General features: G+C 63.1%; 55 protein-coding genes and 1 tRNA gene (2 of these 56 only partly in view). 29 read left to right on the top strand and 27 right to left on the bottom strand.

Translation table 11 applies throughout. The features are described 5' to 3' along the window. A protein-coding gene (locus GR167_RS13065) for a winged helix-turn-helix domain-containing protein (protein ID WP_160974086.1) crosses the window boundary here: on the top strand, window positions 1–90 show its end. 282 nt of this gene lie to the left of the window's left edge; 90 of the gene's 372 nt are visible here — the last part of the coding sequence; the start codon falls outside the window, past its left edge; the stop codon is at window positions 88–90. A 68-nt stretch (window positions 91–158) separates the two neighbouring features. After that, window positions 159–938 carry a molybdate ABC transporter substrate-binding protein gene (gene modA / locus GR167_RS13060; RefSeq protein ID WP_160974085.1) on the top strand — a complete coding sequence of 260 codons (780 nt, stop codon included), beginning with the start codon at window positions 159–161 and terminating at the stop codon, window positions 936–938. Between the two features lie 61 nt (window positions 939–999). Here modA and GR167_RS13055 read toward each other — a convergent pair whose 3' ends face one another. The 4 genes from GR167_RS13055 to GR167_RS13040 all read right to left on the bottom strand — a co-directional run bounded on the left by GR167_RS13055 (window position 1000) and on the right by GR167_RS13040 (window position 6039). Continuing rightward, window positions 1000–2268, bottom strand: a complete 1269-nt coding sequence (locus GR167_RS13055; RefSeq protein WP_160974083.1) for an ABC transporter permease — start codon at window positions 2266–2268, stop codon at window positions 1000–1002. Next, complete coding sequence (locus tag GR167_RS13050) at window positions 2265–3419, bottom strand: ABC transporter permease (protein ID WP_160974081.1); 1155 nt, start codon at window positions 3417–3419, stop codon at window positions 2265–2267. The genes GR167_RS13055 and GR167_RS13050 overlap by 4 nt, the downstream gene beginning before the upstream one ends. Then, window positions 3416–4939 carry an ABC transporter ATP-binding protein gene (locus tag GR167_RS13045; protein WP_160974079.1) on the bottom strand — a complete coding sequence of 508 codons (1524 nt, stop codon included), beginning with the start codon at window positions 4937–4939 and terminating at the stop codon, window positions 3416–3418. Before GR167_RS13045 ends, GR167_RS13050 begins: the two co-directional genes overlap by 4 nt. A gap of 71 nt (window positions 4940–5010) precedes the next feature. Further along, entirely contained in the window at window positions 5011–6039 is a 1029-nt protein-coding gene (locus GR167_RS13040) for a BMP family lipoprotein (protein ID WP_160974077.1), read from the bottom strand. A gap of 504 nt (window positions 6040–6543) precedes the next feature. Here GR167_RS13040 and GR167_RS13035 point away from each other — a divergent pair. The 11 genes from GR167_RS13035 to GR167_RS12985 all read left to right on the top strand — a co-directional run bounded on the left by GR167_RS13035 (window position 6544) and on the right by GR167_RS12985 (window position 15539). Next, complete coding sequence (locus tag GR167_RS13035; protein WP_160974076.1) at window positions 6544–8598, top strand: TonB-dependent receptor domain-containing protein; 2055 nt, start codon at window positions 6544–6546, stop codon at window positions 8596–8598. Between the two features lie 63 nt (window positions 8599–8661). After that, window positions 8662–9714, top strand: coding sequence for a hemin-degrading factor (locus GR167_RS13030; protein WP_160974074.1), 1053 nt, complete (start codon window positions 8662–8664; stop codon window positions 9712–9714). Then, entirely contained in the window at window positions 9711–10568 is an 858-nt protein-coding gene (locus GR167_RS13025; RefSeq protein WP_160974072.1) for a heme/hemin ABC transporter substrate-binding protein, read from the top strand. Before GR167_RS13030 ends, GR167_RS13025 begins: the two co-directional genes overlap by 4 nt. Before the next feature lie 2 nt (window positions 10569–10570). Continuing rightward, window positions 10571–11656, top strand: coding sequence for a FecCD family ABC transporter permease (locus GR167_RS13020; protein ID WP_160974070.1), 1086 nt, complete (start codon window positions 10571–10573; stop codon window positions 11654–11656). A 4-nt stretch (window positions 11657–11660) separates the two neighbouring features. After that, window positions 11661–12455 carry a heme ABC transporter ATP-binding protein gene (locus GR167_RS13015; protein ID WP_160974069.1) on the top strand — a complete coding sequence of 265 codons (795 nt, stop codon included), beginning with the start codon at window positions 11661–11663 and terminating at the stop codon, window positions 12453–12455. A 41-nt stretch (window positions 12456–12496) separates the two neighbouring features. Continuing rightward, window positions 12497–12889 carry a hypothetical protein gene (locus GR167_RS13010; RefSeq protein WP_160974068.1) on the top strand — a complete coding sequence of 131 codons (393 nt, stop codon included), beginning with the start codon at window positions 12497–12499 and terminating at the stop codon, window positions 12887–12889. Continuing rightward, a complete protein-coding gene (locus GR167_RS13005; protein WP_160974067.1) occupies window positions 12886–13527 on the top strand; it encodes a MotA/TolQ/ExbB proton channel family protein in 642 nt (213 codons plus the stop codon). The genes GR167_RS13010 and GR167_RS13005 overlap by 4 nt, the downstream gene beginning before the upstream one ends. A 28-nt stretch (window positions 13528–13555) precedes the next feature. After that, complete coding sequence (locus GR167_RS13000) at window positions 13556–13900, top strand: biopolymer transporter ExbD (protein ID WP_160974066.1); 345 nt, start codon at window positions 13556–13558, stop codon at window positions 13898–13900. Window position 13901: 1 nt separating this feature from the next. Further along, window positions 13902–14294 carry an ExbD/TolR family protein gene (locus GR167_RS12995; RefSeq protein WP_160974065.1) on the top strand — a complete coding sequence of 131 codons (393 nt, stop codon included), beginning with the start codon at window positions 13902–13904 and terminating at the stop codon, window positions 14292–14294. After that, entirely contained in the window at window positions 14291–15151 is an 861-nt protein-coding gene (locus tag GR167_RS12990) for an energy transducer TonB family protein (protein WP_160974064.1), read from the top strand. The genes GR167_RS12995 and GR167_RS12990 overlap by 4 nt, the downstream gene beginning before the upstream one ends. A 103-nt stretch (window positions 15152–15254) precedes the next feature. Then, on the top strand, window positions 15255–15539 hold the full coding sequence (locus tag GR167_RS12985; RefSeq protein ID WP_160974063.1) for a DUF2218 domain-containing protein: 285 nt from the start codon (window positions 15255–15257) through the stop codon (window positions 15537–15539). A gap of 51 nt (window positions 15540–15590) precedes the next feature. Here GR167_RS12985 and GR167_RS12980 read toward each other — a convergent pair whose 3' ends face one another. The 11 genes from GR167_RS12980 to GR167_RS12930 all read right to left on the bottom strand — a co-directional run bounded on the left by GR167_RS12980 (window position 15591) and on the right by GR167_RS12930 (window position 28400). Next, window positions 15591–18074 (bottom strand): EAL domain-containing protein, encoded by a 2484-nt coding sequence (locus GR167_RS12980; RefSeq protein WP_160974062.1) that lies wholly within the window; start codon window positions 18072–18074, stop codon window positions 15591–15593. After that, window positions 18071–18409 (bottom strand): DUF7793 family protein, encoded by a 339-nt coding sequence (locus tag GR167_RS12975; RefSeq protein ID WP_160974061.1) that lies wholly within the window; start codon window positions 18407–18409, stop codon window positions 18071–18073. Before GR167_RS12975 ends, GR167_RS12980 begins: the two co-directional genes overlap by 4 nt. A 269-nt stretch (window positions 18410–18678) precedes the next feature. Beyond that, window positions 18679–19062: a DUF7793 family protein gene (locus GR167_RS12970; protein WP_160974060.1), complete on the bottom strand. Its 384-nt coding sequence runs from the start codon at window positions 19060–19062 to the stop codon at window positions 18679–18681. 187 nt (window positions 19063–19249) lie between these two features. Continuing rightward, window positions 19250–19633, bottom strand: coding sequence for a DUF7793 family protein (locus GR167_RS12965; protein ID WP_160974059.1), 384 nt, complete (start codon window positions 19631–19633; stop codon window positions 19250–19252). A 206-nt stretch (window positions 19634–19839) separates the two neighbouring features. Next, on the bottom strand, window positions 19840–20226 hold the full coding sequence (locus GR167_RS12960) for a DUF7793 family protein (RefSeq protein WP_160974058.1): 387 nt from the start codon (window positions 20224–20226) through the stop codon (window positions 19840–19842). 203 nt (window positions 20227–20429) lie between these two features. Further along, a complete protein-coding gene (locus GR167_RS12955; protein ID WP_160974057.1) occupies window positions 20430–21788 on the bottom strand; it encodes a TRAP transporter large permease in 1359 nt (452 codons plus the stop codon). A 3-nt stretch (window positions 21789–21791) separates the two neighbouring features. Then, window positions 21792–23024: a TRAP transporter small permease subunit gene (locus GR167_RS12950; protein WP_160974055.1), complete on the bottom strand. Its 1233-nt coding sequence runs from the start codon at window positions 23022–23024 to the stop codon at window positions 21792–21794. 83 nt (window positions 23025–23107) lie between these two features. Beyond that, window positions 23108–24208 carry a TRAP transporter substrate-binding protein DctP gene (dctP, locus tag GR167_RS12945; RefSeq protein WP_160974053.1) on the bottom strand — a complete coding sequence of 367 codons (1101 nt, stop codon included), beginning with the start codon at window positions 24206–24208 and terminating at the stop codon, window positions 23108–23110. 243 nt (window positions 24209–24451) lie between these two features. Next, entirely contained in the window at window positions 24452–26617 is a 2166-nt protein-coding gene (gene katG / locus GR167_RS12940; protein WP_160974051.1) for a catalase/peroxidase HPI, read from the bottom strand. 246 nt (window positions 26618–26863) lie between these two features. Further along, complete coding sequence (locus GR167_RS12935) at window positions 26864–27424, bottom strand: DUF4202 domain-containing protein (protein ID WP_160974050.1); 561 nt, start codon at window positions 27422–27424, stop codon at window positions 26864–26866. 58 nt (window positions 27425–27482) lie between these two features. Then, window positions 27483–28400, bottom strand: a complete 918-nt coding sequence (locus GR167_RS12930) for a PHP domain-containing protein (RefSeq protein WP_160974049.1) — start codon at window positions 28398–28400, stop codon at window positions 27483–27485. 106 nt (window positions 28401–28506) lie between these two features. Between GR167_RS12930 and GR167_RS12925 the strand changes: the two genes are divergently transcribed. Beyond that, entirely contained in the window at window positions 28507–29055 is a 549-nt protein-coding gene (locus tag GR167_RS12925) for a tetratricopeptide repeat protein (RefSeq protein ID WP_160974048.1), read from the top strand. Here GR167_RS12925 and GR167_RS12920 read toward each other — a convergent pair. From GR167_RS12920 to GR167_RS12900, 5 genes are all read right to left on the bottom strand, one after another. After that, a complete protein-coding gene (locus GR167_RS12920; protein ID WP_160974047.1) occupies window positions 29052–29753 on the bottom strand; it encodes a hypothetical protein in 702 nt (233 codons plus the stop codon). The genes GR167_RS12925 and GR167_RS12920 overlap by 4 nt on opposite strands. Continuing rightward, a complete protein-coding gene (locus tag GR167_RS12915; protein ID WP_160974046.1) occupies window positions 29750–30580 on the bottom strand; it encodes an ABC transporter permease in 831 nt (276 codons plus the stop codon). The genes GR167_RS12920 and GR167_RS12915 overlap by 4 nt, the downstream gene beginning before the upstream one ends. After that, complete coding sequence (locus tag GR167_RS12910; RefSeq protein ID WP_160974045.1) at window positions 30577–31974, bottom strand: ABC transporter permease; 1398 nt, start codon at window positions 31972–31974, stop codon at window positions 30577–30579. Before GR167_RS12910 ends, GR167_RS12915 begins: the two co-directional genes overlap by 4 nt. 3 nt (window positions 31975–31977) lie before the next feature. Beyond that, window positions 31978–33099, bottom strand: coding sequence for an ABC transporter ATP-binding protein (locus GR167_RS12905; RefSeq protein WP_160974043.1), 1122 nt, complete (start codon window positions 33097–33099; stop codon window positions 31978–31980). Window positions 33100–33191: 92 nt separating this feature from the next. Then, window positions 33192–34313 (bottom strand): extracellular solute-binding protein, encoded by a 1122-nt coding sequence (locus GR167_RS12900; RefSeq protein WP_160974041.1) that lies wholly within the window; start codon window positions 34311–34313, stop codon window positions 33192–33194. Between the two features lie 698 nt (window positions 34314–35011). Between GR167_RS12900 and GR167_RS12895 the strand changes: the two genes are divergently transcribed. Together GR167_RS12895 and GR167_RS12890 are read left to right on the top strand one after the other, a co-directional pair. Next, window positions 35012–35524, top strand: a complete 513-nt coding sequence (locus tag GR167_RS12895) for a hypothetical protein (protein WP_160974039.1) — start codon at window positions 35012–35014, stop codon at window positions 35522–35524. Window positions 35525–35604: 80 nt separating this feature from the next. Continuing rightward, window positions 35605–37830 carry a hybrid sensor histidine kinase/response regulator gene (locus tag GR167_RS12890; RefSeq protein ID WP_160974038.1) on the top strand — a complete coding sequence of 742 codons (2226 nt, stop codon included), beginning with the start codon at window positions 35605–35607 and terminating at the stop codon, window positions 37828–37830. 108 nt (window positions 37831–37938) lie between these two features. On the opposite strand, the gene GR167_RS12885 is transcribed toward GR167_RS12890, so the two are convergent. The 3 genes from GR167_RS12885 to GR167_RS20295 all read right to left on the bottom strand — a co-directional run bounded on the left by GR167_RS12885 (window position 37939) and on the right by GR167_RS20295 (window position 41336). Continuing rightward, on the bottom strand, window positions 37939–39120 hold the full coding sequence (locus tag GR167_RS12885; protein WP_160974036.1) for an amidohydrolase: 1182 nt from the start codon (window positions 39118–39120) through the stop codon (window positions 37939–37941). A gap of 241 nt (window positions 39121–39361) precedes the next feature. Next, complete coding sequence (locus GR167_RS12880) at window positions 39362–40117, bottom strand: hypothetical protein (RefSeq protein ID WP_160974034.1); 756 nt, start codon at window positions 40115–40117, stop codon at window positions 39362–39364. A gap of 175 nt (window positions 40118–40292) precedes the next feature. Then, complete coding sequence (locus tag GR167_RS20295) at window positions 40293–41336, bottom strand: ATP-grasp fold amidoligase family protein (RefSeq protein ID WP_160974033.1); 1044 nt, start codon at window positions 41334–41336, stop codon at window positions 40293–40295. A gap of 173 nt (window positions 41337–41509) precedes the next feature. Between GR167_RS20295 and GR167_RS12870 the strand changes: the two genes are divergently transcribed. Next, entirely contained in the window at window positions 41510–43003 is a 1494-nt protein-coding gene (locus GR167_RS12870) for a tail fiber domain-containing protein (protein WP_160974031.1), read from the top strand. Between the two features lie 71 nt (window positions 43004–43074). Here the strand turns inward: GR167_RS12870 and GR167_RS12865 are convergent. Both GR167_RS12865 and GR167_RS12860 read right to left on the bottom strand, forming a co-directional pair. Beyond that, window positions 43075–43150: transfer RNA gene (locus tag GR167_RS12865), tRNA-Ala, on the bottom strand. A gap of 92 nt (window positions 43151–43242) precedes the next feature. Beyond that, the gene (locus GR167_RS12860; RefSeq protein WP_160974029.1) at window positions 43243–43563 is read right to left on the bottom strand and encodes a TIGR02300 family protein; all 321 of its coding nucleotides are present in this window, start codon (window positions 43561–43563) and stop codon (window positions 43243–43245) included. A 128-nt stretch (window positions 43564–43691) separates the two neighbouring features. Between GR167_RS12860 and GR167_RS12855 the strand changes: the two genes are divergently transcribed. The 12 genes from GR167_RS12855 to GR167_RS12805 all read left to right on the top strand — a co-directional run bounded on the left by GR167_RS12855 (window position 43692) and on the right by GR167_RS12805 (window position 54416). Beyond that, a complete protein-coding gene (locus GR167_RS12855) occupies window positions 43692–44384 on the top strand; it encodes a M48 family metallopeptidase (protein WP_160974027.1) in 693 nt (230 codons plus the stop codon). 31 nt (window positions 44385–44415) lie between these two features. Further along, window positions 44416–45066 carry a GntR family transcriptional regulator gene (locus GR167_RS12850; RefSeq protein ID WP_160974025.1) on the top strand — a complete coding sequence of 217 codons (651 nt, stop codon included), beginning with the start codon at window positions 44416–44418 and terminating at the stop codon, window positions 45064–45066. Window positions 45067–45181: 115 nt separating this feature from the next. Continuing rightward, a complete protein-coding gene (locus GR167_RS12845; RefSeq protein WP_160974024.1) occupies window positions 45182–45979 on the top strand; it encodes a S49 family peptidase in 798 nt (265 codons plus the stop codon). Window position 45980: 1 nt separating this feature from the next. Continuing rightward, window positions 45981–46148 carry a hypothetical protein gene (locus tag GR167_RS20160; RefSeq protein WP_212769953.1) on the top strand — a complete coding sequence of 56 codons (168 nt, stop codon included), beginning with the start codon at window positions 45981–45983 and terminating at the stop codon, window positions 46146–46148. 3 nt (window positions 46149–46151) lie between these two features. Then, the gene (locus GR167_RS12840; RefSeq protein ID WP_160974022.1) at window positions 46152–47099 is read left to right on the top strand and encodes a calcium/sodium antiporter; all 948 of its coding nucleotides are present in this window, start codon (window positions 46152–46154) and stop codon (window positions 47097–47099) included. A 22-nt stretch (window positions 47100–47121) separates the two neighbouring features. Then, window positions 47122–47904 carry an SDR family oxidoreductase gene (locus GR167_RS12835; protein WP_160974020.1) on the top strand — a complete coding sequence of 261 codons (783 nt, stop codon included), beginning with the start codon at window positions 47122–47124 and terminating at the stop codon, window positions 47902–47904. A 294-nt stretch (window positions 47905–48198) separates the two neighbouring features. Next, window positions 48199–50064 carry an excinuclease ABC subunit UvrC gene (gene uvrC / locus GR167_RS12830; protein ID WP_160974019.1) on the top strand — a complete coding sequence of 622 codons (1866 nt, stop codon included), beginning with the start codon at window positions 48199–48201 and terminating at the stop codon, window positions 50062–50064. A gap of 217 nt (window positions 50065–50281) precedes the next feature. Further along, window positions 50282–50785 carry a hypothetical protein gene (locus GR167_RS12825; protein ID WP_160974018.1) on the top strand — a complete coding sequence of 168 codons (504 nt, stop codon included), beginning with the start codon at window positions 50282–50284 and terminating at the stop codon, window positions 50783–50785. A gap of 125 nt (window positions 50786–50910) precedes the next feature. After that, complete coding sequence (locus tag GR167_RS12820; RefSeq protein ID WP_160974017.1) at window positions 50911–52968, top strand: ATP-binding protein; 2058 nt, start codon at window positions 50911–50913, stop codon at window positions 52966–52968. An 84-nt stretch (window positions 52969–53052) separates the two neighbouring features. After that, complete coding sequence (gene pgsA / locus GR167_RS12815) at window positions 53053–53715, top strand: CDP-diacylglycerol--glycerol-3-phosphate 3-phosphatidyltransferase (RefSeq protein ID WP_160974015.1); 663 nt, start codon at window positions 53053–53055, stop codon at window positions 53713–53715. 1 nt (window position 53716) lies between these two features. After that, window positions 53717–53962: a molybdopterin converting factor subunit 1 gene (moaD, locus tag GR167_RS12810; RefSeq protein WP_160974013.1), complete on the top strand. Its 246-nt coding sequence runs from the start codon at window positions 53717–53719 to the stop codon at window positions 53960–53962. 10 nt (window positions 53963–53972) lie between these two features. Then, window positions 53973–54416, top strand: coding sequence for a molybdenum cofactor biosynthesis protein MoaE (locus tag GR167_RS12805; protein WP_160974011.1), 444 nt, complete (start codon window positions 53973–53975; stop codon window positions 54414–54416). A 12-nt stretch (window positions 54417–54428) separates the two neighbouring features. On the opposite strand, the gene GR167_RS12800 is transcribed toward GR167_RS12805, so the two are convergent. Together GR167_RS12800 and GR167_RS12795 are read right to left on the bottom strand one after the other, a co-directional pair. Next, window positions 54429–54743, bottom strand: coding sequence for a 2Fe-2S iron-sulfur cluster-binding protein (locus tag GR167_RS12800; protein ID WP_160974010.1), 315 nt, complete (start codon window positions 54741–54743; stop codon window positions 54429–54431). Between the two features lie 11 nt (window positions 54744–54754). Beyond that, a protein-coding gene (locus GR167_RS12795) for a type I glutamate--ammonia ligase (protein WP_160974009.1) crosses the window boundary here: on the bottom strand, window positions 54755–55274 show its 3' end. 770 nt of this gene lie beyond the right edge of the window; only the last 520 of its 1290 coding nucleotides appear in the window; the start codon falls outside the window, past its right edge; it ends in the stop codon at window positions 54755–54757.

Raw genomic sequence — 55274 nt, 5'->3', positions numbered from 1 at the left:
CGCGCGCTGGAAGCGCAGGCGCGGCGGGCCGGTCAGGTGCATATCGACCGGCTGCAGCAGATGCTGAGCGATATTCCCGAACGAAAATAACGCTTGCATGTGATGCGGCGCTATCCGATATTCCCGGAGAAACATATCGTTCCGCAGGGAGACTTCGCATGACATCCGAAAACACCCGTCGCCGCGCTTGGTTTGCGTCCACTGTCGCGGGCCTTGCCCTTATGGCCGGGGCCGCCGTCGCCGATGAAGTGACCGTTTTCGCCGCCGCCAGCATGACCAACGCGATGGCCGAAATCGAACAGCGGTTCGAAGCGGCGACCGGTCATGACCTTGTCGTGTCGCTGGCCGGGTCGTCGGCGCTGGCCCGCCAGATCCAGCAGGGCGCGCCCGCCGATATCTTCATCTCGGCCAATCCCGGCTGGATGGACGCGCTGGAAAAGGACGGCCTGATCGAAGAGGGCCAACGCTACGACCTGCTGAACAATTCCATCGTGCTGATCGCCCATGGCGAGGCCGATCCAGTCGAGATCGGGCCGGGTCTGGACCTGGTCGGGCTGCTGGGCGAAGGGCGGCTCGCGATGGCGCTGGTCGATGCGGTACCCGCCGGCATCTACGGCAAGGCCGCGCTGGAAAGCCTGGACCTGTGGGACGGTGTGCAGACGCAGGTGGCGCAATCCGACAACGTGCGCGCCGCGCTGGCGCTGGTGGCCACCGGCGAAGCGCCCTACGGCATCGTCTATGCCACCGATGCGGCGGCCGAAGACAAGGTGACCGTGATCGGCACCTTCCCGGCCGACACCCATCCGCCCATCGTCTATCCGGTGGCGGACCTGGCGAACCGCGATACCCCGGCCGAGGCGGAGTTCCTCGACTACCTGCGCGGCCCGGAAGCGCGCGAAGCCTTCGAACGTCAGGGTTTCGTGGTCGTCGGGCAATAACGCTCGATTGGATTGATCGGGACTTGAGGAGGGGAGGGCGCTTGCGCTCTCCCCTTTTGCTTTATTCCTTCACATAGGGTTTGCCGTCGGCGGCGGGCGCGCGGGCCCGGCCGATCAGCCCGGCGACGACGATCATCGTCGCGATATAGGGCGCCATCGACAGGAATTCCGACGGGATCGGCGTGTTCAGCAGCGCCAGCTTCTGCTGCAGTGAATCGGCAAAGCCAAACACCAGCGCCGCCATCAGCGCGCCGACCGGGTGCCAGCGGCCGAAGATCATCGCCGCCAGCCCGATGAAGCCGCGCCCGCCGGTCATGTTTTCATCGAACCGGCCGACCGATCCCAGGGTGAACCAGGCACCGCCGAAGCCCGCGACCATGCCGCCAAGGGTGACGTGGATATAGCGGGTGCGATAGACGTCGACGCCCAGCGTATCGGCGGCGCGGGGATGTTCGCCCACCGCCCTGGCGCGCAGCCCGCTGCGGGTGTGGAACAGGTAATAGGTCGCCAGCGCCACCAGGATCAGCGCGCCGTAGACGAAGATGTTCTGGTTGAACAGCATCGGCCCGATCACCGGGATGTCGCCCAGCAGCGGGATCTTCACCGCGCGGAACACCGGCGCGTTGTTCAGGTGGCGAAATTCGGAAAACACCTGTGAACTGACGTAACTGGTCAATCCCAGCACGAAGAGGTTGATGACCACCCCGGCGACGATCTGATCCATCCGGTAGGTGACCACCAGAGCTGCGAGCATGAAACCGAAGGCGCCGCCGACCAGCACCGCCGCGACCAATCCGCCCCAGCCGCCCAGCAGCGACCCGATCAGCGCCCCGGTGAAGGCGCCGGCCAGCAGCATGCCCTCGATCGCGATATTGACCACCGCGACGCGTTCGCACAGCACCCCGGCCAGCCCGCCAAGCGCGATCGGCATGGCGCGCACCACGGTGGCCTGCAACATGCCGGTCAGCGAAAACGATTTGCCCGCCGTCGCCCAGACCAGGAAGGCAAAGACCAGGATCGCCAGCCCGAAGCCCAGCGACAAAGAGGTCCAGCGCGTCCCGCCGCGGATCAGTTCGCGCGCGCCCAGAAAACCCAGCAGCGCCGCGGCGACATAGGTGAAGGGCCCCGCCGGAACCACCAGGTTGGGCAGCGCGTAAGGATCGGTCGGGCGTGACAGCCGGAAAGTCGCGTCGCCCGACAGCCCCATGCCGAAGACGAAGACGACGAACAGCGCCAGCGCGATCAGCAGGATGCCGACGACCCGGGATTGCCGTTGCCTGCTGGTTTCGATCTTCTGGGTGGCGATAGAGGTTTCGGTCACGTCGGTCATTGCGACCCTCCAGCAGCTTTATCGGATTTCCGGAATCCCCAGGGGAAGATCGCGCGCACCAGAAGCGGCGCTGCGATGAACACGATGATCAGGGACTGGATGATGGCGATCAGGTCGATGGACACGCCCGCGTCGACCTGCATCTGCCGCCCGCCCGCTTCCAGCCCGCCGAACAGCAGCCCGGCGATCAGGATGCCGACCGGGTGGGACCGCCCGAGCAGGGCAAGCGCGATGGCGTTGAACCCGATCCCGGCGGAAAAGCCCGGGCTGGCCCGGTCCAGCACGCCCAGCACCTGCGCCGCGCCGGCAAGCCCCGCCAGCGCACCGGCGGTGCCCATCGCGGCAACGATGATGAGCCCCGACTTGATCCCGGCATAGCGTGCCGCATCGGGGTTTTCGCCGCTGGCCCGGAAGGCAAACCCGATCTTCGAGCGGAACAGGATCCACCACACGACGGCCACGGCGGCCAGCATCAGGAACAGCCCGGCATGGACGCGAAGGTTGGGATCGATCCAGTCCAGCAGCCGCGGCAACTCCCCCGCATCGGGTACCGATTTCGAAATCGGGTCGGAGCGGCCTTCCTTCTGGATATAGGGCTGGCGCAGCAGGTAGTTCAGAATCTGGTAGGAAATCAGGTTCAGCATGATGGTCGAAATCACCTCATGCGCGCCCGTCGTCGCCTTCAGCACCCCGGCGATCGAGGCGTAAAGCGCCCCCACCACCGCCCCAGCCAGAAGCGACAGCGGCATCAGCAGGAGGAAGGGCAGGCCGTCGAAGGTGAAGGAAAACACCACCGCCGCCGTACCGCCCAGCAGCAACTGGCCCTCGGCCCCAATGTTGAACAGCCCGGCCCGGAAACCCAGCCCCAGCCCCAGCCCCGCCAGCACCAGCGGGATCGCCGCGGTCAGCGTTTCCGACAGCGCGTTGATAGACCCCACCGATCCCTTGCCCAGGGCGACGAAGCTTTTACCGATCGTCGGCAGGTCGACGCCGGTGGCCAGCATGATCAGCGCGCCCAGGATCAGCGCCACGATCACCGCGAAGACCGGTACGACCACCAGGTCTTCGAAGTCCTCTCGCCCGCGGGTGGAGCGTTTGAGAAGCGCGCGCCCGGCGTCGTCCAGTTCGCGTTTTCCGATCGATGTGGTCATGCCGCCGCGCCTTTCGTTGCCCCCGCCATCGCCAGACCGATCGCATTGCGATCGGCCTTGCCGCCGGTATTGTCGAATTCGGCCACGATCCGGCCCTTGAACATCACCAGGATGCGGTCCGACAGCCCCATGATTTCATCCAGTTCCGAGGACACGATCAGCACCCCGTCGCCTTCGTCGCGGCTTTGGATCAGGCGCTTGTGGATATATTCGATCGATCCCACGTCCAGCCCCCGGGTCGGCTGCGCCGCGATCACCAGCTTGGTTTCGCGTTCAAGTTCGCGCGCGACGACCATCTTCTGCTGGTTGCCGCCCGACAGGTTGCCCGCGTCCAGGAAGACGCTGGGCGTACGCACGTCGAAATCGACGCAGAAGGCGGCGGCGGTTTCGGCCACATGCGGCCAGTTGACGGCGGCGCCGTTGGAATATTCCTCGTCGTAATAGGAATTCAGCACCATGTTTTCGGCGATGGAAAAATTGCCGATCATGCCGGATTTGTGCCGGTCTTCGGGGATATGCGCCATGCCGCGGCGGTGGCGGTCGCGCACAGACGCGCGGGTGATGTCATCACCGTCGAACACGATGGAACCCGCCGAGGCGTGTTTCAACCCGGTGATCGCTTCGACCAAAGCGGTCTGGCCGTTGCCCTGCACCCCGGCGATGCCCACGACCTCGCCGGAATTGACCGTCATGCTGACGTGATCGACGGCGATTTCGTCATTGTCGCGCATCATCAGCAGGTCTTTGATTTCAAGCATCGGGCGGCCCGGCTGGGCCGGGGTCTTGTCGACGGTGAAGCTGACCGGGCGGCCCACCATCATTTCGGCCAGCTGCGCTTCGGTCAGTTCGTGAGGATCGCCTTGCCCGGTGATCCTGCCGCCGCGCAGCACGCTGATGCGATCCGAGATTTCCAGGATTTCGTGCAGCTTGTGGGTAATGAACACGATCGCCTTGCCCGCGTCGCGCAGCGATTTCACGATCTCGAAGAAATCCTCCACCTCCTGCGGGGTCAGCACGGCGGTGGGTTCGTCGAGGATCAGAACGTCGGCCGAGCGGAACAGCACCTTGAGGATTTCGACCCGCTGCTGGATGCCCACCGGCAAGTCCTCGATCAGCGCGTCGGGATCGACCTCGAGCCCGTAGCGGTCGTTGATTTCGCGCACCTGCTTGCGCGCGGTGTTCAGGTCCAGGTGGTCGAATCGGCCGGTCGGTTCGACGCCCAGCACCACGTTTTCGGCCACCGTGAAGACCGGGACCAGCATGAAATGCTGGTGCACCATGCCGATACCGGCGGCGATGGAATCGCCCGGCCCGGCGAAGGTCACCGGTTTGCCGTCGATCAGGATCTCGCCCTCGTCCTGGTGATACAGGCCGCAGAGCACGTTCATCAGCGTGGATTTCCCGGCGCCGTTTTCGCCGAGCAGGCCCAGGACTTCACCGCCCTTGATTTTCAGATTAACAGCGTCGTTGGCCACCACCGGGCCGAAACGCTTGGTGATCCCGCGCAACTCGACGTCCATGGAAATCGCTTTCTGTCAGAAGGGGATCGGCGCGCCCGGTCCAAAACCAGGCGCGCCGGGATGTCATGGCCTCAGCCGCCGACCTTGATCGAGCCGTCGATGATACCCTGCCGGATCGTTTCGACTTCCGCCTTCAGATCGTCGGGGATCATGGCTTCCATGTCATGATAGGGGGCAAGGCCGACACCGCCGTTTTCCAGCGTACCGACGATCAGCCCGCCTTCGAAATTACCGTTCATGGTCGTTTCGATCACCTGGTACACGGTCGAATCCATCCGCTTCATGATCGAGGTGAGATAGACGTGCTTCTTTTCGGGGTCGGTGAAGAACAGGTCGGCGTCGACGCCGACGATCTTCAGCGCCTCGGTGCCCAGTTCGTCCGCCAGGGCGGCGGAGCCAAGGCCGACCGGACCGGCCACCGGCAGCACGATGTCGGCGCCTTCGTCATAGAGGTTCTGCGCAAAGGCCCGGCCGTCGTCGAGCGATTCGAAGTTGTTGGTGAACAGCCCTTCGCGACTTTCCGGGTTCCAGCCCAGCACCTTAACGCTGGTGCCTTTCTGCGCGTTGTAATAGCCGACCCCGGCCGCGAAACCGTCCATGAAAATGGTTACCGGCGGGATGTTGATGCCGCCGAAGGTGCCGACGATTCCGGTCTTGCTCATCCCGGCCGACAGATACCCGGCAAGGAAGGCCGCCTGGTCGGTTGCATAGACCTGGCCCAGAACATTCGGGATCGTAGGGTCATAGGCGAAGTCGACGATCGAGAATTTCTGTTCCGGGTTCGCCTTGGCCGCGTTGGCAGTGGCGTCGCCCAGCAGGAAGCCGATGGTGAAGATCACGTCGCACTGGCCGCCCAGCAGCGAATTCACGTTCGCCTCATAATCGGTTTCGGCCTGGGATTCGAGATAACGGCCCTCGACGCCCAGCTTTTCCTGTGCGTCCAGCACTCCCTTCCATGCGGTTTGGTTGAAGCTGTTATCGTCGATCCCGCCGGTATCGGTGACCTGGCAAGCCGTGAAGGCCGACGCGGTGGTGACCGTAGCGAGCAGCAGCGCCGAGGCGGCCATGCCGCGCAGGAAATGTCCTTTGAAAGAGTTCATTGTACTTCTCTCCCTGTTGAAAAAGCGGGCGGGGCTGGCGCCCCGCGATTTGGCAAATCGGGATTTCTCCCACGGAATTGGCAACTTGGTCGCGATTAAAAAGTTGTCTGCTTTATCTGTAAGTCAAATAAACGCGGTTGTATTGATTCAAGTCAACTCCCCTGTCTTCGGTTGCGAAGTATCGAACGGCCTTCCGCGACGGCAGGTTCGCGGCGGCCTGCCGGAGGGGCCACAGCCCCGCTTCGGCCCGTCCTGGAGGTGCGCGACAGGCGCCGCCGAGTGGTCCCAGAATCGCGAAATGCCCCGGGGCAGAGACGAAAATTTCACCGTACTCTGGATGGAAAAGCGCATTTCGGCGCCCCCATAAGTCGAATTTATTCCCGGATGCGAATATTTTCCGATACAAAGTTGACAAAAAAACTCGGCTTATGATACCAGCGCCCCGAAAGCTACCCAGACCTCAAGGCAGCTAGATGTATTTCCTAGCAAGAGGTCTGAGACTAGATGTCTTCTCGCACAATCATGGTCGCGGCACTGGCCGCGATGGCAGCGCAGCCGTTGAGCGCGCAGGAACTGGATTCGGGATTCGAGGGTGAACTGATCGGCACCGTCACCATCGGCGAAAGCCGCCGGGGCGTCCGTACCGATACCGCCAGCTCGATCACCACGGTGGAACAGGAAGAACTGGACGAACGGCAGGCGACCACGCTGGGCGAACTGGTCGATACGGTGCCGTCGGTCAGCCTGGTCAACGGCAACACCCCGCAGGGGGCGGCGATTTCGATCCGCGGCCTGGGGGCGCAATCGGGGGTCTACGGCACCGACGGCAAGGTCGCCATCGTGGTGGATGGCGTGACCGGCGGCGCCGAAGAGGTTTATCGCAGCGGCTCGACCCTGTCGATGGAACCGGAGCTGTTCAAGCAGGTCACCGTGCAGCGCGGCCCGGCGCAATCCTTCCAGTACAGTTCGGGCGCCATGGGCGGCACGCTGGAACTGGTCACCAAGGACGGGCGCGATTTCCTGGAAGACGGCGACACGTTCTCCTATCGGCAGAAGCTGTCTTATGAAAGCAACGGCGACGGGGTGCTGGCGACCTCGATCTTCGCCTGGGCGCCGGATGAGCGCTTCGACGTGCTGGCCTTTGCCGGGTATCGCGACAAGGGTGACATGGTGGATGGCGACGGCAACACGTTGGAGGCCACCGCCTTTGAGAAGCCCTCGGCGATGCTCAAGGCGAATTACCACCTGAGCGACGGCAGCACGCTGACCTTTTCGTCCATGTATGACGAAATCCCGCAGAACGACGTGCCCTATAACGTCTTCCTGCCCAGCTGGTCGGATATCCTGGTCGACCGCTATATCAAGCAGGCCACCACCTATGCCGCCTATCGCTACAATCCGGTCGGCAACGACCTGATCAATCTCGAAGCGCGGCTGAGCTTCCGCAAGGAGGCCGAGCGGATCACCACGTCGGAAGCGACCGATTCGGATATCTACAACACCGATCACGACACCCGCACCGTGGCGCTGCGGGTCGAGAATGAATCGCTGTTTTCCACCGGCACCGTGTCCCACAGGCTCAACGCCGGGGTCGAGCTGAGCAAGCGCACCCGCTCGACCGAGGAACTGGCGGGCACCTATGCCGGGTTCAACGCGCGCTCGGCGCCGGGCGGCACCGATGAATCGATTTCGGTCTATATCGCCGACCGGATGGAATTCGGGAACCGCTTCACCCTGACCCCGCAGCTGCGTTTCGAAAAACAGACCCTGACCTCGGAAGGCAACGATTACGCCTACAGCTCGCGCGGAACCACCGTGGCGGCCCTTCCCGACGGCACCAGCTATGAAACCCAGGCGCTGACCGGCGCGCTGTCGGCGCGCTATGAGCTGAGCGAGAGTTTCGCGGTCTTCGGCACCGCCGCCTATAACGAAAACCTGCCCTTCATCGACGATCTGCGCGATGCCGACCGGATGGCGTCGACGGAAAAGGGCGAAACCTATGAACTGGGCCTGTCCTATGATTCCACCGGCCTGTTCAGCGGCGACGACCGGATGCGGTTCAAGCTGACCGGGTTCAAGACCCATATCTGGGACGGGTTCAGCTATAGCGGCATCGACGAGGTGGACCTGGAAGGAATCGAGCTGGAGGCGAGCTATGTGCATTCTGCCTTCTATGCCGACCTGAACGCATCGCGCATCCGCGGCACGATCAACGGCACCAGCGATTATTTCAACTACGTGCCCGCCGACAGCGTGCAGCTGACACTGGGCAAGCGGTTCCTGGACGATCAGCTGGACCTGGCGATCGAGGCGAAACACGCCTTCGCGCAGAACCGCACCAGCCACACCAACCCGGATTACTATCCCGGCACCGTGGCCTCGGACGACTATACGCTGTTCAACCTGACCGCGGCCTATGTGCCCAACAGCGGATTGTTCCGCGACGTGGAATTCCGCGCCTCGGTCGAAAACCTGACCGACGAAACCTATCGCGCCTACCTGTCCACCCGCAACGGCGCGGGCCGGACCTTCAAATTCAGCATCGCCAAAACCTTCTGAGCCCGCTGCATCCGCGCGGTCCGACCCGGGCCGCGCGGTCTTCAACTTGAAAAGGAACATGACATGACCCAAGCCCCCACCGCCGCAGAAATCCGCCAGGCCCGTCTCGACAATCCCAAGACTCGCGACCGCGACCTTGCCGATCAGCTGGGCATTTCCGAAGCCGAACTGGTCGCCGCCCATGTCGGCCACACCGCCACCCGGATCGACCCGCATCCCGATCAGCTGATGTCGCAAGTGTCCAGGTTGGGCGAGGTGATGGCGCTGACCCGCAACGTATCGGCGGTGCATGAACGCAAGGGCACCTACGGCGAATACCGCGCCGGGCTGCATGCCTCGATGGTGCTGGGCAAGGAAATCGATCTGCGGATTTTCCCGAAATACTGGGTGCACGGATTTGCCATCGAGGAACAGACCGAAAAGGGCCTGCGCCGCACCCTGCAGGTGTTCGATGCCGCCGGCGACGCGGTGCACAAGATTTATATGCGCGACGGGTCGAACCACGACGCCTGGGATGAAGTCGTGGCGGAACTGAAGCTCGATGACCAGTCCGAAACGATTTCGGTCGACCCCCGCCAGCCCACCGAGGCCGCCAGGGAGAACCCCGAAAAGCGCGACGTCCTGTTGGCCGAATGGGCGAAGATGACCGACACCCACCAATTCAACCGTTTGGCCGCCAAGCTGGGCATGAACCGTCTGGGCGCCTACCGGATGGTCAGCGGCGAACGCTGGGTGCGGCCGCTGGAAACCGGCGCGGTGGAAACGTTCCTCAACGCTGTCAGCGCCGCGAAACAGCCCGTGGTGCTGTTCGTGGGCAACAAGGGCAACATCCAGATTCACTGGGGCACGCTGGACAATATCAAGCCGATGGGCCCGTGGCTGAACGTGCTGGACGAACGGTTCAACCTGCATCTGCGCGGCGATCGCGTGGCCGAGGTTTACGCCATCGAAAAACCGACCAAGCGCGGCCCGGCCGTTTCGGTCGAACTGTTCGATGCCGAGGGAGGCCTGATCTGTCAGATCTTCGGCCAGCGCGCCGATGAAGACGACGATCTGGCGGTCTGGCACGGGCTGGTCGCCGACCTGCCGACCCTGCAAGAACAGGTCCCGGCATGATCCGCCGCCTGTTCATTGCGCTTTGCGCCGTGCTGCTGCCCTTCGGGGCGGCGGCCGAAAGCTACCCGGCGGCCAGGCGGATCGTGTCGGTGGGCGGCGCGGTGACCGAAACCGTCTACCTGCTGGGTCAGCAGCACCGGCTGATCGCGCGCGACACCACCTCGGTCTTCCCGCCCGAGGCGCAGGCGCTGCCCGATGTCGGTTACATGCGGCGGCTGTCGGCCGAGGGCGTTTTGTCGGTCGATCCCGACCTGATCATCGCGCGGGACACCTCGGGCCCGGTCGAGGTGATCGACCTGCTGCGCGAGGCGTCGATCCCGGTGGTGTTCACCCATGACAGTTTCAGCGCCGAGGCGGTGGTGGACAATATCCGCGTCGTGGGCCGGGCGCTTGGCACGCCCGAGCGGGCCGAGGAATTGGCGCGCGGGATCGAGGCCGATCTGGCCGCGCTGCAGCGCGACATCGGGCAACTGTCCGAACGCAAGCGGGTGATGTTCGTGCTGTCGGCGGAAAACGGTAAGCTGAACGTCGCCGGGGACGATACGGGGGCGGATGGTATGATCCGGCTGGCCGGGGCGGTCAACGTGATGGCGGGCCAGTATAGCGGGTACAAGACGGTGACCGACGAGGCGATCATCAAATCCGCGCCCGAGGTGGTCATCATGATGACCGGCCGGGGCGAACATGATGGCCGCAAGGATGAAATCCTGTCGCTGCCCGCGGTGGCGCTGACACCGGCGGCGCAGGATGGCGGTTTCGTGCTGCTGGACGGATCGGCGCTTGGCTTCGGCCCGCGCACGGCTGAAGCGGCGCGCGACCTGCATGCGCGGATTTACGGACAATCGGAGCACTGACCATGGTTGCGCTGCCGCAGACCTCCCCCATTGCCGAGGCCCCTTCGGGGGACCGTCAGGGCCGCGCACGGCAGATCCGCGCGCTGCTGCTTCTGGGGCTCGGGCTGGCGGCGCTGCTGAGCCTTGGCTGGGGCGCGGCGGATGACACGCGGGTGATCGGCGCGATCCTGTCGGGGTTCGGGCTGGAGACTGGCGTGCCGGTCCGCGACACGATCATCGTCTGGGATATCCGCATGCCGCGGATGCTGACCGGCGTGGTGGTGGGCGCGTCGCTGGCGGTGTCGGGGGTGTTGCTGCAGGGGCTGTTTCGCAACCCGCTGGCCGATCCCGGCCTTGTCGGCGTCAGCGCCGGGGCGGGGTTCGGCGCGGTGATGGCCATCGTGCTGGGCGGGCTGCTGCCGCTGGCGCTTCAGGCCCGGCTGGGCCTTTCCCTGGTGCCGGTCGCGGCCTTCCTTGGCGGCTGGGCGTCGACGCTGGTGCTGTACCGGATCGCCACGCGGCACGGGCGTACCTCGGTCGCGACCATGCTGCTGGCCGGGATCGCGCTGGCGGCGCTGACCGGGGCCTTGACCGGGCTGGTGGTCTATTACGCCACTGATGACCAACTGCGCGACCTGACCTTCTGGGGCATGGGATCGCTCGCCGGGGCCAGCTGGTCCAAGCTGCTGGCGGCGGGGCCGATCATGGTGCTGGCGCTGCTGGCCAGCCCGTTCCTGGCGCGGGGCCTTAACGGTCTGGCCCTGGGCGAGGCGGCGGCGATGCATCTGGGCTTCGACGTGCAGCGGGTGAAGAACTTCGCCATCCTCAGCGTCGCGGCCAGTGTCGGCGCGGCGGTGGCGATCACCGGCGGCATCGGTTTTGTCGGCATCGTGGTGCCGCATCTTCTGCGCCTGATCCAGGGCCCGGATCACCGCAGCCTTCTGCCCAACGCGGCACTGCTGGGGGCCATCGTCCTGCTGCTGGCCGATCTGGTGTCGCGGGTGGTGATCGCCCCGGCGGAACTGCCCATCGGGATCGTGACCGCGATGCTGGGCGGGCCGTTCTTCCTGTGGATCCTGCTGCGCAACCGTAACCTGGTGGAGGTGTAAGGCCATGCTTAACGCCGGTGATATCAACGTGAAACTGGGCGGTACGACCATCCTGCAGGGGGTCGATTTCCACGCCCGACCGGGCGAGCTGACCTCGATCGTCGGCCCGAACGGATCGGGCAAGACCACGCTTCTGCGCGCCATGACGGGCGAGGTTCCCTTCACCGGTGAGGTGGAGTTGAACGATCGCAACATCCGATCGATGAAACCGCATGAACTGGCCGCGATCCGGGGGGTGCTGCCGCAGGCGACCGCGCTGGCCTTTCCCTTTACCGTGATCGAGGTGGTGCGGCTGGGCCTTGAGGCGGGGATTTCCGCCGGGCGCGAAACTCTGCCCGCGATGGCGCTGGAACGGGTCGGGCTGGCCGGGTACGAGGGCCGGTTCTATCAGGACCTGTCGGGCGGCGAAAAGCAGCGGGTGCAGCTGGCCCGGGTGCTGGCGCAGATCTGGGAACCGGTGCTGGACGGCGCGCCGCGCTGGCTGTTCCTGGACGAACCGGTTTCGGCGCTCGATATCGGTCATCAGCTGACCGTGATGCAGCTGGCGCGCGATTACGCCGATGCCGGCGGCGGCGTGGTGGCGGTGATGCACGATCTGAACCTGACCGCGATGTTTTCCGACCGGGTGACGCTGATGACCGGCGGCCAGGTCGCCGCCAGCGGATCGGCCGAAGCGGTGCTGCGCGACGACCACCTGTCGCGCGCCTATGGCGTGTCGGTGCATACCAGCGTGCCGCCGCCCTTGGGCGGCATCTACATCCTGCCCCAGGCTGCGACCAGTCCCGGCCTGAAATCCTGACCCGTTTCCCGCCCTTTCGCCTTTCACCCGAAGGAGACCCCATGAAACACCGTATCATCCCGACACTGCTGATGACGCTGGCGCCGGTGGCGGCGCTGGCGAACAGCCCGAAAATCGAACTGAACAAGGCCGAACAGGCTGACAGCGCCTGCCGCCTGACCTTCACCGCCGCCTCTGCCGACAGCGTCAAAAGCCTGGTTCTGGAAACCGTGCTGATCGACACGGCGGGCGAGGTGCAGCTGCTGACCCTGTTCGATTTCCAATCGCTGCCCGGTGGCAAGACGCGGGTGCGCCAGTTCGATCTGCCCCACACCCAATGCGCCGCGATCGGCCAGATCCTGTTCAACGGCATTCATGCCTGCCGTCTGGATTCCGGCGCGGAATGCGCCGTGCCGGTCTATGGCAGCCGCAACGGGATCGAGGTGAGCGGATGATCGGGCAGGCCGTGACGGCAATCGCCGCGCTGGTCGATCTGGGCGGGCCGGTGGTGGCGATCCTTCTGTGTGCGTCGGTGCTGGCGGTCGCGCTGTCGATCTACAAGCTCTGGACCTTTCAGGCCGAAGGGGTCTGGCGCAGCGCCGCGTTGCAGGGGTTGGGCGGGGATGCGCTGGCCGCCAAACGCGGTTTCCTGGCCGCGACCCTGCATGCCTGTATCCGGGCGCGCGACGCCGGTGTTGCCGCCGACGATCTGCGCGAACGGGCGATCCCACGGCTGGAAACCGGGTTCGGCAGGCTGTCGGCGGGGCTGCGGCTGCTGGACCTGATCGCGCAGGTGGCGCCGCTCTTGGGCCTGTTCGGCACCGTTCTGGGCATGATCAGCGCCTTCCGCGCGCTGCAGGAAAGCGGCGCCTCGGCCGACCCGACGATCCTGGCGGGCGGCATCTGGGTGGCGCTGGTCACCACGGCGGCGGGGCTGGTGGTGGCGATGCCCGCGTCGATGGCGCTGAGCTGGTTCGACAGCAAGATCGAGGCGCATCGCCGGATCGCCGACGAATTGCTGGAAGAGGTGCTGAACCCGGGCCTGCTGGATCACGGGGCCGATGCGTCTGAGCGGGTGCCCCATGCGGCATAGGATGCGCCCCGCCCGCCGCAGGTTGTCGATGACGTCGCTGATCGACGTCATCTTCCTGCTGCTGCTGTTCTTCATGCTCAGTTCGACCTTTTCCCGTTTCGGCCAGATCGAATTGTCGCTGGGCGGCGGCGGGTCTTCCCCGGCGGAGGGGCAAGACCGTTTCGTGCTGTTGCGGCTGAACCAGGCGGGGCTCAGCATCAACGGGCAGGCGACCGGGATGGAAGACGCGCGCGACCGGATCGCGGCCTTGCAGGGGGATGCCCCCGCGCATCTGGTGCTGAGCGTGGGGCAAGACGCCGGGGCGCAGGCGCTGGCCGATACCTTGCTGGCGCTGCGCGGGCTTGCGCAAACCAAGCTGACGGTGGTGAACTGACATGCGGCGGCGTCCGATCCCGGCCCGGCCCCGGCCCGAACCGACGGTCGCGCTGATTAATATCGTGTTCCTGATGCTGGTGTTTTTCCTGGTCGCGGCGCAGCTGTCGCGGCCGCTGGAACCGGACCTGCGGCTTGTTGAAACCGCTGACCCGTCCCTGGTGCCGCCGCCCGATGCGGTGGTTCTTTATCCCGATGGCCGGGCGCGGTTTCGCGGCGAAACGGCGGTGCCAGAACAGGTGATCGCGGCGCTGCAATCGGACGGGTTGCCGCCCATCGCGAAGATCCTGCCGGATCGGGCGGCCCCGGCCCGCGCGGTGATCGAGCTGGCGCAGGCGCTGCGCGCGGCGGGGGCGGAAAAGGTGATGATCATGACACGGCAGGCGCTGAAATGACCGGGCGGGGATGGATCGGCTGGGGGCTTGCCGGTGTGGTGTCGCTGGGGCTGCACGGGGTGGTGGCGGCGATGACGCAGAGCGTGGCGCCGGAACCGGTGATGGATGGCGGCGCGCTCGCGGGTGAGGTCGCGCTTGGCTCTAGCTTCGCCGATCTGGTGCAGGGAAGCAGCACGCCTGTGAAACCGCAACCGGCGCAGTGGGCCGAGCCGGTGCAGGCGGCGCAGGTCAAGCCGCTTGCCCCGCCGGAGACGTTGAAGACGCCGGTGCCCGCCGCGAAACCGCCGCTGCAGGCGATGGCGACCACGCCCTTGGCCGCTGCCGCGACCGTCGCCCCCGTGACGCAGGCCAGGACCGTCACGGCGGTCAAACCGATTGAGCCAGTGCCCGAGACCGCGAAGGCCGCTCCGCCGCCAACGCCGAAAACCCTGACCGCCCGCGACGCGCTGCCGAAGAAACCCGCGCCGAAACCCGCCGCTAAGGGCAATGCCAAGGTCAATTCCAAGAGCGGCGCCAGCGATGGCAAGACCAGCGGCAAGCTGGCCGAGAAATCCAGCAACAAGGCCGAAACCAAGGCCAGTCAGGCGGGCGACGGCGCCGTGCGCAGCTATCAGCGCAGCGTGTTGCGCAAGATCGCCCGGGTGCCCAAGCGCCGGGCCGGGGGGCGGGGCAAGGCGTTGGTGGGGATGGTGATCGCCCCCGGCGGGTCGATCGCGTCGCTGCGGGTCGTTCGGTCGTCGGGCGATGGCGCGATCGACCGGATGGCGCTGGACACCGTGCGGCGCGCCGGGCCGTTTGGTCCGACGCCGGATTCCCGGCAGATCAAGCTGGTGGTGGAGCTGAAAAGCGAGGGCTAGGCTGAGGCGCAGCTGCCCCGGTTCCGCAGGGGAGGGAAGAAAAAACTTGAAATTGGCGTCATTCCGATTAATTGACTGAAATAATCAGGAATGGAGCGACCCCATGCATGTCATCACCGGCACCTTTGCCACGCCGAACGGATCGAAATACCTGCAGCAGCTGTGCAAGCATTTCGGCCACAAGATCGAGGTGGAGTTCACCGAAACCGACGGGACCTGCGCCTTCGACATGGGCAAGGCCATCATGCATGCCGATGCAAGCGGTCTGTCGGTCCGGTTCGAACTGGACGGGCCGGAACATGTCGACCGGGCGCATCACGTGATCGACAAGCACCTTGAACGCTTTGCCTTTCGTGAGGAATTCACCGGGATGACCTGGGACAACTGATCCTGGCCATAACGGTCAAAAGGCGGGGCATCCCGGGGTGTAATACCCGGATCACGATACGGGGATGACCCTGCCGTCCGGCAGCACAAGCCCGCCCTTGCGGAACTGTTCGGTCAGGGCCGACACGGGCTGTGGTTTGCCGAAAAGGAAGCCCTGGAACAGGAAACATCCCTTGTCCTGCAGGAAATCGCGCTGTTCCTCGCTTTCCACGCCCTCGGCGATGACCTGATAGCCCAGTTCCTGGCCCAGGCTGATGATCGCCCGGACGATCGAGGCGTCGCCGGGATCGGCCATCATGTCCGACACGAAGCCCTGCGCGACCTTGATTTTCTTGACCGCCAGCTTTTTCAGATATTGCAGGGAAGAATAGCCCGTCCCGAAATCGTCGATCGAGAAACCGATGCCCTTCGCGGTCAGCCTTTCGACCAGCCTGGCCACCGTTTCGGGGCGTCCGGCAACCGAGCGTTCGGTGATTTCCAGTTCCAGGCATCGCGGCGGCAGCCCCGTGTCTGAAAGCGCGGCGAGGATATTGGCCTCGAATTCCGCGGTCTTGAATTGCAGCGGTGACAGGTTGACGCCGACAGTGGCGGAACCCAGGAACCCCTGCGCGCGCCAGGCGCTCATCTGCTGGCAGGCCTGACGCAGCACCCATGCCTCGATCTCCAGCACGAAACCGCTGGTTTCGGCGACCGGAATGAAACTGCCGGGGCTGAGCAGGCCGCGGGTGGGATGGTTCCAGCGCAACAGCGCCTCCAGCCCGACCAGGCGCGGGGTGCGGGTGTCGATCTGCGGCTGGTAATACAGCTCGAACTGGGCCTCGGCGAAGGCTTCGTGCATCTCCTCGATCAGGGTGACGCGCTGGCGCACCTCGGCTTCGACCTGTTCGTCGTGGAACCGGTATCGGTGCCGCCCGTCCGCCTTGGCCCGGTACAGCGCCGTGTCGGCCTGGCTGAACAGGCGGGTGGGCTGGGTCTGGCACGGATCGCACAGCGCGATGCCGATGCTGGTTTCGGTGTGAATCCGGTGGCCGCCGATATCGAAGGGTTTCGATATCAGGTCGATCAGCCGCTGCGCCAGAATGGCGGCATCGTTCGAATCCGTCAGGTTCATCTGCAGGACGGCGAATTCATCGCCGCCCAGCCGCGCCACGATATCGCTTTCGCGCGTCGCCGAGGCCAGCCGTTCGCCCACCAGCGCCAGCAGGGCGTCGCCGACCGGGTGGCCCAGCGTGTCGTTGACATCCTTGAAGTGATCGAGGTCCAGTAGCAGCAGGGCGCAATGTTCGGAATAGCGGTTCGCGCGCTCGGCCGCAGAACGCAGCTGTTCCTTGAACTGCGACCGGTTGGGAAGCCCGGTGAGTTCGTCGAAATTGGCCATCCTTTCGGTGCGCTTTTCGGATTTCCTGCGGGCCTCTTCGTTCTGGTTGGCTTCGGCGATTTCGGCAATGGCGGATATGAACGGGGTCAGCCGGTCGATCAGCGCGCCGTCATAGCCGCCGGCCCGGTTGGCCACGCCGATCGATCCGATGGTTTCTTCGCCGCGCTTCAGCGGGATGCCCAGGAAGCAATCGATCGCCGGGCAGCAGTCGGGAAACCCCGCGATGGGCGGATAGTCGTCGGGATCGTTGGCGATCACGACATCGCCGCTGACGAAGGACAGCGTGTTCAGCCCGCTGAAATCATAGACCCGGAACTGGGCGGTGTCGCGTTTCTTCCAGGCTTTCCTCAGCTTGGGGGTCAGCGCGTTATCCGATACGGCCAGGGTCCGCAGATAAGACCTGCCCTGTTCGTCGATCCGGTTATCCTGCAGGAAGCCGTATTCGCTGCCGGTCAGCTTGACCAATTCGACAAGAACGATTTCAAACGCGTTCCGCGGGTCTTCGCCGCCGATGAATCTGGTCAGCGTGTTGTCGATCACCCGCAGAATTTCGCGTTCCTCGGCGACGGATTGTTCCATCGCCTTGCGTTCGGTGATGTCGCGCACGATGCAGATCGCGTACCACCTGTTGTTCAGCAACATGGAGGAGACCGACATTTCGACGGGGATTTCGCCCTGGTGCTTGCTGCGCGCGCGGGCTTCGAAAACCGTGCCGACCCGCGTCCCCTGGCCGGTGGCGCGAAATGAATCCCAGTCCAGCCGGTAGCTGTCGCGGTGTTCGTCGGGGGCAAGCAGATCGAGAATGTCGCGCCCGATGACTTCCTCGGGGCTGAAGCCGTAAATCTTTTCGGCGGCGGGATTCCACATGGTGACCTTGCCGCCGCCATCGAGCAGGATGATCGCATCCAGCGCCGTGTCGGTGATGGCCCGGAATTTCTGTTCGCTTTCGGTAAGCGACTTGAGCGCGCTTTCGCGTTCGTTGAGGGAACTTTCCAGTTCCTCCGCCAGCATGTTCAATCCGACGGCGAGCGCATCCATCGTCGTTCCGGCTTCGGACGGGGGAAGCCGGGCCTGGAAATCGCCCGAGGCCAGCTGCAGGATCAGGTCCAGAAGCCGGTCCAGGTTTTCATGGAACAATTTGGGGGACTGTTCGCTCAATCTATGAAGTCCTTCAGCCACTTTACTGCTTCTTGTTCCGAGGTGAACAGCCTCAACGGATAAGAGGGTTTGTTGAGGCCCAGGAAAAAGCTGCCGATCACCTTGCTGATCGGCGATCCGATCAGCAGCGCAACGGCAAAGGCCGGTCCGTCGTTGTAAATACGTCGGGCGTCCCGGTTGATGTCGCGCAGTCCCCGCATGTCGATCAGCAGGAGCTGCTTGGCGCTGCCGGCGAGCTGGGAGGCCCCGGTAACGCATTGTTGTGCCGCGGCGGCGTTCACTGTCGCCCCGGGCGAGACACGGAACCGGATGATGCCGTCCTCCCCCATGGTCATTGGGCCGGCCTGCGTCTGGTATAGGGCTGCTGCCATATGGGCCTTTCGTTGCGGGCATCGGCGGGGTTTCCCGGGTCGACACCGATTCATTTGCGGCCAGTGTGACGCCAGTCGCTCAACAAGTGGTAAAAACGCGCATGGCTTTTCCCGGCCAGACCCCGAAAATGGGCGCGTGCCGAGACGGATTTTGGCCGCGCGGGCGGCAAGGCCGTCGGGGCGGAGAAGCCAGGCAGGTTCGTCGTGAAACGCCCTTGGGGGATGCGGCTGCGCTACAGGTATTGTTTCAGCCATTCGACCGCCTCCGTTTCCGAGGTGAAAAGCTTGATCGGGTGGTGCGGCCTGTTGATGCCGATATAGAAACTGCCGATGACTTTGCTGACAGGCGTCGAAACAACCAGCGCTGAAGCTGCAACAGGAATGGTGAGCGACAGGTCGCTGTAAAAGCGCCGCACCTCCTGCGGTTCCCCGCGCGTTGCTGTGATGTAGATCAGCACGGGGCATTTTTTGCCGCGGCATAATTTTTCGAAAGCCCGCGCATTTTCCTGCGCCGTGGCAAGTGTGTCGACCACGTCGGGAGGCGAAGAGACCCGAACGATGCCGTCCTCCGTAAGCGTCAAGACCGCTGTCTTGGTTGTGATGCGTTTTTCCTTCATTCGCTTATCGCTGAACGTGCCTCGATGATGTGTGCCGAACCCTTCCCCGACCGCGCGCGGCCATCTTGACCCGGATCACTCAACAAGAGGTAAAGAGCCGCGATTTATCGGCGCCAGCCCCGGGCGCAGTGTGCCGGGTGGCAAACATGTTCCTGCATGCCGCGTAGGCGTTGCGCGCGATGGCGGCCTACTGCCGGTATTGCCGCAGCCATGCGACCGCCTCGGGTTCCGAAGAGAACAGCCGCAACAGGTGGCGCGGCTTGTTCAGGCTGACGAAGAAACGGCCCACGACCTTGGTGACCGGCGTGGTGACAAGCATTGCCTCTGCAGAGATGTTCCGGCTCATCGCTTCGCCGCTATATTGCAGCCGGGCGTCATGCGTCGCGCCCTGCGATCCGGCCATATCGATCAGCAACGGGCGTTTCTTGCCGCCGCAAATTTCGGTCAGCGCGGCTATGTTTTCCCGCGCCGAGTCGCAGTCTTCCGTTGTGTTGGGGCGCATTCGGACCCGGACAATCCCGTCATCGCCCAACGTGGTGCGCGCGGTTTTCGTGTCTATGGTCTTTTTCACTTATCTTGTCTCCGGGCCGACGCGGTTGTTGTTTGCCGGACCGTGTTGCGGGCCAGATTGGCGCATTCTGGCGACGATCCTTCAACAACAGGTAAAGAGCCGTGATTTATCCGCGCCGGTCACACGGGCTTTGGATCAAGTTGGGCGGCGGGATTGGCCGGAAACATGTTCAGGATTGGCGTGCGGCCGTTTTGCCGCCTGATCGCCTAGGGCAGGTATTGCCGCAGCCATTCGATCGCCTCGGTTTCCGAGGTGAACAGCCGCAGAATGCGGCGCGGCTGGTTCAGCTTCAGGAAGAAGCTTGCCATCACCTTGGTCACCGGAGAAGTCACGATCATCGCGGTGGCGATGGCGTGGCGGCTGACATCGTCGCCGCTGTAGAGCCGGCGCGCTTCCTGCGACGCGCCCAGGGTGTCGCTCAGGTCGATCAACACCGGAAGCTTTTTCCCCGCGCATATTTCGAGGTAAGCGGCGATGTTTTCCCGCGCCGTTTCAAGGGTTTCCCGGGTGCCCGGAAACATGTGTACCCGGACGATGCCGTCGTCGCCCAGCAGGGTGCGCGCGGTCTTCGTATCGATGACCTTTCCCGCCATTTTCTGCCTCCGCTCCGTCTTTGCCGCTGCGGTCCCGTTCCGGTGACGCGGGGGGCAGTCTGGCGATGATCCTTCAATAATAAGTAAAAAATACAAGTTTTCCCGCCATCCGCTACCGGGCCGCCACCGGCCGGGTAAAAGAAAAGGGCCCGGGATGAACCGGGCCCTTTCGGATCGTATCATGTGCTCAGGCGTCGCCGCGATCAGCCGCCATATACCAGCCGTGGCAGCCAGGTGATGATCTGCGGGAACAGCATGCACAGCACCAGCCCGGTGATCTGCAGGAACAGGAAGGGCAGGGCCGATTTGAAGATGTCGCTCATCGGGATTTCCGACGGCGCCACGCCGCGCAGATAGAACAGCGCATAGCCAAACGGCGGCGACAGGAAGCTCATCTGCATGTTCACCAGGTAGAGCACGCCGAACCACAGCACCAGGTCGGCCTCCGATCCCAGCCCGAAGGCCTGGGCGCCAAGCGCACGGATGATCGGCACGAAGATCGGCACCGCCAGCAGCAGGATGCCCACCCAGTCCAGGAACATGCCCAGGATGATCAGGATCACCTGCATCAGGATCAGGATGCCCCAGGGGCCAAGCCCCATCCCGGTCATCGTCTGTTCGACGAATTGCTGACCGCCTTCGAGCACGTAGAGGCCCACGAAGATGGTGGCGCCGAACATGATCCAGATCACCATGGCGCTGGCCTTCAGCGTGGTCAGGCAGGCTTCGCGGATGGTCTGCCAGCTGAGCTTGCGATGGATCGCGGCCACCACGAAGGCGCCGAAGGTGCCGATGCCGGCGGCTTCCACCGGGGTTGCGACGCCGGTGAAGATCACGCCCAGAACCACGATGATCAGGGTGATCGGCGCCGCCATGTTGCCCAGCAGGCGCAGCTTTTCGCGGGTGTCGATGCGTTCCTCGACCGGGATCGGCGGGCCTTTCTTCGGGTCGATGTAGCACATGGTGGTGACGTAGAGGATATACATCCCCGACAGCATCAGACCGGGCAGAACCGCGCCGATGAACAGCTCGCCCACCGATTGTTCGGCGACAACGGCATAGATGATCGCCAGGATCGACGGCGGGATCAGGATGCCCAGCGTACCGCCGGCCATGATCGATCCCATCGCGATCTTCGGGTCGTAATTCCGCTGCAGCATGGCGGGCAGGGCGATGATGCCCATGGTCACCACTGCTGCGCCGATCACGCCGACCATCGCAGCGAGGATCGTCGAGGCGATGATCGTCGCCGCCGCAAGGCCGCCTTTGACGCCGCCCATCAGCTTGTAGATCACGTCGAACATCTCGTTGATGATCCCCGCCCTTTCCAGCATCGCCGCCAGGAAGATGAACAGCGGGATCGCCGAGAGCTGGTAATCGGTCATCAGCGGGAAGATCCGCGAAGGCACGATGTTGAGGGTCTGCGCATCGCCCAGGATGAACAGGAACACACAGGCCAGCCCCCCGGTCACGAAGGCCAACGGCAGGCCCGCCATCAGCAGCACCATCAGGCTGCCGAACATGAGGGCCGTCAGCCAGCCAATTTCCATTTCAATTCCCATGGATTAAGCTCCCTGAAGGCTGTTGCGGACGGCGTTGAGGTCGGAGGCCAGCTTGGCGATCCCTTGCAGGATCAGCAGCACGGCCCCCACGACGATGGCCCATTTGAACGGCCAATAGGCGATCTGCCATTCCGAGAAGGACACTTCGTTCACCGCTGTGGCGTCCATTGCGAAGATCCATCCGGTGGCCAGAAGAGTGCCCGCGAAGATGAAGAAGAAGATCGAGGTGAACAGGTCCACCACCGCTTTGCGCAGCGGCGACCAGTCGGCATAGAACACGTCGACCTTCACATGCGCGTCGGTCAGCGCGGCATAGGCGCCGGCGACCAGGTATTGCATGCCGAACATCAGGTACATGCCTTCATGCACCCAGATGGTGGGCGAGTTGAAGACATAGCGCGCCACCACTTCGTAGTAGTAAGCGATCACCGCGATCACCATCCAGTAGCTGACGAATTCCCCGGCATAGAAGGACATCCGGTCGATCACGCCGGTCCAGCCGGTGCCGATATGTTTCATGTCGCTTTGGACATCCTCGGCCTCGAGCTGTTCCAGACGTTCCTCGGCTTCGTGTTCGAGGGCGGATTCCTCTTCGGGTTCCTGCGCGGCGCGCGCTTCGGCGCGGCTGACCAGGCGGGGCAGCAGCACCGCATCGACCAGCATGAAGGCGCAGATGACCATGAAGGCGTAGAAGGCCATGTTGGCCCATTGGGCGCGGTCGGCCTTGGCGGCGGCCAGCGCCGGTTCGCCCGCCGTCTTGTCGGCGCGGGCCTTTTCGATCCGGGCGCTGTCGTCGGTCAGGGTCTGTTCGGCCTTCTCAAGCGTCCGTTGGGCGCGCTTCTGGGCGAATGTGCCTTCTTCGGCGGCGGCCAGATCGGCGCGCAATTGTTCGATCTTGCCGTCGGCCGCGGCGATTTTCGGTTCCAGCCGGTCGATGACACGCTGGGCGCTGCTGACCACGTTGGCGGCCTGCGATTCCGCTTCGCGGGCGTCCTGCCCCTGCGCGTTGGCGAAGAGGATGAAGAAGAAGACCGGCAGGTACAAAAGGCCCCACAGGTTACGCAGATACAGGCGGTGGAGGCCAAGAATGCCCCCCGAAATCAGGATCATATAGGCGATGGGGCTCGAATATCCGCTGGTCTGCGTTCGCCGCGCCATGATCATGGCGATCAGCGGAAAGACGATCAGCGTACCCCAGTAGACCCAGTGGGGCAGGATGAAGTTTATGCTCGGCATGGGTGGTTCCGTTCGGTCTGTCGGATGAACTGCGCCCCCGAGGATGAACCGGGGGCGCGACGGGTTTCAGGTTGTGATCCGCATCACAGATCCAAGGTCTGGCCTTCGATCATTTCCGGTGTCACGTAACCCAGCGAACCGGACATCATGTAGTCGAGCTGCGTCTTGAACACGCGTGCTGCGTCCTTGTCGCGGTTGGCGTATTTGAACCAGATCGGCACGGCCATTTCGGTCATGATCTCGACATCGGTCTGGCTGAGGCGGGTGACCTCGGTGCCGTCGGCCTCGAACTTCTTCCAGGCTTCCTGGTCGGCTTTCTGGATCGCCGCGTGATGCGCGTCGGAATAGCTGTGCGTTTCCATTTCGACGAACTGCTTCATCTGCGGGCTGAGCGCGTTCCACGATTTCATGCCCACGGTCAGGTCCATGATATCGACCGGTTGATACAGCGACATGAAGCCCGGAGGGCCCATCGAGATGTAGTTGGTCACCTGGCTGAAGCCGAGCGCGTAGTTCACCGCCGGGCCCACGTAGTCGGCCACGTCGATGGTGCCCTTTTCCAGCGCCGGGAAGATTTCCGAGCCGGGCAGCAGGGTGGTCTTGGCGCCCAGTTCCGAGAACAGTTCCGCGACCATGCCGCCGGGCAGGCGCATCTTGCGGCCGGCGAAATCGTCGACCGAACGGATCGGCACTTTCGAGTGGATGATGTTCGGGCCGTGGTGGATCGGGCCGACGAAATACATGTTCTGCTTGGCATAAAGCTCGCGCGCATGTTCCAGGCCGCCCAGACCGTAGTAGTAGACGTCGAATTCATGCGGGTTGCGCAGGCCCAGCGGGTAGCTGGTCAGGAACATGGCGGCGGGGATGATGCCCTGGGCGTAGATGGTGAACGGGTTCACCGCGTCCAGAACGCCGTTCTTCACCGCGTCGTACAGTTGGAAATCGCCGACGACATCCTTGGCGCCGAACGGTTCAAAGGCAAGTTCGCCGCCGGTTTTTTCGACGATCGATGCGGCCCATTCCTTGAAGATTTGCAGGCCGATACCGCCCGGCCAGGACGTTTGGATTTTCCAGGTCGTGGTCTGGCCCGCTGCGGTGGCAAGCGACGGCGCCGCCAGGCTGGCCGCGCCCGCGGTCGCCAGTCCGCCGAGCGCGGCACGGCGGGAAATTGGTTTGCTGGTCATAAGGGTTCCTCCTCCCATTGGCTGTGCTCCGGTCAAAACATCTGCCGTCTTGGGCCGGTCCACAGTGCCCTCATGTTACGAAAAAGTGAAAATTGGTAAAGTCCTTTTTCCAATTTCGGAAATAATTTTCGCATAGTTCAAGTCGTGCATGCGAATGATTGTTGCGGGGCGGATTGCAAAACGGGCGCCGCTTGGGGAAGCGGCGCCCGAAATTTCACGTCAGGTTTGGTCGATTCTACCCGGTCAGGCGATATCGAACCGGTCTGCGTTCATCACCTTGGTCCAGGCCGCGACGAAGTCTTTGACGAACTTCTCCTTGCTGTCGTCCTGGGCATAGACCTCGGCATAGGCGCGCAGGATCGAGTTCGAGCCGAAGACCAGATCGACACGGGTTGCCGTCCATTTGACATCGCCGGTTTTGCGGTCGACGATTTCATAGGAATTGCTGCCGGTGGGTTTCCACTGGTAGGCCATGTCGGTCAGGTTGACGAAGAAGTCGTTGGTCAGCGCCCCGACAGTATCGGTGAACACACCGTCGGCGCTGCCGCCGTAGTTGCTGCCGATCACCCGCATGCCGCCGACCAGGGCGGTCATTTCATGCGCGCTCAGGCCCATCAGCTGGGTCCGGTCGAGCAGCAGTTCCTCGGCGCTGACGACATAGTCCTTCTTCAGCCAGTTGCGGAAGCCGTCGGCTACCGGTTCCAGCACCTCGAAGCTTTCCACATCGGTCTGTTCCGCGGTCGCGTCGCCACGGCCCGGGGCGAAGGGCACGGTGATGTCGAAGCCCGCCGCCTTGGCGGCCTGTTCGACACCGAGGTTCCCCGCCAGCACGATCACGTCGGCGACGCTGGCGCCGGTTTCCGCCGCGATCGGTTCCAGCACGTCCAGAACCTTGGCCAGGCGGGCCGGTTCGTTGCCTTCCCAGTCCTTCTGCGGGGCCAGGCGGATGCGCGCGCCATTGGCGCCGCCGCGCATGTCCGAGCCGCGGAAGGTGCGGGCGCTGTCCCAGGCGGTGGCGACCATATCGGCCGCGCTGAGGCCGCTTTCAGCGATCTTCGCCTTGACCGCGTCGACGTCATAGGAGGTCGAACCGGCCGGGATCGGATCCTGCCAGATCAGGTCTTCGGCCGGAACCTCGGGACCGACGTAGCGGGCTTTCGGGCCCATGTCGCGGTGGGTCAGCTTGAACCAGGCACGGGCGAAGGCTTCGTCGAATTCCGCCGGGTTGTTGTAGAACCGCTCGGAAATCTCGCGGTATTTCGGGTCCATCTTCATCGCCATGTCCGCATCGGTCATGATCGGGTTGTGACGGATCGAGGGATCGGTGGTATCGACCGGCTTGTCTTCTTCCTTGATGTCGACCGGTTCCCACTGCCATGCGCCGGCGGGGCTTTTCTTCAGTTCCCACTCGTGGTTCAGCAGCAGTTCGAAATAGCCGTTGTCCCACTGGGTCGGGTGGGTGGTCCAGGCGCCCTCGATCCCCGAGGTGATCGCGTTGGTGGCCTTGCCGCCCATTTTCGGGTTGGTCCAGCCCAGGCCCTGTTCCTCGATGCCCGCGCCTTCGGGATCGGCGCCCAGCAGCGACGCGTCGCCGTTGCCGTGGGTCTTGCCGACGGTGTGGCCGCCCGCGGTCAGCGCGACGGTTTCTTCGTCGTTCATCGCCATCCGGGCAAAGGTTTCACGCACCTGTTCCGCGGTCTTGAGCGGGTCGGGATTGCCGTTCACGCCTTCGGGGTTCACATAGATCAGGCCCATCTGCACGGCGGCCAGCGGGTTTTCCATCGTGTCGGGCTTGCTCACGTCATCATAGCGTTCGTCGGACGGCGCCAGCCATTCCTTTTCGCTGCCCCAGTAGACGTCTTTTTCCGGGTGCCAGATGTCTTCGCGGCCGAAGGAGAAGCCGAAGGTTTTGAAACCCATCGATTCATAGGCGACGTTGCCGGCCAGGATGATCAGGTCGGCCCAGGAAATCTTGTTGCCGTATTTCTTCTTGATCGGCCACAGCAAGCGGCGCGCTTTATCGAGGTTGGCGTTATCCGGCCAGCTGTTGAGCGGCGCGAAACGCTGGTTGCCGGTGCCTGCGCCGCCACGGCCGTCGGCGGTGCGGTAGGACCCTGCCGCGTGCCAGGCCATGCGGATCATCAGACCGCCATAGTGACCCCAGTCGGCCGGCCACCAGTCCTGGCTGTCGGTCATCAGCGCGGTCAGGTCTTTCTTCAGCGCGTCCACGTCGAGGCTTTTCAGCTCTTCGCGATAGTCGAAATCTTCGCCCATCGGGTTGGTCTTGCTGTCGTGCTGATGCAGGATGTCGAGGTTCAGCGCGTTCGGCCACCAGTCCATCACGGATTTGTCGTTGGCGGTAATCGCGCCGTGCATCACCGGGCATTTGCCGATATCGTTGCCATCCATTTTAGGGTCTCCCTTTCAAAGGTCATAAATCGGTTTCTGCAGCACGGGACAGGCAAGCCGATCCCCCGTAAGCCCGGTTGGCTTCGGTGCGGATCGGCGTCTCCCCCGTTTTCTAGAATCACTCTAAAGCACAAATTGCATTGGAAGAAGTTTGGTTTTCTGATGAAAGCGATAGTTTAAGGTTATGATTTTCCTCCTCAGACTTCTGCGCCCCGCACAGCATGGGCTTTTGGCGGGTTTGCCGGATCAGCCGCTGAAGCCCGCGGCCAGGGCGGCGGGCATGTCGAATTCTGCCAGGGCTTTCGCCCGCCCTTCGGCGGACATCTTGCGCGCGGTCTTGCGGACGATATCGGCCAACTGGTCGTCGCTGCGGGTGCCCGCGAAGGGGTGAAGATACCAGCGGATGAAGGTGAAGCAGATCACGTCCTCCAGCGCCTGAACCTCCGCATCCTGCTTGATCCCTTCCTTGCGCAGCAGCACGCCGATGCGGTCCTGGTCGGCCTCGGGATAACCGGCATCGGCCATGATCCCGGCCACCCGTTCGGCGTGGCGGCGGCCCTGTTCGCGGCGCCAGGCGTAATAGCCCGCCTTGCCCTCGGGATAATCCGTACGCGGCAGCAGCCAGCGTTCGATATGCTGGCCCCGTGCCGCGATCTGCAACACCTCGGAAGCATCGGGGAACAGCCGGGTCAGCTCCGCCGTCATCCGTTCGCCGTAAAGCAGCGCGGCCGGGCGGCCGGCCTCACATGTCGGGTCGGCGGCATTGGCCGCGTCGATCGCGGCCAGGGCATCGGTCAGGCGGGTCATGGGTGTGTCCTCGCTGGCTGTCCCCAGTAGGCGGCGGGCCAGCGAGGAAATCAAGTGCCTAGCGCCAGATCGGGTTGGACCAGGCACGCCGCCCGGCCCGGTCGATCACCGACACGCGCAGCCAGGGCGAGCGCGAAAACCGATCCAGCTTGATCTTGGCATCGGTCAGGGATTCGCCGTGCTGGGCCACCGCTGCCGATCCGTGCCCCTGCACGATGACCGAGGCCACGGCGGAGGATTTGACCCGGATTTCCTTGTCGCTCAGGGTGATGTCGCGCAGTTCGGGCCCTTGCGAGGAATAGTAATGCCCGTCCTTCAGCGCGCCCAACAGCGCCTCGGGGGTGTTTTCCTGCGCCTTGACCATGACCCAGCCGCCGAAATGATCCGGTTCGCTGAAATGCGCGTCATCGGTCGCCACCAGGTTCAGCCGATTGCCCTCGGACAGCAGCAGGTCCAGCGTGTGGAACCCGTGCGGCCGGTCGCAGCCCATGGCGCAGCCGTGGTTGTAGGTTTCCACCGCATGGGCGGCCTCGATCGTGCGGGCGTCTTCCATCGTCAGGCCGGACCATTCGGGGTGGGCGATGGCGACGAAGGCGCCCGCGTCGCGCGCCCGCTTGGCCAGTTCGGCACCGCTTTCCTGATCCTCGACCGGCAGGAAATGCGGCGCGTTGGGCGGGGTGAAATCGGCCGGCAACCCGACCGCCAGGATATGCCACAGCTCGCCGTTTTCCATCGCGCCGGAATGCAGTTCGGCGCCCAGGATGGTGGTGAAGTCTTCGTTGCGGAACGCTTTGGTGTCGGTGATCGGATAACCGAACAGGCCGATGAAATGGTCGGTCAGCGCGATGAAATCATAGCCTTCGGCCTGATAGCGGCGGCAGACCTCGGCCGGGTCCAGCACGCCGTCGGACCGGTTGGAATGGGTGTGCAGGTTGCCCCGGTAGAAATGTCCTGGGGTGTTGAAGAACTCGGTCATGGCAGGGCCCTTGTGTAATCAGCTGGGGATGCTGTGTCGCAGGAAAGTCTGACGTTTCGGTGACAATTGTCGTGAAGTTTTCATGTCTGTCTGGCAGGTAGGGCGGATGGTTCAACTGGTGAAACTGCCCCAACTTCTGGCCGCCGAGGATTGGCCCGCGGCGGAAAAGCTATTGCGCCGCGCCGCCGGGGCGAAAGGCGCGGGGGCGCAGGTGTTTTACAACCTCGCCAAGGTGATCGAGATGAGCGGCGGCGGGGCCAAGCGCATCGCCTGGCTGAAAAAGGCCGTGGCGGCGGACGCCCGATACGCTGTCGCCTGGTTCGAACTGGGCCGGGCGCAGATCGAGGCGGGCGATTGGGCGGCGGCGGAACAGGCGTTTGCCCGGGCGCTGGCGCTGGACCCTGCGGATGCGGATGCGCGGATCAACCTGGCGCGGCTGCGGCTGCGGCTGGGCGACTGGATGGGCGCGCGGGCGGCCTGCGACAGGCTGCCCGAGACCGGTGAGGTTCTGGCGATCCTTTATCGCGCGGCCTGCGAGCTGGGCGAGGATGCATCGGACTTGCAGCAACGGATGCTGGCCGACCCGGCGGAGCGGGCACGGGCGCTGAAGGCGCTGACCCGGGTGGCGAAGGGCAGCGTGCCGTTGCGGCTCTAGCGCCGGAACGTCTTGCGGTAATGGCCCGGCGCGTCCTGCAGCGCCGCGTGGATGCGGGTGTTTTCCGTGACTTCCTCGTCGGACATCGGCGCGATTCCCAGTTCGGTCTTGCCGCGCGGCACCGGGATTACCTGCGCCACCGGCGTGCCTGCGGGCAGGGTGCCGCTGAAACCGGGATCGGTCCACAGCGCCGGGAAATGCACATTGCCCATCCCGAAGGCATCGCCGCTGACCTTGCCCGACAGGGTCTGAAACGGCAGGTCGGCGCGGTTCAGCGGGTGGGTGAACAGCAGGTCCCAGCCCTCGGGCGCCTGCAGCGACCAGAAGTTGGTGAACTTCACCACCATCTGGCCGGGGGGCAACCGCAGTGGCACGCCGCTGGCCTGTTCCGGCACGTGCAGCCCGATCGGCGCACGGGTCTGCGGGCTGTCGGGCAGCAGCGGCGGGTCCCAGTCCCAGCTGATCTGACCGTCCTCGATCGTCAGGTCGGTGGCGAGCGGGATCACGATCCCCATCGCCAGCGCGTCGATGAAGGGCGGGCAGTGTTTCAGCGTCCGCACCGGCGCCCCGCCCAGACTGGCCGCGTCCACCTCCGACGGCATGTCGCGCAGCCAGTCGGGCAGGGCACGCCCGGCCAGTTGCGGCCTTGGCAGGATCGGTTCCAGTAGGGGATGACAGCGCGCGGTGATCGTGGTCATGCGCGGTGGTCCTTGCGCTGCAGCATCGCATGGGTGACGGCGGCCGCGACGGTCAGCAGGATGATCACCGTGCCGACCGCGTTGATCACCGGCGGGTGGCCGTTGGGGTTGCGCGCCATCGCGCCGATTTCGGTCGCGAAGGTGCAGGACCCGCCCTTGGCGAACATGGTGGTATTGTAGTTTTCCATCGAAGCAAGGAACGCGATCACCCCCGCCGACACAAGCGCCGGGGCCAGGAACGGCAGGGTGATGCGGAAGAAGATCCGCAACGGCGAGGCGCCCAGATCCATCGCCGCCTCTTCCATCTCGACCGGCTGGCGTTGCAGCCGGGCCATCAGGATCAGCATCGGGTAGCCTGCGATGAAGGTCACCTGCGCCATCACGATGGTGAACAGTCCCGCATTGACCCCGACCCGGCCCCAGAACACCAGCGCCGACAGGCCCAGTACCACGCCCGGCGCCAGCATCGGCGACAGCAGCACCCACCACAGCAAACCGTTGGCGCGCGATTGCCAGCGGGTCAGCATCACCGCCCCCGCCAGGCCGAGGATCAGCGCCAGCGGCACCACGGTCAGCGCGACGCGCAGCGAATTGCCGAAACATCCGACGAAGCGGTCCCGGTCGAGCGCGCGCAACACGTCATCGGCGCGCAGGTCCGTTTCGGGCATCCAGAAGAATTCGTACCACTTGAAGGTCAGACCCTGCCAATCGGTCACGCTGGGCGGCGAAGTATCGTTGAACGAGGTCAAGATCATCAGCAGCAGCGGCGCGAACATGAAGACCAGGAAGGCCCAGGTATAGAAGGTGAGAAGGCGGTTGGAAGTCATCTGACCCTCGCGAAGTCTTTCAGGCGGGTCCGCATCAGCCACATGAACAATGCGACGATGACGAAGCAGACCAGCGTATAGGCAAAGGAATAGGCCGCGCCTACATTCGAATTCTCGGATTCGAAGAACTTGTTATAGATCGTCTGGCTGAACCATTCGGCCTGCAGCCCGCGGCTGATGATGCGCGGCACCGAAAAGGCGCCTGCGGCCAGCATGAAGGTGGCGATGCAGCCCACCGCGATCCCCGGCTTGGCATGGGGGATGATCACCCGCCGGTGCACCCGGAAGGGCGAGGCACCCAGATCGCGCGCGGCGTCGATCTGGTTCTTGTCCAGCGTGGTCATCACGTTCAGCATCGGGAAGACCATGAACAGCACGTAGGTGTAGGCGATCACCACGAAGATGGTACCGGGCATCCGGTTGAACTGGATCGGTTCGCTGATCGCGCCCAGCCACAGCAGCGCCGAATTCAGCAGGCCGCGGTTGTCGATGATCGCGGTCCAGGCATAGATCCGCATCAGCTCGACGATGGCATAGGGGATGATCAGCCCCAGCATCAGCCACACTACCCGGTTGGCGGGCGTGGCCAGCGCGACCTTGTAGGCGATGGGATAGCAGATGGCGAGCGCCAGCGCGGTCACCATCATCGCGAAGACCAGCGTCCGGGTCAGGTTGGTCAGGCCCAGCCGTTCGTAGACTTCGCCGTCTTTTTCGAACCGCAGCCCGATCAGGCCATAGAGCCGGTTGCCCAGCTGGGCCTGTTCGACCGCCTTGCGTTCCGGCGTCAGCGGGATCAGCTTGGGCGAGGTCAGCGCGCCGAAGTTGGACAGGGTCAGGTTCGACCGGTTGGCCTCTTCCGCCAACAGGCGTTTGTACAGGTCGTCGGCGAGAGCGCCGATTTTCGCGGCCTGGTCCAGTTGTTCGGCAATCGGCCGCGCGTCGTCGACGCTCAGCAGCGGCAGGTCATAGAGCTCGTCCAGATAGGCCTTTTCTTCGCCCTCGCCCCGGACCAGTCGCGCATGGGTGTTGGCGCGGTCGCATTGCAGGATGTAGGGGCGCTTGGCCCCGGCCGCGCCGCCCATGGAGGGCACCGCCATGCCGCCGGAATTCATGCTGGGTATCGCCATGCCGCCCATGCTGGGGATCGCCAGCCCACCGTTGGAGGCGGGGGCCTCTTCCTCCACCTCATAGGTTTTCAGCACCGACTGGCAAGTCGAGGCGTCGAACCGCAGGGTCGCGGCGACCGAACTGTCCAGTTGCCGCTTGGGCGGGGTCATCGCCCGTTCGATCATGGTCAGCTGCGGCAGCACGATCAGCACCGCCCCCCAGCCGATCACCGCCAGCACGAAAAGCGCGGTCAGAACCCGGCCATAACTGCGCAGAAGGTCCTTCATCGCTCAGGCCTCTTCGCGTCCGGTGCGGGCCAGCTGCCCCTTGGGCAGGACCAGCGCGCTTTCGCAGGTGAAGCCGACCTTGGTGTCCAGATCGGCCTCGAAGGCGGGCACCGCGCCGCTATTGGTCAGGTGCAGCGCGACCGAGGGGGTGTCGGCCTCGGGCTGCAGCTGGAAATTGATGAAGGCGCCTTCGAGGTCGCGGCGGACCATGCGGGCGTTGAACTGATTGCCGAAGGGCTGGCCGCTCTCGGACGTCTGGAAACCCATGTTTTCGGGGCGCACGAACAGGATCGCCTCGGCCCCCGGCTGCAGCCGCTGCGGGTTGCGGCCCAGCAACCGGCCCAGCGGCGTGTCGATATAGGCCATCTCGCCGTCCAGCGCGCTGACCCGGCCCGGGAACTGGTTGATCTCGCCGACGAAGGAGGCGGCAAAGGCGGTGTCGGGGCGGGAATAGACCTCGTCTCCGGTGCCCACCTGTTCGATCCGGCCCTTGTTCATCACCGCGATCCGGTCCGACATGGTCAGCGCTTCGCCCTGGTCATGGGTGATATAGATGAAGGTCACGCCGGTTTTCTGCTGAATGTCGCGCAGCTCGGCGCGCATGTGCTGACGCAGCTTCAGGTCCAGCGCTGACAGCGGCTCATCCAGCAGCAGCACCGAGGGTTCCACCGCCAGCGCCCGGGCGATCGCCACCCGCTGTTTCTGGCCGCCGGACAGTTCGCCGGGTTTCTTGTCGGCCTGATCGCCAAGCGCCACCAGGTGCAGCAGTTCCTCGGCCTTGGCGTGGCGATCGCGTTTCGACACGCCGCGCGCCTCCAGCCCGAAGGCGACGTTGTCGCGCACGCTCATCAACGGGAACAGCGCCAGGTTCTGGAAAATCAGTGCGGTGGGGCGCTGGTTCGGGGACCGGCCCTTCTGATCTTCGCCGCCGATCATCACCCGGCCCGCACTGGGATCGACGAAGCCCGACACGGCGCGCAGGATCGTCGTCTTGCCGCAGCCCGAGGGCCCGAGGATGGAAAAGAATTCGCCGGCCCGAATGGTCAGGTCGGTGGGCTGAACGGCGGTAAAGCCGTTGGGATAGGTCACTTCGACCCGGTCAAGCGTCACGTCCATTCCGTGCATATGTCACCCCCGGTCATTGCGCGGTTATTGTCATTGGATCGGGGGCGGACCGGCAGGCCCGCCCCCGAACATATCGTCATCCAGCGCCCCGATCAGGCGTTGGTGATGATTTCCACGATTTCGTTCCGGATCGGAGCGAAGAACGGGGTGTCGGCCTGCCACCACCACATGTTGCCCAGAACTTCGGGGGTGTAGGTTTCGTTGAACTGGCGCTTGAATTCCTCCGAGGCGAAGGCGGCAGCGCCCGCAACGGCCGAGTTGTAGCCGGTGTTGTTGGCGAACATGCCGCCGACTTCCGGCTGCAGCATGAAGTTCATGAAGGCGATCGCTTGGTCGCGGTTTTCGGCCTGCTTCAGCATGCCGAAGCTGTCGAGCCAGGTGATGATGCCTTCTTTCGGGGCGCGGTAGACGAAGTCGCTGTTTTCGCGGTTCAGCAGCAGGCCGGTGGTGTCCCAGGTCTGGCCGATGACGCAGCCGGCATCCTTGAACGCGGCGGTCGCTTCGGTGGCGTTGTTCCAGAACGCGCCGAAGTTTTCCTTGCGCTCGATCATCCACTTGGCGATGGCGCCCCAGACGCGGCGGGCGTCGTCTTCGGATTTGTAGACGTCCAGCATGCGGTTCGACGGCACTTCGCCGATCGCATCCAGATACAGGCCGGTGCCCATGATCGCCGATTTCTGGCGGAAGGCGGCGCCGCCTTTGGCTTCCGGGCGCCACAGGTCGCCGAAGGACAGGTCGGCATCGGAGATGTCCAGCTTGCCGCGGTTCAGGGTCAGGCCCTCGGTGCCCCAGTCGAAGGGCAGCAGGATCTGCTGGCCGTTATGCATGCCGCCCAGACCGGCGCTGTCGCGCAGGAAGGAGGGGATGACGGCATCGACATTCACCTCGGCGGGGACTTCGGCGAAGAAGCTTTCGCCGCTGTCGTCGAGATAGCCGGCGGCATTGGTGATCGAGGGGAACACGATGTCGAACCCCTTGCCGCCATTGGCGCGGATGGTCGATTCAGCTTCGTCGTTCGACCCGAAGGTGGTCAGTTCCAGTTTGATGCCGGTGTCGGCTTCGAATTTTTCGGCGATATTGGGCTGGATGTAATCCTGCCAGGCCAGAACCTTGACGCTGCCCGAGGATGCCAGGGCATCGGTGGCGCGCAGGACCATGGGGGCGGCAAGGGCTGCCGAGGACAGTTTCAGGACATTACGACGGGTCAGGGACATTCTTGTTCTCCAAGCAACATAGCCCTTTCCAGGGCAACTGCCGGTTCGCATAAGCGATGTCCATGACGCTAAGGTAACCGAAGCTTTAAGCTTTTCTTACAGCTCCGGCTGTGGCCGAAAACGAGGGTGCGGTGCCGGCGCCGGAAGGAGATCGAGGCCCGCGGCGGCAATCCGTTGACCGGATGGTAAAAAGTAAACCTTTCTGTCCTACCGTCATTTTTTTGGCGTTTTTCATGCGATTAGGTGTCGGCAGTGGTGCGGCAGGACTTTTCCTGTCCGGCCGTCGAGGCCCATCGCCTTGCAAAACTGCTGGATTCACCGGGCGGGCGATCCGGTGGCGGCGCATTCCCATGTTTTCCGGCATTTTTGACTCCGTCAGGAATCCCAACCATTTCAAGCGCTTCTACCCCTTAGGTTGTCGGATTCTAGGGGTTTGCAATCACACGGGTATATTTTTGGGTAAAGCGAACGGTAGTCCGGACGTTATTTAGGTTACCTGGAAAATACCAATGTTGCTGTGTTGGACGTGAAAAAAGAGACCGTCATGAACCGAAAGAGCCGCTTTGAAATCTATTTTCTGAGCAAAGACAAAGGGTTGATAGGGTTCGCGGCAGCGGGTTTGCAGCCTTGGTCGCGGCATGACGTAACTGGAGCGCACCCTTGCGGGCCCCAAACTCCGGAAGAAAGGAATGGTTGAAATGTGGAAGCCCATAGCCGTATTGGCCGCGGCCGGCTCGGTTTCAGCCCACCTGATCGTGTTGTCGGGGTATTCCTCGCCGGAGGAGGGGGCGTCATCCTCCACCCTCCTGTCGAACCCCGAACAGATCCTGCAGATGGAAGGCTCCGACAAGAAAACCATCCTGATCGGGCAGCAGTCGGAAAACGAAGACGGCCCGGCGGTCAAAATGGCGCGCAACACGTTCTTCCGCTTTCCCGATGGCACCCGGATCGTGTCCAAGACGGCCACCGACAGCCTGATGATTGTCGATCTCGCCATCCCGATGGGGCAGGCCGCATTGGTGGATGAATTCCGCGCCGCGGTGAACAGCGTCCCTTATTCCTTCAAGCTGCCGAAAGGGCAGGCCGGGTCCATCAAGATCGAATTCTGGTCCGATGAAGGATCAGGACAGATCGTTCTGGATGAAATTTCCGATAAAAAAACCTCCGCATCTATCCGTATTTACGGGCAAGGGCTGTTTTCAAGAACCTGACTTGAAAGGACGTTCCCGGGCGGTTGCGCCGATGAAGGATCACAACAGGGATTGGTTTGGAGTTCGGGATGAGTTTCGCGATGCGTATTGCTGACAAGGCTGGCGGGGTTAAGAAACTTCTCATCCTGCTGGTGGTGGTTTACCTCGCGGCGTTGCCATTCCTGTTCGCGGTCAAGCGCGAACGCCCGCAGCTGAGCTTCAATCACCTTGAGATGTACGACGACATCAACGCGTTGATGCAGGTCGAATTCCGGTTCCGGAAACTTCTCGATGCGGTGAACGAATACCGCCTGTCGCAGACCGAAAGCGCGCGCGAGGACATCCTGTTCCATCAGGAAATCCTGGAAATCCGCACCCAGGACGGCCCGGCGAAGGAATGGGACACCAAGGATCTGCCGCAGGGCGGGTCGCTGACGGTCGTTGAATCGCTGCCGCAGATGGTCGAGCTGATCGGCGACGACGTGAAACATTACCTGGCCAATGGCGATCCCGAACTGGGGCGCGGCGTGGCCGACAAGATCCAGGCCTATCTGTTCGAATTCAACTCGGAACTGATTTTCCTGTCGGAATATTCCAATCAGGCGGCGCGGCGGCAGGAAATGAACCTGGTCGGCAACGTGCAGCGCGATTTCAACCTGCTGTTCGCCATCAACGTGATCATGATCGCGGCGCTGTCGCTGTTCGCCTATGTGCTGACCGCCAAGGAACGCAAGTTGGCCGAGCGGACCAAGGAAGTGATCGCCTCGGAAGAAAAAAGCGCCGCCAAGACGAAATACTTGGCCTCGATGAGCCACGAAATCCGCACGCCGATGCAGGGGATCATCGGGGTGACGCAGATCCTGGCCTCGTCCGACCTGAAGCCCGATCAGAAGAAAAACGTCGGGCTGATCGCGACCTCGGCCTCGACCCTGCTGGCGATCATCAACGACATCCTGGACATCGCCAAGATCGAAGCCGGGCGGATGGAACTGGCGCCCTCGCCGATCGATTTCCGCCAGACGGTCGAGGAAACGATCCAGCTGTGCAGCTCGATCGCCAAGGAACGCGATGTCGACCTGACTTTTTCCTTCTCGCCCAACCTGCCCGACAGCATCCATGCCGATGGCACCCGGCTGAAACAGGTTCTGCTGAACCTGTGCAGCAACGCGATCAAGTTTTCCGCCGAACAGATGAGCGGCAAGAAGGGTGCGGTGAAGGTGACCTTCGCGGCGCATGAACCCGGGCGGGCCTATTTCGAGGTCAGCGACAACGGCATCGGCATGTCCAAGGACGTGGTGGACCGGCTGTTTTCGCCCTACACCCAGGCCAGCGCCGACACCTCGGCCCGTTTCGGCGGCACCGGGCTGGGCCTGACGATTTCCAAGCAGATCGTCGAGCTGATGACCGGCCGCATCCATGTGCAAAGCGAACCCGGCGTCGGGTCGACCTTCAGCGTCGATATCCCGATCAAGGAAATCGCCACCCATCAGCACAAGACCGATCTGAAGCATCAGGCGGTGATCGGCTATTTCGCCGATGAAAAAGAGGCGGGGAACCTCAGCGGTCATATCAAGGTGGCCAACGGCGTCTACCAGGCGGCGCAGAGCTATGAGGAGGTGATCGACCTGCTGCACACCTTCGATCTGCCGCCGGTGGTGCTGATGCAGCAGCCGGTGAGCCAGGACCTGCTGGACAACATGATCCGGATCACCGACGTGCATCCGCAGGTGCATTTCATCCTGCTGGCCGGCGAAAACGCCCTCGGGCTGGCTTTGCCGGATAATTGCACCGTGCTGGACACCAAGCCGTTGTTGCCGTCGACCCTGCTGGAGGCGCTGCAGAACAGCGGCCGGGCCGAAGCGCGGGGCGTGCCGGGGGATGCGCCGGCTGAGGAGGCGGCGAAACCGGCTGCCACGCGCAACCGGATCCTGCTGGCCGAGGACAACCAGATCAACCAGATGGTGCTGCGCACGCAGCTGAACCGGATGGGCTATGACGTTGATATCGTTGGAGATGGTGAGCAGGGGCTGCTGAAATGGAACAGCGCCGATTACGATCTGATCCTGAGCGATTGCAACATGCCGGTGATGAGCGGGATCGAATTTGCCCGCAAGGTGCGCGAGACCGAAACCGAAGAAGGCCGCGCCGAAACCCCGATCATCGCGCTGACGGCGGATGCGTTCGAGGAACAGAAAATCGAATGTCTTGAAGCAGGTATGAACGATTTCCTGATCAAGCCCACCTCGATCGAGGAGCTGGGCGACAAGCTGGAATTCTGGCTGCGCAAGGTCCGGCCGCAGGTCAACAATCTGCGGCTGATGAACTAGGGCTACGGTCCCGTCCGGCCGGGCGATCCGTAGCGTTTTTCAGGGGCATTTGCGCCATTTGCACTGCGAAACGGTACAGATGCCCTGCGGCGCCGGATGGGCGGAAAATCAGTACAGCCGTTGCCGCAGGCATTGCACGAAAATGCGCGCGCCCACCGCGATCAGGCTGTCGGGGAAATCGTAATCGGGGTTGTGCAGCGCGGCGCATCCGGTGCCCGAGCCAAGCAGCATCATCGCCGATTTCGCATGATCGCCGAAGCGGCCGAAATCCTCGGAAGCGCGCATCGGCAGGCGGCCGGGTTCCAGCGGGATGTTTTCGGCCCTGAGCGCGGCTGCCATCAGTTCCACCGCCTCGGCGTCGTTGACGCAATCGCGGAACACGTCGTGATAGTCGACCGAGTGGGTCAGCCCGTCGGCGGCGGCCGCTTCGACCACGGCGGCTTCGGCCTGTGCCACCAGCGCCGCCATCTTCGCGTCGGATTGGGTGCGCAGGGTGACCCAAAGCTCGGCTTGTCCCGGCGCCACGCCGAAGGCGGGTTCGCCGATCCGCGCATGGGTCACGGTGGCGAGCGAGAAATCCGGATCCGCCGGCGCGCCGCCGCGCCCGAGCCCGGTCAGCAGGGGCATCAGCCGCGACATGGCCGCGACCGGCGAGACGCCGGTTTCGGGCTGCGAGGCATGCGCGGTGCGCCCGGTCAAGGTGATCCGCATCCCGCGCGAGGCGCAGGCCATCGGGCCGGTTTCCAGCGCCGCGTGGCCCAGCGGCAGACCCGGCATGTTATGCAGCGACAGGGCGTAATCGGGCTTGATGTCCGCAAAGCGCGGATCGGCGATGACCCGGGCCGCGCCCGATCCATCCTCCTCCGCGGGCTGGAACAGCAGGATGACGCGGCCCCGCAGCGGCCGGTTGGCAGCCAGCCAGCGGGCGACGCCCGCCAGGATCGCCATATGGCCGTCATGGCCGCACAGGTGGCCCTTGCCGGGCACCTCGGAGCGATAGGGCCGGTCGCCCAGTTCCTCGATCGGCAGCGCGTCGAGTTCGCAGCGCAGCAGGATCGCGGGGCCGTCTTCGGTGCCCTCGTAGACGGCGGCGACGCCATGTCCGCCCAGCCCGGTCAGCACCCGGTCGGGATTGGTCGGGGCCAGCATGTCGGTGACCCGTTGCGCGGTCGCCGCTTCCTGCCCCGACAGTTCGGGGTGGCGGTGCAACTCGTGGCGCCAATCGGTCAGGGCGACGATATCGGCATTGCCGGGAAAGCCGGGGGCGAGATCGTGATCGGTCTGGGGCATGGCGGGTCCGTGGCGTTGATCGGGATCGGGTCATTCAATACGGAACCTGCGTTGGGGTGCAACGGGGAAGCTATTAGGACAGCCGATTGTCCGGGCAGCGTGCTAGTACATTGCAACCCCTGTTCTAAAAAACGTCATTTCACGCCAATTGAAGCGCGAAACGGTACACAAGCCCGGTAAAAAGCATATCGTAATCAATGACGAATACGGGAGCGCAAAAGGATCAAAGTGGACGCGTGCATTAACTTTCGAGCATCGCTGCGGCTATCTCGGCGCGTGGGCGGTCGGCCCCAGGAAAGTCGGCGTCGGTCAGAACGCGTAAAAAGCGCAGCATCGCATTGCAGAGTTGCGCATTCTCAACGTCGGGTTCCATGACCAGCGCAAGTTCGGTCTCCGTTCCGCCTGCGGTGGAAAACTCCGCGATCACTTGCCTCCAGTCGTTTTCAGTAACCGGTTCCCTTTGGACAGGTGAGTATTCGCCCTCGTGCATTGCCCGAAATATTACACCAGTGGAATCCAACACTCCTTCGATGCGCTGTCTTTTGTCTTTCGGAATGGAACCGGCCCCAAACATTATGACCCGATTGCACATTGCCGTATCGTCCTCGAACATTGCGATAATTTGCGTTTGAAGCTGAAGAACTTCCTGCAACGATTTATCGGGCGCTTTCCGCAAGTGGGGGGCATGACGGCGACGGATTTCTGCCCCAATCTTGAACCCATCTGCGTTTGCGCTTTCTTGGTTTCGGCTGGTTTTTATTGTCTCCACAAATTGTGAGCGGAAGTAACCAGCTTCATCGGGGTAGTATTCTTGTAGGGCGTGATACATTGCGGCAGACGTTGGAGTGCCTTCAATTACCTTTTCGGCATCTGCTTCGGAAAAGGATGATGAGGGACTTGAGAATTCATTAAAAATCTTGTCCATTGTCAGTCTGGCAAAGATAAACACGGCAGTGAAAAGCAATAATCCAACAAGTTTGCCCAAATGTTTTTTCATGACGGGTTCCCGTTTATTCTTCAGTTTTAGAAACGCACGTAAAAGTTACATTTTGGGATTGATCGAGCAACCCTGATCAAGGCGTTTGGTCTTTGTTATTTAAGAAGGTTGAAGGCGTCGCTTTTGACTTTAAAAGCGCACCGCACCAGTCGGGGAGGGACACCCTCGGAAATACTCAGACCGTATCAGGGTAGCGATCCATCAGATCACACATGACCGCGCTGCCAAGTTCGGTAAAGCGCTTGCCGGCATTCGGATAAGAGGTGAATTCCCCAAAGACCACACGCGTTTGCGTGATGTAGAAATCAAGCCGCATGAAGCAGCCGATATCCGCGGCGATCTTGTCGGCATAATACATCAGTTCGTCGAAATGCGGCGGTTTCGGGATTTCCTTGCCAAACCGGTTCGACCCCTGGAAATCGCCATAGGCGACCCAGTCACGGTTGTAATACCGATGGCTCCATTCCGGTTTGGGGCCGACGCGGTCGACAACCTGGATGACATGGCCTTTCCCGCCTGCGACGAAAACCTTGAAATCGCGCGGAACGGAATAGGCGGGGTCGTAATCCTGAATGTATTCTTCGGCCAGGATCCGGGTTTGTTTGTTCACCTTTGCCGATTTGGCAAAGGTTGCCCGGACATATTCCTGGCGCTCGGATATGGGGACTGCATCGCCGGTAAAGACCTCGATCCCGTTGCGGAACAGCATGACGCATTCGTTGTTTGCCAAATTGTTCGGCTTGATCACGACCGTTTCGGGCAGCTTGCTGAAATCCAGCTCTTCAACCGTAGCGACATCGGCATAGCCTTCCGGCATGGGCAGGTTCAGTTTCTGCGCGTACTCATGCATCTTTGACTTATGGACCAGGGAGGCAACATAGCGTCGCCGGGCCTGCAAGGCGGGATTCGGATTTGGATTCGCGCCTGTGGCCCACTGGTGGCGCCGGTACTGCATGCGGTGCCAGAATTCTGTTTCCACCACTTCTTTTGCAGGTGGCTTGCCCGGGCTCGGGTTTGCAGCCGTTGTTGCATCCGTTTTGGATGTCTTGGTCTTATGGGCCGGGGATGCAGCATGGCGTGGCCGGGCCTGCAAGGTGGAATCCGGGTGTGGATTTGCGCTTTTGAGCGACCGGCCGAGCCGATTCAGAATGCGGCGCCAAAATTCTGTTCCTAGCATTTCTTTTCCCGGATTTTTCGCGCGCAGGTTAGCGCTGGCCACGCAGGCGTTACAAGCAGGAAGCTCCCTTTTCCGACCCCGCCAATCGCCGCAGCAAGCGCTTTCGCGCCACCGGCGGAGGAAGAGGCTTGCTTTGGGCCTCAGGCTTTTGCGAAGCAGAGGTGTTGGAATGGTGCTACCGTAATTGAGTGAACCAGCCGTCTTGGAGGCCGCTTATGAAGAAATGTTTGATCGCCGGTGCTGCTCTGGCGGTGGTGTCGGTATCGCCTGTAGCCGCGGACTGGAATTCCAACCGCCAGCCCGATCCCAACGTTTATGTTCAGGCCGACACCATGCCGCGCGCGTTGCGATATGATAGGGCCCGTTTCGCGTCGGTCGGTCCTGCGGAGTCGGCGGATATGGCCGCCGAGCAAGGGCTTTCGTTCCGCCTTGCGAAGAACGACACTGCCGGGGCTGGAGCATTCGAAATATCCCAGTCCGGAACCCTTTCGGATTCTCCCAGGACCATCAAAGGGCTGACCGGGAGGGCCGGGACTTTCTTCCTCGGAGGAAAACACGACAGTGCGGCTTTCCGTTGGCCCGGACGATTGTTCATAGGCGACAGTTCGAACCACAATGGGAAAGGTGCGGCCAAGGCGCAGGGGTCGAGCGGCTGGTTGCAGACCGATGACGAGGGCGACAACGTGTTCGTTGGCCCGGGGTCGCGGCTGCAGTGGTTTGAAACCTACGCCCAGCTGGTTTCGTCGATCGATGGGGAATTGGCCGGTGGCGACGGGGCCATCGCCGTGTCCGGCGCCGCAAAAACGGGGGACAATTTCGCGCTGGGCGTCGCGGGTGTCGCCCGGCAGGACGCGAATTCCAAAGGCAAGAACGCTTGGGGCATCTACGGCGAAGGCGTTGTCGCCCCCGGTGCGAGCGGCGGCACCTGGGCGGCCGAGTTCGGCATCATGAACTTCAATACCGATGCGGTCTGGGGCGCGATCACCCCGTATGCCGCGGGATATTCCGGACATTCAAAGGGGGTGATGGTGAACGCTGGCGGCGGCAACAGCAACGCAAAGCGGGCAGACGTCGCATTCCAGGTGCGCGGTACCTACGGGAAGGGGAAAACCAAGGGGGCCCAGTTCAACTGGGGTCTGCTGTTCGGGGCCACCTCTCTCTATAAGGTGTCCTCGGACGGCAATAGCCCGGCCGTCGGCCATGCTGTCGGCCTGTCTTCCACCGACGCGATCACCTGGTCGGACGCTGCCGGGATCAATACCGAATTATACGCCTCCGACGCAGGCACGGTTGTCCTGAACCGTCTGGGCACAAGGGCCCCGTACTTCTTCGATTTCCGCAAGGACGGCATAACCGTCGGCAGCATCAAGAACGGCGGCAGCAGCACGATCTACAACACGACCTCAGATGCGCGTCTGAAGGAGAACATCAAACCCGCAGCCGATGCGGGCGCGATCATCGACGCCATCGCCGTCCGTGAGTTCGATTTCAAGGCAGGGGATCATGTCCGCTGGGGGGTGATCGCGCAGGAGCTCAACCAGCATCTGCCGGAAGTTGTCAGCGCCGGCAATGAAGGCGCGCTGACCGGGGCCGCAGAGGACGTCTGGCAGGTGGACTATTCCAAGATGGTCCCTGTGCTTCTGATGGAAATCCAATCGCTGCGTGCCCGCGTGAGCGAACTGGAGGCTGCCCAGCAGAAACCGAACTAGCTTCATTCCGTGCCACAGCCATGTGTCACAGCGATCTAACGCCAAGCTATCGTGTTGAACTGTAAGGAATTTGGTGGAGCCTAGGGGGATCGAACCCCTGACCTCTTGCATGCCATGCAAGCGCTCTCCCAGCTGAGCTAAGGCCCCAAATTGCCGGCCGTTCCGGCCTGTGCGCCGCTACTTAGGCAATGCTGCGGGCGGGATCAAGCGGAAAATTCCGCCCGCAGACATGTTTTTGATTATTCGTCTTCGTCGGCCGGAACGTCGGCCAGATCGTCCAGCGAGACGTTATCGTCTTCGTCTTCGTCCAGCAGGTCGTCGTCCAGATCGACATCGACATCGGCGTCATCCACCAGGTCGGCATCGGTGTCCGCGTCGGCGGCGGTCGCCTTCTTGTTGGCGGCGTCTTCGGCGTCGGCTGCGATCATGCGGCTCTTGCTGTTGTCCAGCTCGATCACTTCACCGGTATAGGGGCTGACGATCGGGTCTTTGTTCAGGTCGTAAAACCGCTTGCCGGTGGTCGGGCAAACGCGTTTTACACCCCATTCTTCCTTGGCCATTGGCGGTCCTTTCAAATCTTGTGGTCTTGTCGACGATCTGCGCCAACTGCCATAACAGGCCCTAAGTGTCAAAGGCTTTAAAGGATAGGCGGGCGGTGATCTCGAACAAAGGGGATACGGGGGGCGATATGGGGCACCATATTGTCGATGGCAACCCCCCGGTGCGGGTGCATCTGCGCCGGTCGGCGCGGGCGCGGCGGCTGTCGCTGCGGGTGTCGGGGCTTGATGCCAAGGTGACGCTGACCCTGCCGCGCGGCACCCCGGCGGCGGAGGGAATCGCTTTTGCCGAGGAAAAGGCCGACTGGCTGCGGATGCAGCTGCGCGAACGCCCGGCGCTGGAACCGGTACAGCTGGGATGCCGCTTGCCGGTGGAGGGGCGTTACCTGGAGGTCGTGGCGGGGCCGGGGCGGCGGGTGGCGCTGGAAGACGGGGCGATCCGGGTGCCGGGCGATCCCGACACGGTGGGGCGGCGGCTGGCCGCGGTTTTGAAGCAGATGGCGCGGGCGCGGCTGGCGGGGGCGTCGGATCGATACGCCGAGGCGCTGGGGCGGGATTATACGCGGATTTCGCTTCGCGATACCCGGTCGCGCTGGGGATCGTGTTCCTCGTCCAGGGCCTTGATGTATTCCTGGCGGCTGATCATGGCGCCGCCCGAGGTGCTGGATTACGTCGCCGCGCATGAGGTCGCGCATCTGCGCCACATGAACCATTCGGCGCGGTTCTGGGAAGAGGTGGAAAACCTGTACGGCGATTACGAGGCGCCGCGCCTGTGGCTGCGCGAAAACGGGTCGGAACTGCACCGGTTCCGGTTTGGCGATTGACGATTTCGGGGTTTGTGATCACATGTAGCCCATGCTGATCACATCGCGCACCGATTCCACATCCAGTTCGGCCCATGACCGGGTCTATCGCGGGCTGCGCAGCCGAATCATGCATGGCGAGATCGAGCCGGGCAAGGCGCTGACCCTGCGCGGCATCGGCAAGGAATTCGACGTCTCGATGACTCCCGCGCGCGAAGCGCTGCGGCGGCTGGTGGCCGAGGGGGCGCTGACCCTGTCGACATCGGGCCGGGTGTCGACGCCGGAGCTGAGCAACGAGCGGATCGAGGAGCTGGCCGCGCTGCGGTCGCTGATCGAGGTGGAGCTGGCCAGCCGGGCGCTGCCGCGGGCGCATATGGCGCTGATCGAGCGGTTGCAGACGATCAACGGCGCGGTGGCCGAAACCATCGTGCGGCAGGATGCGGTGGGCTATATCCGCACCAACCTGGAATTTCACCGCACGCTTTACTTGCGGGCGCAGGCGCCGGCGATGCTGGCGATGGCGGAAACCGTGTGGCTGCAGCTGGGCCCGACGATGCGGGCGCTTTACGGCAAGCTGCGCCGCAAGGAACCGCCGCATTATCACCGGCTGATCATCGCCGCGCTGAAAGCGGGCGATGAGCCGGGGCTGCGGCTGGCGGTGCGGTCCGACGTGACCCAGGGGCTGAAGATGCTGGCCGGCTGAGCCGGGCAGGGCGAAGTGACGCCAATGCGCCCTTTCGCAGTTTTTTCGACACGAAATGCGCAAGCTGCCGGGGCTGCGCCTTGTCTGCCCAGCAGCCGGTGTCTAAATGGGCGATATGAGCTTGAACCTGCCCTTTCTGAAATCCCGCCCCCGCGTCGCCGTCCTCCGTCTGCAGGGGATGATCGCAAGCGGTCCGCGCGCGCCGTTGAACGACGCCGCGCTGGCGCCGGTGATCGAAAGGGCGTTCCGCAAGGGCAAGCCCGCGGCAGTGGCTTTGATCATCAATTCGCCCGGCGGATCGCCGGTGCAATCGGCGTTGATCGCGGATCGTATCCGCCGCCTGTCGCAGGAAAAGAAGGTTCCGGTCCATGCCTTCGTCGAAGACGTGGCGGCTTCGGGCGGCTATTGGCTGGCCGCTGCGGCCGACGACATCTATGCCGATCCGGCGTCGATCGTGGGGTCGATCGGGGTGATTTCATCGGGCTTCGGCGCGCATGATTTCATCAGCCGCCACGGGATCGAGCGGCGGGTCTATACATCGGTCAAATCGAAATCGATGCTGGACCCGTTCCAGCCCGAAAAGCCCGAGGATGTCGAACGGCTGAAGGAAATCCTGGGCGACATGCACGGGGTGTTCGAGGGGTATGTGCGGGACCGCCGGGGCGACAAACTGTCGGACGATCCCGATCTGTTCAGCGGCCGGGTCTGGATGGGCCAGAAGGCGCAGGAACTGGGGCTGATCGACGGGCTGGGCCGGGCCGAACCGAAGCTGAAGGAGCTTTACGGCGACAAGGTGCGCTTTGTCCGTTATGGCCGCCGCCGCGGGCTGTTGCAGCGGTTCGGCGCGTCGCTGCTGGGCGATGCGGTGGGCGTGATCGAGGAACGCGCGGCCTATGCGCGGTTCGGGTTGTGACATGATTTTCAAGATCATTTCCCTGTTCCTTGTCGGCATGGCGGTTCTGGCGATGTTCGGAAAATTCCGCTTTCCCGGCCAAGACCGGTTGAAGGCGGCGAAATGCCCGCGCTGCGGGCGATTCAAGATCGGCAAGGGGCCGTGTCCCTGCGAAAAGAAGGGACGCTGACGCATGATGGAATGGATTTACGCCTCTCTGGGGCTGGTGATCCTGCTGCTGGCGGGGGATGCGCTGGTCAAGGGGGCGGTCAATCTGAGCCTGCGGGTCGGTATCCCGGCGCTGATCGTCAGCCTGACCATCGTGGCCTTCGGCACCTCGGCGCCCGAATTGCTGATTTCGATCACCGCCGCCATGGAAGGCGTGCCGGGCATCGCGCTTGGCAACGTGGTGGGGTCGAACACCGCCAATATCCTGATGGTGCTGGGGATTCCCGCGCTGCTGGCGCGGATGCACACCAGCGAATGCGACAGCCGCGAAAGCTATATGCTGATGATCGGGGCGACGGTCCTGTTCATCGCGCTTTGTTTCTTCGGGGTGTTCACCTGGATCAGCGGGCTGGTTCTGCTGGCGGCGCTGGCGGGCGTGCTGTTCCATTCCTTCCACAAGGCACGGCTGCATATGGCGATGGGGGAAGAGGACGAGCTGGAAGAACCCGAAGGCGCCGATCCCGACATGCCGTGGTGGAAGATTGCCCTTTATATCGTTCTTGGCCTGGTCGGGCTGCCGCTGGGTGCGGATCTGCTGCTGGACAGCGCGGTGACCATCGCGCGGATGTTCAACATTTCCGAGACCGTGATCGGGCTGACCCTGGTGGCGGTGGGCACGTCGCTGCCGGAACTGGCGACGACGGTGATGGCGGCGCTGCGGCGCCAGGCGGACGTGGCCCTGGGCAACGTGATCGGGTCGAACGTGTTCAATCTGCTGGCGATCATCGGCATCGCGTCGATGGTCAGCCCGATCCCGGTCGACCCGGCCTTCCTGCGCTTCGATCTGTGGGTGATGCTGGGCGCGTCGCTGCTGCTGATCCCCTTCGTGTTTCTCAAGACCGATATCACCCGGGCCTGGGGTGTCGTGTTGTCGGTGGCCTATGGCGGCTATATCCTTCTGGTATTGAGCTGAACCGGGCGCAGGGGGGTATCGCATGACAGTCGCATTGGTCACGGGGGCGGGCAAACGCCTGGGGCGGTCGATGGCGGCCTATCTGGCCGGGCGCGGTTACGACGTGGCGGTGCATTACGGCAGTTCGGTGCATGACGCGCAAAGCCTGATCGACGATATCCGCGCCATGGGGCGCAAGGCGGTGGGGTTCCAGGCCGACCTGTTGTGCGAGGAAGAGACCCAGGCGCTGTTCCCCAAGGTGCAGGCGGCCTTCGACACCCCGGTGACCTGCCTGGTGAACAACGCGTCGGTGTTCGAACATGACCGGCTGGAAACCGCGACCCGCACCAGCTGGGACCGGCATTTCGAGTCCAACCTGCGGGCGCCCTTCGTGCTGACCCAGGCGATGGCGGCACAGGTACCCGATCCGGTGACGGACGAGATGGGCGAACCGGTGGCTCAGGGGGTCGTGGTTAACATGATCGACCAGCGGGTGCGCAAGCTGACGCCGGAATTCATGACCTATACCCTGGCCAAGATGGGGCTGTGGGCCTTCACCCAGACGGCGGCACAGGGATTGGCGCCTAGGGTGCGGGTGAACGCGATCGGGCCGGGGCCGACATTGCGCGGCGAACGGCAGTCGGAAACCCATTTCAAGGGCCAGCGCGGGGCGACGATTCTGGGCCGTGGATCGAACCCGTCGGACGTGAATGCGGCGCTTGGTTTTTTCCTCGATTCGCCTGCGGTTACCGGCCAATTGATATGTACCGATGGTGGTCAGCACCTTGGCTGGCAGACCCCCGATGTGATGGGAATTGAAGAGTAACCAAGCCGTTGCGCCTGAAGTTGTGCACCTGTCACGGGGGTGTCACGGGGATGTTACAAAATATGTAACTTTATCAATCACTTGTTCGGGCGATCAAAAAATACATAGCAATAACAAGTAGTTATAACCGTGCCTATTTTTTAGGCAAGTCGGTGAACCGGGTTAAAAACAAGGAGATTTTTCAAGTACCCGGAAGTTATCGGCAGACTTATCCACAGAAACGGTGGAAAGGTTTTTCCTTGCCCTTTGATACCAAAGATTGCAGCGGCACCCTGAGAATCATATCTGGTTAACATGTCCGAATCGACACCCGAATCGCTGACCGGCCACGCGCTGATTCAGTCCTATCTGAAGACCCTGGATTCCTCGCCCGGCGTCTATCGGATGCTGGATGCGCAGGCGCGGGTTCTCTATGTCGGCAAGGCGCGGAATCTGCGGGCGCGGGTGTCCAGCTATGCCCGCCCGACCGGCCATTCGGGGCGGATCGCGCGGATGATTTCGGAAACCGCCTCGATGATGTTCCTGACCACGCGGACGGAAACCGAGGCGCTGCTGCTGGAACAGAACCTGATCAAGCAGTTGAAGCCGCATTACAACGTGCTGCTGCGCGACGACAAATCGTTCCCGAATATCCTGGTGACTGCCGACCACCCGTTTCCGCAGATCAAGAAACACCGCGGCGCGAAGAAGCAGAAGGGCAGTTATTACGGCCCCTTCGCCAGCGCCGGGGCGGTGAACCGGACGCTGAACCACCTGCAGCGGGTGTTCCAGCTGCGCAATTGTTCCGACGCGATGTTTTCCAGCCGCACGCGGCCCTGCCTGTTGTACCAGATCAAGCGCTGTTCGGGGCCCTGCGTTGGCAAGATTTCCGAAGATGATTATGCCGCCACGGTGGTGGATGCCAAACGCTTCCTGTCGGGCAAGTCGACCGACATTCAGGAAAAGCTGGCGGCGGAGATGATGAAGGCCAGCGACGCGATGGAATACGAGCGCGCCGCCGCCTTGCGCGACCGGATCAAGGCGCTGACCCAGGTGCAGTCGCAGCAGGGGATCAACCCGCGCACGGTGAGCGAGGCCGATATCGTCGCGCTGCACCTGGAAAAGGGGCAGGCCTGCGTGCAGGTGTTCTTCATCCGCGCCGGGCAGAACTGGGGTAACCGCGATTTCTATCCCCGGGTCGGCGTCGATATCGAGGCGCCCGAGGTGCTGGAGGCCTTCCTGGGCCAGTTCTATGACAGCAAGGACCCGCCGCGGCAGCTGATCCTGTCGCATCCGATCGAAAACGCCGACCTGATGGAAGAGGCGCTGAGCCAGAAGCTGGGCCGGAAGGTGGAAATCCTGGTGCCGCAGCGGGGCGAGAAGGCGGAACTGGTCGCGGGCGCGGCGCGCAACGCGCGCGAAAGCCTGGCGCGCAAGATGTCGGAAAGCGCGACGCAGGCGAAGCTGCTGGCGGGGCTGGGCGAGGCTTTCGGCCTCGACGGGCCGCCGCAGCGGATCGAGGTTTACGACAACTCGCACATCCAGGGCACCAACGCGGTGGGGGGCATGATCGTCGCCGGGCCGGACGGGTTCATGAAGAACCAGTATCGCAAGTTCAACATCCGCGGCGATGAGCTGACCCCGGGCGACGATTTCGGCATGATGAAAGAGGTGCTGACGCGGCGCTTCAAACGGCTGCTGAAGGACGACCCTGACCGCGACAAGGGGCTGTGGCCCGACCTGTTGCTGATCGACGGCGGCGCCGGACAGGTGTCGGCGGTCTACGAGATCATGGAGGAATTCGGGGTCGAGGACATCCCGATGGTAGGCGTCGCCAAGGGCGTCGACCGCGACCACGGCAAGGAGGAATTCCACCGCCCCGGAACCCGGCCCTTTGCGCTGCGGATGAACGACCCGGTGCTGTATTTCATCCAGCGCCTGCGCGACGAGGCGCACCGGTTCGCCATCGGCACCCACCGCGCCAAGCGGGCCAAGGCGATGGGGGCGACGCCGCTGGACGATGTGCCGGGTGTGGGGGCGACGCGCAAACGCGCGCTGCTGGCGCATTTCGGATCGGCCAAGGCGGTCAGCCGCGCGGCGCTGGCGGACCTGAAGGCGGTCGACGGCATTTCGGATGCCTTGGCCGAAACGATCTACGATTTCTTCCACGAAAAGGGCTGATTGGCGCAAAGCGTGGCTTTGGCTTTTCGGGCCGATTGGCGGGCGGTTTCCGGTTCCGCGCCAATTTCAGGCCAATTTCGGGCACTGTGCGGCACACATTGATTTTGAGAAATCTCTGAAATAGCCTTTTATAGCTAAATGTTTCACGTCCGAATCAAAATCCAAACGCAATTCCTGTCAGCGGGAACGCGACAGGGGTGCAAAAGGGCTGTTTAAAATGTGCAAATCTACGAGTGCCCTGCTCAGAATACTGGCCCTGCTTGTCGCGGCGATGTTCGCGACGGTGACCGCCGCCGCAGAAGACGGCAGCCGGATCATAAGGCTTTCCGGCGCGCTGGCAGACGGGCAGGCCGCCGCAGTGACGGTCAAGGATTTGGAAACGGCCGGACTGCAGGAATTCACGGTTTTCAACCCGTTCGAGCAGCGCGAAGATCTTTACACAGGCGTTTTCATCAAGGATCTGGTGCACAGGTTCGGTGCCGAAGATGTGCAGTCGATCACCCTGACGGCCATCGACCAATACTCCATCACCTTTGACCGGGAAGAGTGGGAAAATTTCCGTATCCTGATTTCAACCCGCGTAAACGGGGATTACTTCGGCTTTGATAAGAAAGGCCCGTTGCGTGTCGTATTCCCCGACTATGATCCCAACCAACTCGCATACCAGGAAATTCTTTCGAAATGGATTTGGATGATCACCCGGATCGAATTCAAAAAGTAACCCGGCTCTGGAACGCCAGGTATGTCATGGTCATCCTTCTGGGGGTGGCCGTTGCCGTCGGCTATGCTGTGTATGAATTTCGCAGCGGTTCCCGCAGCATCGAAAATTCCCGCCTCGTGGTTCAGATGATCGATTCGACGCGGCTGAGCTTCAAGATCGATCAGCTCAGCGGCAACGGCTTGGCGTCCTATCATTCCGCGGTCCTGGCGCAGGACGAAGACAGATTGGTGGAGGCCACGGAATATCTGCGGGCGGCGATCGGATTCGCCAACAGCCCGTTCCTGTATCAATACACCGACCTTCTGAAGACGGTCGCCTTCATCGAAGATAACCTGCGCCTGATGGAGGAAGCGGGCCTGTCGCCGACACCGGATGTCCTGACGGCGATGGACGAAAATGTCTGGCAGATCGAGCACAATACATCGGTCTATGAACAGGGCATCTATGAAAAGTTCCTGGTCGAATACGCGCGCTTGCAGACCGACGATTACCGCACGTCGGTGCGGGTGCGCATCTTGCTGGCGGGGCTGCTGACGGCCCTGGTCGCCTTCGGGGTGATCGCCCTGTTCATGCGGGCCGAACAGGTGCAGCACAACAAGCGGGTCGAGGCCGAATATGCCAGCAAGGCGAAATCGGCCTTCCTGGCCAATATGAGCCACGAAATCCGCACGCCGATGAACGGCATCGTCGGCATGATGGAGCTGCTGGAAAAAACCACCGAGCTGAACGACGACCAGCGGCGGATGATCAGCGTGATCCGCGATTCTTCGTTCTTCCTGATGAGCATCATCGACGACATCCTGGATGCGTCGAAGATCGAGGCGGGCAAGCTGGAAATCGAAAAGACCGGTTTCGCGCTGGTCGAGGCGGTGGAAAAGACCGCCGAGTCGCTGACCTTGCAGGCGCGCAAGAACAACGTGTTGTTCCTGATCTATGTGGATGCGGAAGTGCCCGACTGGGTCGAGGGCGATCCGCTGCGGCTGCGCCAGATCCTGCTGAACCTGCTGAGCAACGCGATCAAGTTTTCCAACTGGGGCGAGACCGAGGACAAGCAGGGCTTCGTCCAGCTTTGGGTCGATCGCGGCCGCGACGGCAAATCGATCCGGTTCCGCGTCATCGACCGCGGCATCGGCATGAGCGAGGAAACCATCCGTACCGTGTTCCGCCCGTTCCAGCAGGCCGAGCAATCCACCACAAGGCGCTTCGGCGGCACCGGGCTGGGCCTTGTCATCACCCGCAACCTGATCGACCTGATGGGCGGCACGCTCGAGGTGCAAAGCAAGCTGGGCGAGGGATCGACCTTCACGGTGACGCTGCCGCTGGAGGAAAAGGGCGGCGAAACCGGCCTGCCCAAGATCGACGGCGTCAATCTGGTCATTCAGATGGACAAGCCGGTCTATAACGCCCGGATGGCCAAGTATTACGAACTTCGCGGGGCCAAGGTCGCCATGCCGGCCAGCCGGGAGGACTTGCTGGAGGCCGCGGCGGCGGCGGATGACGACACGGTGCTGCTGCTGGCGCTGGAAACGCTGGAGGAAAACCTTGCCCTGGTCGATCAGATCGTTGAGCGCAATCCGGAGTGCAACCTGCTGATCATGGACCCGACCCGGGACAATCCGAAGGGGCTGGTCAAGCCGCGGCTTTATGTGTCCTACCGCTTCCCGATGCAGCTGACCGACACGATGCGCGGCATCGCCATGCTGACCGGCCGCTGTGTCAATGATCCGCAAGAACGGGCGCGCCAGTTCGATGCCCTGCCGCTGGACGCGGTGAAGACGGTTTACGACCCGGTTCTGGTGGTCGAGGACAACCCGCTGAACATGGCGGTGCTGACCAGGCAGCTGGAACTGCTGGGGATTGAATTCGAAACCGCCGAAAACGGCGCGGAAGGGTTCGAGAAATGGCAGGCCAACGGGTTCGGCATGGTTTTGACCGATTGCCAGATGCCGGTGATGGACGGGCTTGAGATGACGCGGAAGATTCGCGAGGTCGAGGCCAGCCGGGGCGGGCCGCAAACCGCCATCATCGCGATTTCGGCCAGCGCCCTGAAGGAAGAGGCCGAGCGCAGTTTCGAAGCCGGGGTCAGCGATTACCTGACCAAGCCGGTGCAGGCTGCCGTGCTGAAGCAGGCGATCGAGAAATGGAGCCGGCGGCGCGACGCCGAACAGTCGGCCGAGGCCTGAGCCGGGACCCGATCCGGACCCGTGGGAGCGTCGCGGGCGAAACGCCCGCTTTCCCCCGCCGGTCAGACAGGGTATCTAGGCGCTATGCAATGGACGATCCCGAATATTCTGACGGTTATCCGTCTGGCCGCAGCCCCCGGCGTGGCGGTGATGTTTCTGTATTTCGCACGGCCCTATGCCGATTGGTTCGCGCTGCTGCTGTTCATCGGCGCGGCGGTGACCGATTGGTTCGACGGCTACCTGGCGCGGCTGTGGGGGCAGGAAAGCAAGATGGGCGCGATGCTCGACCCGATTGCCGACAAGGCGATGGTGGTGATCGCGCTGATGGTGATCGTGGGCTATTCGTCGATGTCGCCTTGGCTGGTGCTGCCCGCGACCTTCATCCTGTTCCGCGAAATCTTCGTATCCGGCCTGCGCGAATATCTGGGCGACACCGCCGGCACCCTGAAGGTGACCAAGCTGGCCAAGTGGAAGACCACGTTCCAGATGGTCGCCATCGCCACGCTGTTTTCGCACGGTGTGTTCGAACATCATTTCGCGATGAACAGCCAAGGGCTGGATGACGCCATGATCGCCGATATCCTGGCCGGGCGGGCCGAGGATGTTCACCGGCTACTCTGGAACCAGCGCGGGATGTTCTGGGCGTCCAACCTGGGGCTGGGCCTGCTGTGGATCGCCGCCGTGCTGACGCTGGTCACCGGCTTCGATTATTTCCGCAAGGCGCTGCCGCATCTGAAGGATCACTGACATGGACGTGCTGTATTTCGCCTGGGTCCGCGAACGGATCGGGATTCCCCGTGAAAAGGTCGAAAGCTCGGCCAAGACCGTGGCGGAGCTGGTCGAGGAATTGCGCGGGCGCGAGGAACGCTACGAGGTGGCCTTTTCCGACCTGTCCGCCTTGCGCGTGGCGGTGGATCAGGAACTGACCGATTTCGACGCCTCGCTGGAAGGCGCGCGGGAAGTGGCGTTCTTCCCGCCGATGACCGGCGGTTGAGGAGGCTTCTATGATCATCCGGGTGCAATCAGAACCGTTCGACCTGGGCGCGGAAACCGAAGGGTTTGCCGATGCGCAGCAGGGCATGGGCGCGGTGGTGACCTTCACCGGCATCGTGCGCGACCTGCCGGGCGAGGGGCTCGACCGGATGGAGATCGAACATTACCCCGGCATGACCGAAAAGGCGCTGGAAAAGATCGCGGCGCAGGCGATGGACCGCTGGGACCTGGGCGATGTGTTGATCATCCATCGCTATGGCAACCTGAAGGCGGATGACCGGATCATGATGGTGGCGACCTCGTCGCGCCACCGGCTGCACGCCTTCGAGGCCGCCGAATTCCTGATGGATTACCTGAAATCCCGCGCGCCGTTCTGGAAGAAGGAATTCACCCAATCGGGCGCCGAATGGGTTGAAGCCAAGGACGCGGACGAAGCGGCGCTCGACCGCTGGTAATCAGACTACCGATCAGACTTCGGGTACGATCAGCACCAGACCGTCGAGGTCCGCGCTGGCCGTGATTTGGCACGACAGGCGCGAATTGTCCTGACGCGGGGCTTCGGCCACGTCGAGCATCGCGTCCTCGAATTCATCCGCTGCGCCGGTTTTGCCCATCCAGTCGGGATCGACATAGACATGGCAGGTGGCGCAGCTCAGGTTGCCGCCGCATTCGCCGATCACGTTCGGAACGTTATTGGCGACGGCGGCTTCCATCATGTTGATCCCGTCTTTGACATCGGCGGCGATTTCGCCGCCATCGGGCAGTTTCCAGGTCACTTTCATCGGCTTACCCCTCAGACGAACCAGACATAGAAGTCGCGCAGCTGGTCGCCTTCCAGGTCCTTGGTTTTCTTGACTTCCTTTTCCTTCATGAAGACGTGGTTGGCGACCAGGTCCGCGCCCACCGCTTCGCCCAGTACCGTGTCGGCCTTCAGATCGGCAATCGCGCCTTTCAGGGTGACCGCGGCGCTGTCCTTGGCATCCCAGTTCTCGAACCCGTCGCCGGTCTCGATGGGGCCCAGGTCGTACTTGTTCACCACGCCCAGCCTTGCGGCCTGCAGCACGCCCGCGGTGGCGGTATAGGGGTTGGCCGAGGCATCGGCGGTACGGTGTTCCAGCCGCGCCTTGGCGCCGCCTTCGGTCGACACCCGCGTGGTCACGTTGCGATGATCGCCACCCCAGTTGGCCCAGAAGCCCGACAGCGATCCCGGCTGCAGCCGCTGGTAGGAATTGGCGGTGGGCGCGATCAGCCCGGCCAGTCCCTTGTGATGTTTCATCAGCCCGGCGACGCAGTCGCGCGCCAGATCGTTCATG

Origin of the sequence: Thalassovita mangrovi (assembly GCF_009857745.1) — a bacterium.
In the GTDB taxonomy this organism is placed as follows: domain Bacteria; phylum Pseudomonadota; class Alphaproteobacteria; order Rhodobacterales; family Rhodobacteraceae; genus Thalassobius; species Thalassobius mangrovi.
The sequence above is the reverse complement of the archived record's forward strand: the minus strand, read 5'-3'. Positions and strand labels throughout refer to the sequence as shown.

What these genes read in the sequence shown, in the direction of transcription:
- GR167_RS12970 (WP_160974060.1), bottom strand. Translation starts at nt 19,062, where the DNA reads ATGAAGGAAAAACGCATCACAACCAAGACAGCGGTCTTGACGCTTACG.
- GR167_RS12805 (WP_160974011.1), top strand. Translation starts at nt 53,973, where the DNA reads ATGATCATCCGGGTGCAATCAGAACCGTTCGACCTGGGCGCGGAAACC.
- GR167_RS12800 (WP_160974010.1), bottom strand. Translation starts at nt 54,743, where the DNA reads ATGAAAGTGACCTGGAAACTGCCCGATGGCGGCGAAATCGCCGCCGAT.
- GR167_RS12895 (WP_160974039.1), top strand. Translation starts at nt 35,012, where the DNA reads ATGTGGAAGCCCATAGCCGTATTGGCCGCGGCCGGCTCGGTTTCAGCC.
- GR167_RS13020 (WP_160974070.1), top strand. Translation starts at nt 10,571, where the DNA reads ATGGTTGCGCTGCCGCAGACCTCCCCCATTGCCGAGGCCCCTTCGGGG.
- GR167_RS13045 (WP_160974079.1), bottom strand. Translation starts at nt 4,939, where the DNA reads ATGGACGTCGAGTTGCGCGGGATCACCAAGCGTTTCGGCCCGGTGGTG.
- dctP (WP_160974053.1), bottom strand. Translation starts at nt 24,208, where the DNA reads ATGACCAGCAAACCAATTTCCCGCCGTGCCGCGCTCGGCGGACTGGCG.
- GR167_RS12855 (WP_160974027.1), top strand. Translation starts at nt 43,692, where the DNA reads ATGGGGCACCATATTGTCGATGGCAACCCCCCGGTGCGGGTGCATCTG.
- GR167_RS12905 (WP_160974043.1), bottom strand. Translation starts at nt 33,099, where the DNA reads ATGCACGGAATGGACGTGACGCTTGACCGGGTCGAAGTGACCTATCCC.
- GR167_RS12890 (WP_160974038.1), top strand. Translation starts at nt 35,605, where the DNA reads ATGCGTATTGCTGACAAGGCTGGCGGGGTTAAGAAACTTCTCATCCTG.
- GR167_RS13010 (WP_160974068.1), top strand. Translation starts at nt 12,497, where the DNA reads ATGAAACACCGTATCATCCCGACACTGCTGATGACGCTGGCGCCGGTG.
- GR167_RS12825 (WP_160974018.1), top strand. Translation starts at nt 50,282, where the DNA reads ATGTGCAAATCTACGAGTGCCCTGCTCAGAATACTGGCCCTGCTTGTC.
- GR167_RS13050 (WP_160974081.1), bottom strand. Translation starts at nt 3,419, where the DNA reads ATGACCACATCGATCGGAAAACGCGAACTGGACGACGCCGGGCGCGCG.
- GR167_RS12910 (WP_160974045.1), bottom strand. Translation starts at nt 31,974, where the DNA reads ATGAAGGACCTTCTGCGCAGTTATGGCCGGGTTCTGACCGCGCTTTTC.
- GR167_RS12950 (WP_160974055.1), bottom strand. Translation starts at nt 23,024, where the DNA reads ATGCCGAGCATAAACTTCATCCTGCCCCACTGGGTCTACTGGGGTACG.
- GR167_RS12975 (WP_160974061.1), bottom strand. Translation starts at nt 18,409, where the DNA reads ATGACCATGGGGGAGGACGGCATCATCCGGTTCCGTGTCTCGCCCGGG.
- GR167_RS13040 (WP_160974077.1), bottom strand. Translation starts at nt 6,039, where the DNA reads ATGAACTCTTTCAAAGGACATTTCCTGCGCGGCATGGCCGCCTCGGCG.
- pgsA (WP_160974015.1), top strand. Translation starts at nt 53,053, where the DNA reads ATGCAATGGACGATCCCGAATATTCTGACGGTTATCCGTCTGGCCGCA.
- modA (WP_160974085.1), top strand. Translation starts at nt 159, where the DNA reads ATGACATCCGAAAACACCCGTCGCCGCGCTTGGTTTGCGTCCACTGTC.
- GR167_RS12995 (WP_160974065.1), top strand. Translation starts at nt 13,902, where the DNA reads ATGCGGCGGCGTCCGATCCCGGCCCGGCCCCGGCCCGAACCGACGGTC.
- GR167_RS13055 (WP_160974083.1), bottom strand. Translation starts at nt 2,268, where the DNA reads ATGACCGACGTGACCGAAACCTCTATCGCCACCCAGAAGATCGAAACC.
- GR167_RS13030 (WP_160974074.1), top strand. Translation starts at nt 8,662, where the DNA reads ATGACCCAAGCCCCCACCGCCGCAGAAATCCGCCAGGCCCGTCTCGAC.
- GR167_RS12835 (WP_160974020.1), top strand. Translation starts at nt 47,122, where the DNA reads ATGACAGTCGCATTGGTCACGGGGGCGGGCAAACGCCTGGGGCGGTCG.
- GR167_RS13035 (WP_160974076.1), top strand. Translation starts at nt 6,544, where the DNA reads ATGTCTTCTCGCACAATCATGGTCGCGGCACTGGCCGCGATGGCAGCG.
- GR167_RS12820 (WP_160974017.1), top strand. Translation starts at nt 50,911, where the DNA reads ATGATCGATTCGACGCGGCTGAGCTTCAAGATCGATCAGCTCAGCGGC.
- GR167_RS12920 (WP_160974047.1), bottom strand. Translation starts at nt 29,753, where the DNA reads ATGACCACGATCACCGCGCGCTGTCATCCCCTACTGGAACCGATCCTG.
- uvrC (WP_160974019.1), top strand. Translation starts at nt 48,199, where the DNA reads ATGTCCGAATCGACACCCGAATCGCTGACCGGCCACGCGCTGATTCAG.
- GR167_RS13000 (WP_160974066.1), top strand. Translation starts at nt 13,556, where the DNA reads ATGACGTCGCTGATCGACGTCATCTTCCTGCTGCTGCTGTTCTTCATG.
- GR167_RS12935 (WP_160974050.1), bottom strand. Translation starts at nt 27,424, where the DNA reads ATGACCCGCCTGACCGATGCCCTGGCCGCGATCGACGCGGCCAATGCC.
- GR167_RS12885 (WP_160974036.1), bottom strand. Translation starts at nt 39,120, where the DNA reads ATGCCCCAGACCGATCACGATCTCGCCCCCGGCTTTCCCGGCAATGCC.
- GR167_RS20160 (WP_212769953.1), top strand. Translation starts at nt 45,981, where the DNA reads ATGATTTTCAAGATCATTTCCCTGTTCCTTGTCGGCATGGCGGTTCTG.
- GR167_RS12860 (WP_160974029.1), bottom strand. Translation starts at nt 43,563, where the DNA reads ATGGCCAAGGAAGAATGGGGTGTAAAACGCGTTTGCCCGACCACCGGC.
- GR167_RS12870 (WP_160974031.1), top strand. Translation starts at nt 41,510, where the DNA reads ATGAAGAAATGTTTGATCGCCGGTGCTGCTCTGGCGGTGGTGTCGGTA.
- GR167_RS13015 (WP_160974069.1), top strand. Translation starts at nt 11,661, where the DNA reads ATGCTTAACGCCGGTGATATCAACGTGAAACTGGGCGGTACGACCATC.
- GR167_RS12900 (WP_160974041.1), bottom strand. Translation starts at nt 34,313, where the DNA reads ATGTCCCTGACCCGTCGTAATGTCCTGAAACTGTCCTCGGCAGCCCTT.
- moaD (WP_160974013.1), top strand. Translation starts at nt 53,717, where the DNA reads ATGGACGTGCTGTATTTCGCCTGGGTCCGCGAACGGATCGGGATTCCC.
- GR167_RS12915 (WP_160974046.1), bottom strand. Translation starts at nt 30,580, where the DNA reads ATGACTTCCAACCGCCTTCTCACCTTCTATACCTGGGCCTTCCTGGTC.
- GR167_RS12925 (WP_160974048.1), top strand. Translation starts at nt 28,507, where the DNA reads ATGGTTCAACTGGTGAAACTGCCCCAACTTCTGGCCGCCGAGGATTGG.
- GR167_RS12840 (WP_160974022.1), top strand. Translation starts at nt 46,152, where the DNA reads ATGATGGAATGGATTTACGCCTCTCTGGGGCTGGTGATCCTGCTGCTG.
- GR167_RS12930 (WP_160974049.1), bottom strand. Translation starts at nt 28,400, where the DNA reads ATGACCGAGTTCTTCAACACCCCAGGACATTTCTACCGGGGCAACCTG.
- GR167_RS12990 (WP_160974064.1), top strand. Translation starts at nt 14,291, where the DNA reads ATGACCGGGCGGGGATGGATCGGCTGGGGGCTTGCCGGTGTGGTGTCG.
- GR167_RS12960 (WP_160974058.1), bottom strand. Translation starts at nt 20,226, where the DNA reads ATGGCGGGAAAGGTCATCGATACGAAGACCGCGCGCACCCTGCTGGGC.
- GR167_RS12850 (WP_160974025.1), top strand. Translation starts at nt 44,416, where the DNA reads ATGCTGATCACATCGCGCACCGATTCCACATCCAGTTCGGCCCATGAC.
- GR167_RS13005 (WP_160974067.1), top strand. Translation starts at nt 12,886, where the DNA reads ATGATCGGGCAGGCCGTGACGGCAATCGCCGCGCTGGTCGATCTGGGC.
- GR167_RS12985 (WP_160974063.1), top strand. Translation starts at nt 15,255, where the DNA reads ATGCATGTCATCACCGGCACCTTTGCCACGCCGAACGGATCGAAATAC.
- katG (WP_160974051.1), bottom strand. Translation starts at nt 26,617, where the DNA reads ATGGATGGCAACGATATCGGCAAATGCCCGGTGATGCACGGCGCGATT.
- GR167_RS12845 (WP_160974024.1), top strand. Translation starts at nt 45,182, where the DNA reads ATGAGCTTGAACCTGCCCTTTCTGAAATCCCGCCCCCGCGTCGCCGTC.
- GR167_RS12880 (WP_160974034.1), bottom strand. Translation starts at nt 40,117, where the DNA reads ATGAAAAAACATTTGGGCAAACTTGTTGGATTATTGCTTTTCACTGCC.
- GR167_RS13025 (WP_160974072.1), top strand. Translation starts at nt 9,711, where the DNA reads ATGATCCGCCGCCTGTTCATTGCGCTTTGCGCCGTGCTGCTGCCCTTC.
- GR167_RS12955 (WP_160974057.1), bottom strand. Translation starts at nt 21,788, where the DNA reads ATGGGAATTGAAATGGAAATTGGCTGGCTGACGGCCCTCATGTTCGGC.